Genomic DNA, 57,671 nt, shown 5'->3' with positions numbered 1-57,671 from the left:
AGCCAACCTATAACTCTCCCTCATGATTGGAGACAACTCCTTACCTATCTTATCTCCAAACTCACGACAAAGGAAATCCGTAAGATGTCCTTTTACTCCTTGTTTTCTTACATGATCCAGATTCCAAGCCATATCCAAAAACATTTCTATTTGGTATTCAGCAGGCTTAAGGTCTCCAACATTCAATATCCACATTTTCTGTATGCCATTTTCGTAAGCAGAAGACATCTGCTGAAACATAAGAGCTGGTGAAAAAGTACCAAGCCATAGATAGTCATGAGGACGCCCCCAATAACTAACATGATAATAAATACCATTTCCTCCCTTGCGTGAACGTTCTTCCACTGTAGGCATGTGGCGTATATAGCCATAGTTGTCATCACACCACATGAGACAGACATCATCAGGAACATGAAGCCCTGATCGATAAACATCCAACACCTCTTTATAAGGAATAAACACTTGCGGAATTTTTGTCACATCACTATTCACATATTGGGCAAGCAGTTGACGCTGGTCCTTAAATACTCTTTCCAGAACTTGTCTCTGCTCATCAAGCGTCTTTGCACCGTTCATAGCTCCATCATGCACACCACGCATACCAATCGTATAAAGTATCGGTTGATGAGCCACATCCTTTACTCGATTTTCCCAAAAACGATAAACATTGCTATCATTATGTACATAGTCATACTCCCCGCTGCCTCTACTTCTCCATTCGCCGTTAGCATTACATGCCATGGGTTCACAGTGCGAACTTCCTATATAAATGCCATATTGCGCAGCCACTTCCCGATTACCATTGGTAAGAAAGAACGGAACAGTACATTCATGCATAGCAGGCCAAAATGTATTAGCACGCAGTCGGAGCAGCAACTCGAATATGCGAGAATTAGTCTTGGGTCCAATACGACCAGGTTTATACCAAGGCTCGTAGTTTAGACTTGACCATTGCATCATTCCCCAATCTTCATCATTGATAAATATGCCACGATATTCCACAGAAGGAGATTGCTCATCCGCATAGCCATCCGTCAAGGTAAAAGAACTCTTTTTCTTGGGCATAGCATCAGCCCACCATTTCCAAGGAGACACCCCTAATAAACGAGATATCTCCAACAAGCCATAAGCCAAACCATGATTATCACTTCCTGTCACAATGATTTTTCCATCTTTTACCGCAATCTTAAAAGCTTCTTTCTTACCTTTCAGAAGCTTGCTATCAATATGCAATAATATATCACCAGTTTTGGGAGTGACCACAACTGAAGATTCCAATACATCCTTGCAATCCTCAGCAAACATACGGATAGCTGATTTGACAACAGGTTCCACGGTAGAAGTGTCACACTGAATATTGATTTCCTCACCTGCTTGGATGCGAAAATCCCCAGCTTTCTTACCAAAGACATATACCATATTGGTATTTATGAAATAATCATCCGAACCATACAAGCTCTTTCGCTTATCCGACCAGTTAGGTCTTTCGCCCGTCACCTTTATCTCCAAGGTATATTGTCCATAAGAGAGCTTTGGAGTTATCACCCGAATACCCTCTTGTGGCACCTTACTATAGAAATCTATCAAAGAAGAATAGACGGTATCCTTCTTATGATTCAATACAGAAACCAAGGCATAGCCACCATGGGCATCCGTTCTGCCGACTACTGCCACATGCGTACCAACGAAATCCAGGCTTACAGACTTACCCGCCTGATTACTATTCAAAAGAAACGGTTTCTTATAGATGGCTTGGTTCAATATATCCTCCGATTTCATCTTCTGTATATTCCAAGACTGCCAATAAGCAGGAATGGAGAGTTTATCGCCTGCTACTTGCAACGGCATCCACACGTATGTGGCGGCAGAAGCCTGATGAGGATAAGACCATCTATCGCCCATATACATAGGGGTGCCGTCTGGAAGCATCAAGACAAAAGAACTTTGGGAATTCCATGTCAAAGTTTCTTCTGGGCAGAATACACCTTGCTTCTTCCAAGGTCCAGCAATGTTCGTTGCAGTGAAATAATAATTGTCATTACGCTCCCAACTGGTCAAGTTGGAAGTCAAGAGATAATACATTCCATTTTTCTTAAACATGGCAGGCGATTCTCCCATGCCCTTTACATTGGCTATCATCGTATCCACACTGAGATAATCATCACTCAAACGAAAAATCGGTCCGTGATGGGTAAGAAGATAGCCTTTGCCATCCTCATCCTGAAAAACGCCCATGTCCCATCGTTTGATGGGTTGTCCTTTATATTGAAGTGTTCCTCTCAGTTGATAGTCACCATTGATGGTCTTGCAAGTAGCGATGCCGATATGCGGATCCATATATTTCAAGTCATCAGCGTGCATCAGCATCACATACATTCCGGTTTTAGGACAACGCATCACCTTCACTCGCTCACCCACTCTGTTAGGCCCCAAGATACCATCTTTCTGCACAGGAAGTACCACTCTTTCAAAGTGCCAGTTTACTAAATCCTCGGAAGAATAACATCCAAATCCAGGGAAGGCATTGGAGGTATCGCTCTTATATTCGCCAAAAAGCCAATATTTTCCATTGTCTTGGATGATGCCAGCTCCATGGGCATTCACCGGTAGATGATTTTGGTCATACCAAGGCACACCATTCACAATGAGCGAAGTTTGTTCTTGTGCCAATATGCTCGAAGAAAAGGAACAAATCCATAAACATAAAAGCATGCAAGCTATTTTATCAAAAATTTTATTCATATTATCCATACGATAAGTTACTAAAAAATAAGGAGAGGGAACAAGAATGCTATCTTGCTCCCTTACAAACCCAAAAACAATTACAAACTAATACCCGGTATTCTGTTTAAAATTCCCTGTGGTCTGGTCGATTACAGACTGAGGAATCGGACGGACCACAATATGCTCATCCATTTTATTTATCTTGGCAGCAAGATTGTTATACTTCAATGTACGCTCTATCAACTTGCCAGTGCGTTTTAAGTCCATCCAACGGTTATACTCACCAGCCATCTCGCGAGCACGTTCATCCAAGATAAAGTCGATGTTCACATCAGAAGCCTCAATGTCCATATCCTTCACATGTCCTTCCAAGGCTGCACGCTCACGAACTTTATTGATGCGGTCGGCTGCCTTTTGGCTATCACCCAGTTTATAATAAGCCTCGGCAGCTAAGAGATAAGTATCTGCCAAACGGAAGAGGAAGATGTCCTTAGTGCTAGTATAAGAAGTGTTATTGGAAGGATAAGAAGAATTTGGATCATAGAACTTCCATATCATCGGACACATACCAGAACCACCTACATGCTCAATATCTTGCTTCCATCTATCCTTTGTAACAATGATGGCATTAGGATGCTGACTCATGAGTGCCAAGGAATCCTGCTGGGTAAAAGGCTGGTCATATTTTGGGAAATACAAACGTAAATCGCCTTCCTTCAAACCAATGCTAGCATCTGCTCGTGTGGCATAGAACTCACTCTTGAAGGTTGCATCATAACGGCTATCAACAGAAGTATCATAAAGTGAATACAAGAACTGAGTTGGCATGAACTGATTTTTCTTCCAGCCATACTTTAAGTTACCTTGTTCAAAGCCAGACACCACTTTTGTCCACAATTCAAATCCATAGAGATTCTGTTGTCCATTACCACCATATTGGCTACCAAAAGAAGAGCCATCATATTGCACAGAGAAGATGATTTCACTGTTTTTTTCATTACCTGTAGCAAATACATCAGTGAATGTTGGCTGCAAAGCATACTGTCCACCATTGATGACCTCATCTGCCAAAGATGCAGCACGAGAGAAATCATTTGACTCTGCATATGACTTGTAACCACGGGTAAGATAAACCAATGCCATCAAATGCTTGGCAGCCCCCTGCGTGGCACGTCCATACTCATCTTGCTTGGAAGGCAACACCCCAACAATGTCGTTCAATTCACTCAAGATAAAGGAATAAACTTCCTTCTCTGGAGTACGTGAAAATTCGGTTATAGGAGAATTAATCTCGTCTGTAACAATCGCCACATCTCCAAACTGCTCCACCAACAGATAGTAATAATAAGCACGCAAGAAACGAACTTCCGCCAAACGTTGCTTAACCGCATTCTCAGACATACCAGCCACAGAAGTCGACTTATTGATGGCGGTATTGCATACTTGAATGCCATAGTAAGCATTCGTATAAAAATCGCTTACATAACTATTTTGGGCATCCAGCGTAGCATATTCATTCAGTTCGCTGCTATATACGTCACGATTGCCATAGCTACCGCTAACCAGCTCACTCTCTCCACGGGTATAGATATCCACACCCAAGTTGAACAACCAAGGTTCATTCTTCCAGATAGAGCGCAAGGTAGCATAAGAAGCATTAACCAAACTTTCATAGCCTTCCTTTTCTTGAAAATATTGCTCAGAATTGACATTACTTAGGTTTTCCTCATCGAGGAATCCGTCGCAAGAAGTCATTCCCAGTACCAAACAAGCACCGACGATATATAAATTAATCTTTTTCATAATGAGTCTTCTATTTAAAATTCTACTTTTGCACCTATCAAATAGGTAGTATATCCAGTGGCTGTACCCCAAGTATTCTGGGTAGCCCACTCTGGGTCAAATCCTTTATAAGAGGTAAAGGTAAATGGGTTATTGGTGGTGACATACAAGCGAGCATGCTTGACATTGATCTTCTCCAACCAAGACTTTGGCAAATTATAGCCTAAAGTGATGCTACCCACTCTCACGAAAGAAACATCCACATAGCGCATGGCATCGTAATACTTGCCCTTATTGCCTGGTTGCGGATATTTATTGGATGGATTTTCTTTTGTCCAATAGTTTACATTCACCTGCTTGTAGTTGCCTTCGTATGTCATGTAAGCCGACATAAAGGCATCTTGCAACTGAGCACCCTGCTGCGTATAGAGATACACAGAGAAGTCAAAGTTCTTGTAAGTAAATGTATTGGTGATACTTCCTATCCACTTTGGAGAACGCTGGCCGATGACTTGCTTGTCATCAGAGTTGATGATACCATTGTCATCCAAATCTTTCACCTTCACCTGACCAGGAGTCTGACCATATTTCTTTGCCAACTCAGCTTCGTCCGTTTGCCAGATTCCATCAAATACATAATCGTAGTTCACATCCAGAGGCTTACCTATAAACCATTTGTTGGCCACGTCGTCTTGCTTTCCATTATAGAGTTCTACGATTTTGTTCGTATTCTTAGAGAAAGTGATGTTGGTTTCCCATCCAAAATCCTTGCCTTGGATATTCACAGTGTTCAAGCCGATTTCAACACCACGGTTTCTTACCCATCCGATATTATCCCAAACAGACGACCAACCTGTGGTCTTAGGGATATTTCTCTTCATAATCAAGTCTTTGGCATCACGCTGATAAACATCAATGGCACCGTTGATACGATTGTTGAAAAAACCGAAATCCAGACCCACATTGATTTCATGCGTCTTCTCCCATGACAAGTTTTTATTGGCAAGTCCATTCTTGTAATAAGCCGAGATCACATTGCCACCATAATCATAGTTCAATCGAGAGATACCCGACTGGGTGCCATAGATAGATACGGCATCATTACCCGTAACACCATAGCTAAGACGCAACTTCAGATTGCTGATAGCAGGAGCGCTCTTCATGAAATCTTCCTCTGTGATACGCCAAGCAAGAGCGGCAGAAGGGAAGAACGACCACTTATTGCCATCAGCCAAGCGAGAAGAACCATCATAACGACCAGAAACAGTCAAGAGATAGCGATCATTGAAAGAATACTGTACTCTTGCCAAGAAGGAGGCCAAAGTGCGCTTTTGATAATTGGTAGAAGAAGTCGTCTGATTGCTCAAACCTGCGGCACCCAAGTTATACCAATAGCTGTTGAAAGGGAAATCCTTGGCAGCTTGATTGGAATATTCCCATTGCTCCATCTGGATACTCTGTACAAAGCTTGCGTTCAGGTGATGCTTATCCAACTGCTTGTCGTAAGTAATCTGGTTATCCCATACATACGACCAATAATTGGTTTGATCGTATTTTGCCGTCACTCCAGCAGCCTTGCCTGTTGAATTCTTGGCATTCTTTCCCACAACCTCACCATATCTCTTATAAAGGTACTGAGGCGCAAACTGGCTCTTGAGCGTCAAGTCCTTGATTGGTTTATATTGCAAATAGACATTTCCAAAGATTCTATATCTCTTGGTTTCACGATGCTCGCCATCAGCAGTGCTTTCCAACAAAGGATTGGTGGTTCCATCATTACGGAACACATGATATGCCAGATTGCCCTCTTCATCGTATGGATATGCCACTTGAGGAAGACGATAGGCTGAGCGAAGCGTCTCGTAGCTTCCAGCATTTTGCTTACTATAAGTGAAATAGAGACTACCACCCATCTCCCAAGAGTTTAAAATCTTGCGATTCACGTTGAGATGGAGGTTATAGCGATTGAAGTCCTGGTCTCTCACCGTACCTTCCTCATGCAACTGTCCGACCCCCAAAGAGAATGTACCTTTGGCATCACCACCTGAGGCGGTAATCGTATTACTATACTGCTGACCTGTACGCAACGTCAAGTCAATCCAGTCGGTATAGTCCTTGTTATCGATTCTCTCCCACTCCTCTGGGGTAAAGAACTCTGCATTGGTACGATCGGTGCTGCGACCGAGATTCTTAAACAATTCGGTACGGAACTTGACATACTCGTCTCCATTCATCATATCAGGCAGATGACTAGCCACACGAGCACCATAGTAGCCATCATAATTGATACTGAAATGACCTTCCTTACCACGTTTGGTCGTAACGATAACAACACCATTGGCACCACGGGAACCATAAATCGCTGTAGCAGAAGCATCCTTGAGTACATCAATCTTTTCTATGTCAGCAGGGTTCAAGTCGCGGGCATCTGATGAAGTAGGAATACCATCTATCACCCAAAGAGGTTCGTTGCTATTGTTGATGGAACTCTTACCACGCACAACAATACTATAGCTACCACCAGGACGAGCCGCATTTCTTGTAATATTGACACCCGAGATTCTACCTTGCATTGCATCTACAGCATTGGTTTGAGAGGCAGATGTAATACTAGAGGCATCCAAAGAAGAAACTGATCCTGTAACGTCACTGCGCTTCACAGAACCATAACCAACTACTACCACCTCGTCAATGGTCTTGGAATCTTCTCTAAGCACAATGTCCAAAGGTTTATTAGAATTTACCGTTACCTTCTGAGGAAGATAACCCACATAAGATATTTCCAAAACACCCTTAGGCGCCATATCCAAGAAGAAATTGCCATCTAAGTCTGTAATGGTACCGTTACTCGTACCTGCAATCTTGATAGTGGCTCCTATAATAGGTTCCCCATTGGAGTCCACTACCTTTCCTGTGATTTTTTGACTTTGTTGCATGATATTCATTGCCACCTCACCTTTACCATATAGATAATTAGGTGAAACTAGGGAAACTCCCATACATAGCAAGAATGCCGTCAATGTAGAATCGTTTCGTTTCATAAGATTTTCATTTTTCGTTATTAATATTGTTGTTTCTGGTTGCAAAAGTAGTCGTTTCTTTTCTAAAGGATGGTTTTTTATCGGTCAAACCACACCGATAAACGTTCAATCAGAATCTTGGCAACGTTTTTCTGTCAATCTTCGCCGAAAATCAAGCATTTACGAAGTTTTTCTTGCAAATCTCATAAAAAATAAGTAACTTTGCATACAAACAAAAGACTGATTATAGAAAACGCTAAATACAGAAATAAGATGAAAAGACTGACATTCTTGCTCTGGCTCCTCATAGAAGTATTCACCTTATCGACAGCTAAAGAAGGTTATTCTTTCTTGAATATTGGTTTGAGAGAAGGCTTATCCAATGAGTTCGTCAATGACATGGTTATGGACGAACAGGGATTCCTTTGGGTTGCCACAGAGTCGGGATTGAACCGTATCGCAGGCAATAAATGCACGATTTTCAAGACCAGCAACTCAAATATCGGAGAAGATTCGTTCATCAATTTATGTTACGACAAAGGAAGCAACTCCGTGTGGATGCAGTTCAAAAACGGAAAGATAGACGTCTTTGATTGCAAAACGCAAACTTTTAAGCACTTCTCAGAACAAAAGGAAATGCTTCAGAAAAGTGTCTCCGCTATTCATGGTTCCTCGGATGGAGGCATTTGGATAGCGTTTTATAGCGGCGACATACAGCATTATAATGCCAATACACAAAAGTTTACGACATTTCCTAAGCGACTTTTCCCTAATATCAAGAACGGTATCAGATGTATCATGGATGATGGGAATGACCATTTGTATATCGGCTTACGAATGGACGGCATGTATGTCTATAACCTCAGGACAAAAAAGACGAAGTTCTACAGCCACAATCCTAAGGACGAGCAGAGCTTGCCTGGCAATAACGTTCGCTCCATCTGTATTGACCACATGAAAAACATCTGGGTGGGAACCAACTTAGGATTAGCCCTATTCGATGAGACATCTAGCAGATTTAGGACATTTAAACCACAGGAGCAAAATCCCAATTCGCCTGCTGGTGACAATATCCATCAAATCATGGAGATGGATAACCATACGCTATGGATTGCATCAGACTTAGGAGGCATCAGCATACTCGACCTCAATCGCTATCAGCATCCATATACGGAAAAACTCTCTTTTCAACGAATCACCAAGGAAAACAGTGGGCTGTCTTCCAACAATACCAGAAGAATCATCCAAGATTCTTTTGGAAACGTATGGATTGGCAACTTTAGCAGCGGCATCGACTTCATCCCACAATCCACATCAGATTTCCATACCTTAGGAGATTTGCAGCAGCCACTCACCAATACTTTTGGTATCTTTTGTGACCGCCAAGGATATCTCTGGATAGGACAAGACGATTTCATCTGCCAATATAAGAATGGACAAGTTACCCACCGTTGGGATTTCAGCCAATATCTCTTCAATACCTCTGCCATGGTTTATAACTTCACTGAAGATCACCAAGGCAACATTTGGTTTGGCACCAACGATAATGGAGCTTTGAAGTTTAATCCTCATACTCAGCAGTTTACCCATTATCTCCGCATACAAGGGCTGGATGTGCATGCCATTTATGAAGATAAGAAAGGAACTATATGGATAGGAAGCGAAGATGGACTTTATACTATTCAAAATGGGATAGAACACAAAGAAAATGAGATGAACAAAGTGATGGGAATGACCAATAGCGTCATCTACTCCATCCAAGAAGATTCATACGGTCAAATGTGGATAGGTAATTTGGTCAAAGGCGTATTTGTTTTCAACAAGCACAAGAAACTTATCGCTCACTTAGATGACCAAAATGGATTGAAAAGCAATTCGGTCAACCAGATTTTCATCGATTCCAACAATGGAGTTTGGATTGGCACCTACAAGGGACTGGCATACATTGAAAATTCTCTAAAGCCGAAATCCGTCAAGCTATATGATGAGCGACAAGGATTGAAAGACACCCATATCAGAGCCATTTGCGCAGATAAACTAGGCAATATCTGGGTAAGCATGTTCTCTGGAATCGCTTGTCTGGATTTACACAAACAGCGCTTTTACAACTATGATTTCCAAAGCGGTATCACCATGGGCAACTTTGAGGAAGCATCAGCAGCCATGACACCCGATGGTACCATCTACTTTGCTTCTCCTAGTGGTGTATGTTATTTCAATCCACAGTTGCTTTCAGAGCAGAAGACGGTATCACAAGTAGAAATCATTGGTTGCGAGAGAGTTGGAAGATTGTCCGACCAATTCTTGCATCGCCTCATTTCTCCGAATGAAGAGGGAGTGATACGCCTGAAATACGACGACAACACCTTTAAAATCAGCTTTACGGCAAAGGATTTCTCGCAAGAGGGAAAGGTGGAATATTCCTACATGATGAAGGGATTGGACGACCAATGGTATGAGACAGAAGGCGACAAGGATGTTACCTTCCGAAATCTCAAGCCCCGCAAATACACCTTTATTATCCGAGCGAAACTCAAGAACCAAGATTGGGATGAAGCCTCATCGGCTGAGCTGAAAGTGGTGGTAACTCCTCCATTTTGGCTTACTTGGTGGGCAAAACTAGGCTATATTCTCTTGGCTTTAGTTATCATCATCTATCTTTTGCGCTCCTACCAAAAGGAGCTATTGCTCCGCAATTCCTTAGCACAAACCCAATGGGAAAGTCAGCAAAAGCAGCAAGTAAATGAGGAAAGACTGCGCTTCTTTACCAATATCACCCATGAGCTTCGCACTCCGCTCACACTCATTCTCGGACCTCTGGAGGATTTGATGGAAGATAAGGAAATAGCAGAAAGAGTGCATCATAAGATAGGATGCATCCATGCCAGCGCGGAAAGACTCCTCAATCTCATCAACGATATTCTGGAATTCAGAAAGACGCAAACCCAGAACCGCAAATTGACGGTTGCCAAGGAAAATCTCGGAGCATTGGTAAGCGAAATAGGTGTACGATTCAAAGATCTCAACCAGAATAGCCGTCTCAATATCCGTCTGAATATTCAAACGGGTGTGCCTGAGCTTTATTTCGATTCAGAAGTAATCAATACGGTTATCAATAACCTGATGTCGAATGCCATCAAATATACTCCGGAAGGCAGCATCACCTTATCGCTGACGATGCCAGAAAACAATACTGTAGCCATTGCAGTAGAAGATACGGGATACGGCATAGACAAAGATGCCCTGCCTCACATCTGCGACCGTTACTATCAGGAAAACGGCAATCATCAGGCTTCCGGCACAGGTATCGGCTTGGCTCTGGTGAAATCACTGGCTACTCTCCATCAAGCAGAACTGACTGTTGAAAGTGAAAAGGGACGAGGAAGCAAGTTTACCTTCTCACTCAAGGCAGACCGCACCTACCCGGAGGCACTTCACAAGGATGATAATCAGGATTTGGCTACGGCTGAAAATGCCGAAGAGAACGAAACCACGTCAAAAGAGCCAACAGAAGATATCCGTCCGCTTTTACTCATCGTGGAAGACAACGCTGATATTCGACTTTATATCGAAGAGTCGCTGCACGAAGATTATCGTATCATCCAAGCCTGCAATGGCAGGGAAGGAATGGAACAGGCTTTCTCGAAAGTACCGGATATCATCGTAAGCGACATCATGATGCCGGAAATGGATGGCATCAAGATGACTCATATATTGAAGGAAGATATTCGCACCAGCCATATTCCTATCATCCTGCTGACTGCAAAGACCAGCATCAATGACCAGGAAGAGGGATATGACAGCGGTGCTGATTCTTATCTTACCAAGCCGTTCAGTGCAAAACTGCTGCATAGCCGCATCAGAAATATCCTGTCTGGAAGAAGGCGATTGGCAGACTACATCGTACAGAAGAATATCTCACAATTCGAGACTTCCGCCGATGAACAGCAGACATCCCAAAAAGCTACCGAGGAAAAGGAAGATGCGATGACCTGCCAGATCAGCAATCTGGATAAAAAGTTCCTGGAGAAACTGAACAAGCTCATCGAGAATCATATCTCTACCGATGACTTAGACATGGCATTTATGACCGACAAGATGGCTATGAGTCACTCTACCTTCTATCGTAAGGTGAAAGCCCTGACCGGAATGAGTGCCAACGAATATATCAAGAAAGCCAAACTGCGACATAGTATGACATTACTGAAAAAGGGTGAATACAGTATAGCAGAAGTAGCCATACTTGCAGGCTTCAACAACCTCGGCAACTTCAGAGAGAGCTTTAAACGGGAATTTGGCAAGTCTCCATCAGAAATACTGAAAGGCAAATGATATAATGAATGAAAATAAGTAATAGTTGAATGATTTTCATAACTCATCTCAGATTTTATCCTTATCTTTGCACCCGAAAGTCCATCAAGGCTTTCAGGTGCAAAAAATATAAAACTAACGATCCAAAAAAGCAATGAAAAAAAGAATTTCTACACTCTTATGTCTCCTGGCGCTTGCAATGACAAGCATGCAGGCAAAAGACTACAATGTGAAAGATTTCGGTGCCATCGGCAACGGAAAGGTTCTCGACCATCATGCTATCAATACCGCTATTGATTCCTGCGTGGCTCATGGTGGAGGACGAGTGGTTCTGCCTGCCGGCACTTATCTCTGCGGAAGCATCCGTATGAAAAGCCATGTGGAACTGCATCTGATGGCAGGTTCCAAGATTCTCGCAGCTCCGGCTTCGATGAAAGCCTATGATGAAGCTGAGGTTTTTGAAGGCACAGCTTATCAGGACGGCGGACATACTTATTTTAAAAACAGCCTCATCTATGCCATCGGCGCCAATGATGTATCCATCACAGGCAGAGGTATGATTGATGGCGAAGGTCTCACCAGAAGAGATACCGAAAAAGGCGGTAACCTACAGGGTGGCAACATAGGAACGGGCGATAAGGCCATCGCCCTGAAGCAATGCCGTAATATCCTGATTCGTGATGTCACCATCTATCGGGGCGGTCACTTCGGCATCATCCTAACGGGATGTGAACTCGGCACCGTGGATAATGTCATCATTGATACCAATCGTGACGGCTTCGATATAGACTGCTGCAAGTATCTCACTATCAGCAACTGCAAAATCAATACGCCTCACGATGATGCCCTGGTATTGAAAAGTTCCTATGCCCTGAAGAAACCGGTTTTAACAGAGCATATCGCCATTACCAACTGTGTGATTACGGGTTACAAGTTTGGCACATTCCTGGATGGCACTTATATTCCGGAAAAGGTAAACTGGGTATGCGGCCGCTTCAAGCTCGGCACGGAATCGAATGGCGGATACAGGAATATTTCTTTGAGCAACTGCACCTTTATGTATAGCAGCGGTCTAGCTTTCGAGGAAGTCGATCAGGGATTGATGGAGAATATCGTGGTGAATAATATCACCATGAATCATGTTCACCACTACCCTATCTACATTACCACCGGTTGCCGAAACCGTGGTCCTAAGGAGCGCACCACCGTTTCTACCGGTCGCGACATCATGATCAGCAATGTCATTGCCAACGATGTAGATTCCCTTGCCGGCATCATCGTTACCGGTATGCCTGGTCAGCCACTCCGCAACATCTCGCTGAGCAATATCCGCATGCAATATCGTGGCGGTGGCAAGGCTGAACTGGCGAAAAAGGAATATAGAGAACAAGGCACCAACTACCCTGAGCCCAGATTTGCAAAAGAAACTCCAGCCTTCGGTCTCTACGCCCGCCACGTGGATGGCATAGAAGTAGATAATGTGAGCTTCACTACGATGAAGCCCGATTATCGCCCAGCCATCATGCTGGATGATGTGAAGAACGAGCGCATCACCAATATCAAGGCGGATGTTCAGAAAGGAAGCAAACTGGTCATCAAGAAGTAAGATAGAGGTAATAAAAGGTAAAAAGGTAAAAGATAACTGAAAGAAAACTGCAAAAGCCCCTAGACTTTTTCATCGAAGTCTAGGGGCTTTTTTATATCTTCAAACTGCATAATGATCTTATGAAGAGTGGTACCTTGACGCAAAGCTTCTACCCTAGGAGCAGCTGCATATTGCCTGATATTCTTCCTCCAGATAACCGTAATATTGCTTGCGGACATTATTGTTAGGAATCCCCAATACCAGTTTGGAGCCACGCGTGCCCTTGATGGTCAACATGCCATAATAGTGATTGGAACTTAGCGCTTTGGTTACAATCATAGTAAGAGTGGAGCATACTCAAAAAAATCAGCCACTCCGTATGGTACTTCCTTAACTTTTTCCATATTTTGTTACCTTTCCAAGTGCAAAGATACAACTATTTTTCAAGATACCAAGCTTTTTAAGAAGAAAAAGGCAAATGCCAGTTTACTATCCAGCATTTGCCTCATTACTCGAGCTATATCTCGCCTTATATTTACATTACTTTATCTTCCTTACTTCAGCTTCGGCTTCAGTTCATCCGGAGAATCCTTGGTAAACATATTCACGGGTGGCGCCGATTTCGTGAAGAGATTTTCAATCACCTGCTTATCCACCTCCATTGCCGGCTGGAAATCATCGCTCATCATATACTTCAGGATGGCATAACGCATCAGGTTTGCCACCAGGCGATGTTCCAAGTCGCTGGTTACATCCATCGTAGCCATCAGAAGCTTGCCTCTACCCACCTTGGCTTCAATCATCATACCGAGCTTTCGACTCACGTGCCAGGTATCTATCGGCTGGATTGCCGGCTGATAATCCTTCGGGAACTCACGGAGATTCATCACCTGCGCCTTGTTCAGCAACTCCCACCAGTTCAGGTTTGCCCAGTCATCCGTAGGGAAATTTCTGAAGAGTGGATGAGCCTTGTCGATGGTAGCACCCGTGGTATGAGGCGGACGCATCTTAAACCAACTGGTGTTCCAGAACACCGGCAGATAGGTTTGCTTCACATCTTCGCCCATCTTCACCTTTCCGGCAGCCAGAAGCAGCACCTTGCCACCCTTCTGCAACACCTTCTGTGCCTTGGCATCCAGACTATCAGCAATATAGATATCCTTAAGCGCCTTGGTATTCGGCATCTCTATCTGAGATGGATACACCCAGAAATCCCAATGGTTACGGGCTACAGGAGCATTGGAAGACTTCACCTGAATCTCCAAGACCAATTGCGATGGAGACGGAATATGGAGATGAGGGAAATCCAGGGATACATTGCCTAAACCGATGTTCTTACCCACAGGAAGCGAATTCTGATTATTAGCAAGCGAATTACCTGGAAGCGAAGACTTTCCTATTTTTCCGGAAGCCAAAACCTGCTGATTTTCGTCCTTCACCTCGTATGTAACCTCCGCATTCTGCAACGGCTCGTGATACGCATTATAGAGTTCCACAGGAACCTGCACCTTGTTTTCTGAAGAGAAAACGAATCTCGGGAACTTAGCCAGAGGAACGATTGGCGAACAGAACTCCGTCCAATCCTTGGCATCACAATATCCCTTTTCTTTCCAATGCACATTCAATACGCCCACAAGAGCAGTACCCTGTCCGCTATAATCATTCAAGCCCAGCAACTGGAAGCCAGCATAATCCTTGGTTCGCAGATTGCGTTCTAAATCATACTTATATGCCAAGGTCTGCAACTTACCGCTGGCATGAAGGAACTTCTCAGCCTGACTCGCCATACCGTTATCTCTCAGCAAATCAGAAAAGATCTCGAAGTTGCGGGCCTTATAGGCTCCCGTGTATTGCGAAATCTCCTTGAAATCAGGGAAGGCGCACCACTGGCCCATCTCGTGGGTCACTCTAGGATCGTTCACATCGAAGGTTATCGGCGTTCTGCCCTTCTGAACCACACGGACCATATCCCCATCGAAGTTGTCTTCCGATTGCGGAGCCTTTTTGTCCCAATCCAATCCACGTGCACCACCCTTTACATGATACTCGCTTTTAGGATCCCAGGCCCAACCGCCACCAACGGATGTGCCACAATATACACGGCGCTTATCTCCTGTTTTCTTCCATTCTTCCACAAAATTGCCTACCCATTTCACCCAGTTTCCCGCAGGTTCATTGCCCGCAGCAAGCATGCAGAAGCTAGGATGATTGCCATATTTCTCAACCATTCGCTGGGTTTCCTGCATCAGATAATGGTCGATGGTCATGCCATTGCCCAACTTTACACCATGATTTGGCCAAGATGGACCTTCGGGCTGAAGATAGATTCCCACCTGATCGGCTGCCGAGAAAGCTGCCTCGGGAGGACAATAAGAATGGAATCGCATCATATTGAGTCCATACTCCTTGCATTTTCTGAAAATACGGAGCCACGAAACCTCATCGGTTGGCGGATAACCGGTTTCCGGGAAACAGCAGTTGCCCACGGTTCCACGCATCCAAATCTTCTTGCCGTTCATATAAAACTGTCGGCCTTCGATGGAGATCTCGCTCATACCAAAGGTGGTACTGATAGATTCCTTGCCCATCGTAGCAGTCAGGGTATAAAGATTCGGATGGAATTCATCCCAAAGGCGGATATCCTCGCCCATCGGAATAATGACGGAGAATTTTCCATCACTTTCTCTCTTTATTTTAGCAAACGAATGCTTGATGCCACTTACATCAAACTGGAAATCAGCCTTCCGGGCATCCCCCGTCACATCCATCACCACCTTAATCTGCTTTCCCTTTACATCAGGATAAACCTGCAGGTTGCGGATATACTGCTGCTGATGCGCCTGCAATTCCATTTTGCCGATGATGCCGTTCCAGTTGCCCTGGGTCTGGTCGGTTACGCTATGCGAATCCTGACCCACGCATACATTTTCTATGCCATTATACACCTTGATGCTGATTTCATTATCCTTGCCATATATAATATAAGGTGTAACATCAAACTCATGAGGCACACTCAGCGAAGAATCCCTGCCCGCCAACTTGCCGTTGATATAAACCGAAGTCTCTATATGAGGACGTTCCAGATAGAGGATAACGCGCTGCTTCTTCCACTCCTTAGGCACAAACACCGATTTGCGATACCACGCATTGCCGATGTAATGCTTCTCTGGGGTGAGGAAGAAAGGAAACTTCATGGTTCCCTTGATGCGATGCTTCCCATTCGCCAGCACTTCCTCCTGGCGATATTTCTCCATATAAGGATTGAAATAGAAGGAAGAATCATAAAGACTTCCTGTCCATTGCGTATGGGTACAGACATCATTACCCTTGCCGTTGGTGAGCATCGATCCCGGCAACTTAACTACATCCTCATAGGTAGGCGCATCTCCCTGCGAGAATCGCCACTGCCCCGAGAGGTCAATCTTATTCTTAGAGTCGACGCCCTGTGCCTGCAAGGAAGTACAAGCCATCAAGCCCATTATCAATACAATATTTCTCATTGATGGTTGAATCATTTATTGTTGAGTTATTTCTAATTTCACGATTTCTTCTCCCTCCTTCGCCACATCTGCTTCGCGAGGGAAATAAACCGGCATATCTTTCTGCAAAGGAAGAATGCGGAGTTCCAACTTCTGGCAATCGGCAGGCAGGCGCCACAATCCCATCAGGAACGGACGGCCGTTATAGAAATTATCAGCCACCAGTTTGCCATCGGCATAGAGTCGGGCACAATCACCACGATATTGAATTTGCAGGAGATTTCTGCCCTGCAGCATTTCAGGCGAAAGATTTAGCTGATAAACCGCAGCCTTCTTGAAGTCAGCATCAGATGGTTCCTCTGCCACTTTCTGCACACCCATAGTTATCTTGCGAACGCTCTCTGCTTCCTTGATTTTCTTGAAAGAAGGAGCCAGTGACATCATTGATTTTCCTTCCTCCTGCAGGAACAGATGTTCCGCCGTCTTGGAATCTACGAGATAGATGTTCTTATAAACAGGTTTGGCGATACCCTTCGCCTTCACATTCTTCAGCACCTTTCCATCCACTGCAATCTCGGTAGGAATACCCTTGATCTGTTCCAGAAAGATTTTTCCATCCCGCTTGGCAATCAACTGTGCCGTAGCATATCGGATGCCATCGATATTCACCGGGAAGATGCACATCGCTCCGGCAGGAACCGTCATCGGACGCTGAGGGAACTTCACGCCACATACCTCAAACTGCACATTCTTCCTGGCAGACAACTGCTGCAATCGCTCATAGTTATTAATGAAAACAAAACCGCTCTTATCTTTAGAACGAAGCGACCAGCGAAGATGAGAATCATCACCCTTCTCTATATCCTGACAGCATGGGAAACTAGCCTCCATCGGAGCCAGTACTTCTGCATAATCATGCATAAAGAGATGCAGTTTGCGGAGCATGAAATAATGAGGATTCTTCTGTCCGAATTCACCCAATGGCGCCTGGAAATCATACGTCTTTACCGGCATATCATTATAATTGGTAGCCTGAGTGCGCTGATTTTCATTCAGATAAACCGCACTACCATCGTCCAGATCACCCGGCATCATCGCAGTAGGATTGGTTCCGCCATGATACATATAATATCCCAGCAGATTGCTTCCGCTACCCAACTTGACGATAGCCAGCGAATATGCATCTTCCGGATAAATATACGGACGACGATGATAGGAAGTCATCATACCTCCACCCAGTTCGCAGGTGAAATAAGGATAGGCTTCATCCCCCTTGTTAATCTTCGCCTCTTGTTTGCCAAGCTGTTCGGTAGCGATTGCCGTACTGCTTCGGAAAGCCTTGAAGTTGAAAGCCTTGTAGTAATTACCAGCAGTCTCCTTCAGGCTGCGCTCCCAGAAACCATCGGCATAGTCGCCATAAAGCGGAACCATCTCGCCGAAAGGCACCGGCGTTTTCAGTTCAGGCCATCCAGTACGGGTATAGAAAGGCAAATCGAAACCTATCTGCTGGGCTATCTTCTTCAGCGCCATCAGATAACTACCCCTGCCACGATATTCATTATCAAACTGTGCCGCAACTACCGGACCACCATCTTTCCATTGTAACCCCTGCACCTGCGAATAAATCTGACGATAAAGTTCGGTCGTATATTTCAGGAAAGTGGTATTCTCCTCTCTCATCTTGCATCCCTTGGTAAACATCCAGTCAGGTATGCCACCATTGCGAACCTCGCCATGGCAGAAAGGGCCCAGTCGGAGAACCACCGGCATCTCTTCCTGTTTACATACCTCAAGGAAACCACGAAGATTGCGCTGTCCACTCCAGTTGAACACACCTTCTACTTCCTCCACATGGTTCCAGAACACATAGGCGGCAATCATGGTAACGCCACCCTGCTTCATCTTCCTTACTTCCTCTCTCCACTCATTCTGAGGGATTCGAGAATAATGTACCTCGCCCATCACCGGCACCACTCGCTTACCATCGAAGATGAGGCTATGCTTATCCCATCGGATAGATTGCTGCGGAATCTGTGCCTGGGCTTCCACCGGATGAAATGAGCTTGAAATTACAGCCGATACCAATAACGAATACACTATAATCTTTGTCTGGTTATTCATTTTTATCTGTTTTAAAGTTTAATATGCTTTTTTCGTTTGCAAATATAACTATATAAATACAAAATAGAAATATAATATCGTCCGAAAATATGAGATATCTATCATTTCATACCAAATCGCTTTTGTAATCAGATATATTCATATAACATCAATTGTTTTAATGATGCTGCAAAAGTACAAACAAAAAGGGGAAAAACAGATAGACTTATTAGCAGAAATACATAGACTATCTTATGATTTGAAGAAAGAAACACCGGAAAATAGGACAAGTCTCAAAAATATTTTGTATTTTTGCAGAAAAAATACAAGAAAGCGATGGAAAATATCAAAATAAAAAACGGATTTCAAGGGGAACGCTCATTGGTAATGCCGGAGATGATTCTGGATCTGGCAGATTCAGACCCGGTATTGCGGACCTTGCATATCACAGATATAGGCTACTATCCACACGCTACCTATCATTATAGAGAACGGACGGAGCCCATCGACCAATGCGTGCTTATCTATTGTGTAAAGGGAAGCGGACATTACAGCATCGATGGCAAACAATATAAAGTAAAAGCCAACCAATACTTCATCATTCCAGCCAATACATCCCATGCCTATGCCTCCAACAACGGCGATCCCTGGACCATCTATTGGATTCACTTCAGTGGCACATTGGCACACATCTATGCCGAAGGTGCAGAGATGCCAACCACGATATCCCCCAATCTGAATTCAAGGATAGCTGACAGAAACAACATCTTCGAAGATATGTTTCTGACCCTATCCGATGGATATAGCTTGGAAAATCTGCGATACACCTCATCGCTCCTGCATTTCTATCTCGGTTCGTTGCGCTATATGCCACAATACAGGAAATTCCACAAGAGAGAGGAACAAAATGATAACGAGATACATAGCATCATCAATGCTGCCTTGAAATATATGGAGGAGAACATAGAAAAATCTATAAGTCTGAAGGAACTTGCTGACTATACAGGTTATTCTGTCTCCCACTTTTCTGCTATTTTCAAAAACAGCACAGGACATAGTCCATTGAGTTATTTCAATCTTCTAAAAATAAATAAAGCCTGTGAACTTCTTGAAACAACAGATATGAAAATCATTCAAATCAGTTACAAACTGGGAATAGATGACTCTTACTATTTCTCACGTCTTTTCACAAAGACTATCGGAATATCACCCAAGAAATATAGAGAAAAAAGGATTGCAAAAAAAGATTGAAAAAACATAGACTTTCTTACGATTGCCTGCAATAGCCCTAAGAATAACCAAGAATAACTAAGAATAAGGGACCTTACTGTGATAACAAGTAAGATCCCTTTCCTGAAAAAACAACTCAATCCTATGAAGAAAACATATATAAACAGAGCACTACAACTTAGAATCCTAATTCAACCAATGTCTTGAACGACAAGATGCCCAAGTGATTGACATCCAAGGCAGAAGCCTCAGCAAGATAACGCTCGGCATGTTTCTTGTCGCCCAATCCCTCGAATCCAAGCGCAAGCATGTACTTGCAATGAATCTGGTTAGAGAGGTTCAAGTTGCCCTCCCATATCTGAAGATCTGGCAACGATACTGCAAAATAATCCATCACTACATCCTCGAAGAGATGGTTCTTACCATAGTTCACGAGCTTGTAGAATCTGCCGTTAGCCTCGTCTTGTCTGCCCAACTTAAAGAGAGCCAATCCCTGATAGAAGATCTTGTCTGGCTTGGCATCGTTGTAGTAAATGGCTGCTGCTGGCTCCTGAGGTCCCTCGGTAGCCTTCTCCCAGCACTCCTTGGCCTTTTCCTTCTCGCCCTTAGCTTCGTAAGCACAACCCAAGAAGTAATAGAAGTCATTCTCCTGGGCACCATAGAGTTTGCCTTCACCCAAATGATGAGGATACTCCAGACACTGCTCCAGCAAAGTTATGGCCTTGTCATTGTCATTTGCCACCAAGGCTTTCTTCGCCAATTCCAGACGAGAGAGCTGATACTGTCCGCTCACCTTGCCTTCGCCACCTTCCCATGGGTGGAACTGGTGGGCATCAAGCTTCTTCATTGCCTCCTCATACTTACCTGTCTGGTTCAAGAGGGTGATTTCCTCCAGTAAGAGGTCGTCACGCTTGGCTATCAACTCTGGATAATTCTGGAGATTTGCCAATCTATCGGCATGAGCCTTACCCATACGCTTGTAGAGCTGGTCTAGCTCCATCAAGATACGAGCATCGGTGGTATCAAGCGCAAACGCCTTCTCCATGTGAACAAGGGCTGTATCCTCTTCATGCAACTTATTGAACTCAGCCAAAGCGAGGTTGCGCCATACTGTTGGGAACTGAGCATCCTTTGCAGCAGAATTTTGCCAATAACCGATGGCCAACTCATACTGACGCTTGTCATAATAGAGACAACCGAGATAATAATTGGCCTTGCTACCCAAAGTAGCATCTGCCTCACCCTCGAAAGCGCTCAAAGCTGCCTTCAAGGCAAGTGAAGCCTCAGCGCGGTTAGGGAAACAGTAATCAGATGCATATTTCTCAGCCTCCTTGAATGCTTCCGTATCGCCAATCCATCCCATATAATAATAGGTCATCGGTGTAACCGCACCCTGCTCAATAGCAAGTTGCCATATCTGGAGAGCCTCAGCATAGAGACCAGCAGAAACATAGTCGAGTGCCAATTCATCGTAGTTGTTTGACATGCCGTGCATCATCTCTGCCACCTGCTCCATATATTTCTTGTCATCTGTCAAGAGATACAACTCATAGAGGCAGTGATAGTTGAAGCGGTCGATGGCAAGCGATGCCTCACACCACTCGATAGCCTCCTGCTTGCGGCCTGTCAATCGCAAGATAGAACCCTTCAAGCCACGTGCCTTGTGGTTATGGGTGTTGCGGATGAGGCAGCTCTCAATCTCCTCCTCGGCATCGTCCATGCGATGTTGCATCACGGAAATCTCTGCACAAGAGAAGAAGCCTGCATCCTGCCAAGCGGCATTCCATGTTGACTTATAGAACATATCATAAGCCTCATCCATCTTATACTGATACTTCAAGGCAAGACCCAAGTTGAAGATAGGCTCGCCATCGTATGGGTTAGGATTGCGCTTCATCAATACCTTCACGGCACGACGGAGATATTCCTCCGCCTTGTCGAAACGACACTTACGGATATACCACAAGCCGAGGGCGTTATTACAACGATAGTCCATAGGGTCGCGACGGAGAGCCTCCTCGTAGTAATCCACTGGGCTGTAAGTGGCATGACGATACTGCTCCAAGTGAAGACCTGTGAGATAGAGCTGGTCATTGGTCTTGATCTGCTCTGGCAAGAGGGCTGCCTCCGCAGGGTCAGGGATAGGACGAATCTCATCTGGCTCTGCATGCCATGACAAGAGATGCTTGCCTTCAGGAGAAGTCAACTCGAAAGTGAGCTGGCCGATGCAGCTATCGCCTACGGCAACCGTCTCGTCCAAGAGGTTCTCAGGATCAACGGCAGCTTCCTTTTCATAATATACAGTGCCATCGTCATTGCGCAAAACCACCTTCACCTGCTGCTTGGAAGTAGCAAACAACTTGAAGTTCACCTTGCCTGTGGCATCAGCAGTCGTCATCTTGCCATCCTCATCCACCATATTGATGTTCATGATCAAGTCCTTGGTGGCACACTTTACGACTCCCAACTCACGATATGGCATGAAGTACTGGGTGAATCGCTTCTCCTCGTATGGCATGAGCCATGTGAAGTCAGGCTGGTTCTCGGTGAACACACCTGCCATCAACTCGATGTATGGACCATCAGTATCGGTGAGGTTGCGGTCCCAAGCCTGTCCGAAGTCGCCATTACCCCATGTCCACTGCTTCTTTCCTGGAGAAACATGGTGATTGGCCACATGGAGCATACCAGCCTGTGTATCATTCTCATAGCCACCCTCAAAGTCGAACTTAGAGTTCACGCCCATGTAGGATGTAGGCACCTTGATGTTCTTATAGTTGGAAATATCCACACCAGCGGAATAGTCCATCTTATAATAGGTACCCGTGGCGATAGGGAAACTGCTCACGGCACGCTTGCCATGGTCAAACACGGCATTGATGTCCTGAGGGAACACACTCTGGTAATAGTCGTTCACAGCCACGGCAGGATTCGCCCACCAGAGGAAAGTCTGAGGCATGTTGGTACGATTATAGAGGCGACCCTTGATTTCGAGATAAGCCTTGCCAGGACGAAGTGTGAATCCAGCCATACCCTTCTGATGGAACATCTTTTCCATCTCGTTCACCCATACGGTAACAGAGCCATCCTCGTTCTCCTCGATGGTGCTATCCACTGGTAGATAGGTACTTGGACGATGGTGCTGAGGCCAGTTGAACTCGATACCACCACTGATCCACGGACCAGTCAAGCCCACCAATGCCGGTTTGATGACATGATTATAATATACAAAGTGACGCTTTTTGATCTTATCGTATGCCATCTGCACACGACCGCCCAACTCGGGCAGAATCATCACCTTGATGTATTCATTCTCAATCCAGATGGCATGCCACTCCTTATCTACCTTTTCATCGCTGATACGCTCAATGACTGGATAAGGATAAACCACTCCACTCGAACCCTGATAAACTCGTTTCTCCAGGAAAATAGGATTCTTCTCAGGGGTTCCAACCTCATAAGTTGGAATCACCACTGTTTCTCTCCAAGCTTTAACCATAATTATTTAATGTTTTATTAATTCTTTTTCCAATTCTTCGAGCGATTTGCCTTTGGTCTCCGGTAACATCAGGGAGACGAAGAGGAAACCACCCAGACATACTGCACTATAAATCCAGAAGGTGCCATAACTGCCCAGTGCCACATTGAGCAATGGGAATGTATAAGTAAGCGTAGAACTTCCCACCCAGAGGGCAAAGGTACTGGTAGCTACCGCTACGGCACGCACCCTGTTGGGGAAGATTTCAGCTAAAAGCACCCAGGTAACAGGTCCCAGGGTCATCGCATAGCAGGCGATGGCTGCCACTACCAGAACTATCATAAACCATCCTGTAATCTGGAAGAAATAACAGATATGCCCAGGATGAGATAGATGCCGCAAAGTCCGCTGGCACCCAGCTTCATCAAGGCCTTTCTTCCCCATTTATCTACCGTGAAAATGGCAACAAATGTAAAGATAACATTGGCTATTCCCGTTACCACGATATTGAAAAGCACATCGCCGATGGCATAACCTGCCGATTGGAATATCTCCTGCGCATAATTGAAGATGACATTCGTTCCGCACCATTGCTGGAAGAAGGCAACCACCACACCCAGCAGGAGCACCTTGCGATAAGGCTTGCTGAACAAAGTCTTCAGTCCTGCCTGCGAGGAGTCCTTTTCGTTTGCCTCTCTCACGGCCTGCAACTCAGCCTGCGCATAGCTGTTTCCACCGATCTTATTCAATGTAACGAAAGCTTTCTTTTCTCTATTTTTCATAGCCAGCCAACGGGGACTCTCAGGAATGAAACAAGCCATCACACAGAATACTGCCGCAGGAAAGGCTGCCGCCCAGAACATCCATCGCCAAGCCATCTGTCCATTCCAGGATGCAGCAATATCCGCTGAGAGGAAAGAAGCTGGGATAGGTTCTGCTATCAGCCAATTGGTTATCTGTGCCGCCAGAATACCAAGCACGATGGTCAATTGGTTCAGCGAAACCAATTTTCCCCTGATGGAAGTAGGTGCCACCTCTGCAATATACATAGGTGAAAGTCCTGAAGCCACTCCGATACCGATGCCTCCGAAGAAACGGGCCACCAGAAAGTAGCTGAAGGTGTCAGCCATTCCCGTTGCTATCGCTGAGAAGAAAAAATCAGGGCGGCAACAATCAGAAGCTTCTTTCTTCCGATACGGTCGGCAAGTGAACCGCAGAGCATCGCTCCTATCAGACAGCCTATCAAGGCGATGGTCATCGCCAAACCTTGGTCTGAAGGGTTATCGGCTATCTGATAATACAGTTCGTAGAAGGGTTTAGCACCGCCAATCACTACCCAATCGTAACCGAACAGCAATCCACCCATCGCCGATACCAGACAGATGAAATACACAAATTGTTTGTTTATTGTTTCCATGCTAGTTGTTTTTATTTGTTTTTTCCGGGTGCAAAGATATCGCTTTTATCGGAAAGATGGAATAGAATAAAAGCGGAAAATAATGGAGAATCTTATGATAGCCATTCTGATATTCATAAAAAATAGTGGTTTGCGAAGAAGTGTAAAAAACATCATTTATAACAAAAAAAACGTGGATGCTACCTTACATCCACGTTTTTTTTGTTTTTTTATTCAGATATTCATCTCATTTTCAAGATAATCTCTTTCCAACCTTTGCGGCAACAAACGCTATCATCAAGCCCAGGCAGGCGGCAATGCTGATGGCAATGCGGAGACCGGTAGCCTCAGCCAGCCATCCGATAACCGGTGGTCCTACCAGGAAACCGAAGAAACTGATGCTCGAAACGATGGTGATGGCAATGCTCGCCTTGATGGTTCCGAGTTTTCCTGCGATGCTGTAACAAATAGGCACCGATGAAGAGATGCCGAAACCTACCAGCAGGAAGCCCAAAGTGGCAGGAATCAGATAAGGCAAGGCGGCAGCCAGCCACAAACCGCCCAATATCAAAGCACCACAAACCTTCAACACCCTGGCTGGTCCGTATTTCGTAACAAAGCCATCGGCTAGGAATCTACCCAAGGTCATCGCTCCCATGCCAGCCACATAGCCTGCACGGATAAAAGCCTCATCGGGTTTTACAACAGAAGAGAAATATACCCCACTCCAATCGTAAACAGTACCTTCACAGAACATGCCGGCAAATCCCATCAATCCCAGGAGAAACAGAATCGGGTCAATGGTCTTGAAAGAGAACTTCGGCACATCCTCCTCTTCAGCCTTTGCCGTAGCATCATCTACCAGATATCTGAATCCGATGGCGATGATAAGAAGGCTCATCACCAAGACAGCTCCAAAGTGAACCTCTATCGGAAGCAGGGTATTGGCAAAGACGGCTCCAATGATACCGCCCGAGAATCCGCCCAAACTCCACAGACCATGAAAAGAAGACATGATGTTGCGCCCATACATCTTCTCCACCAGACAAGCCTGCGTATTGGTAGCGATGTTCATCAGATTTGCCATCATTCCGAAAGCCATCAGAGAAAGAATCAGCTGGAATACCGTACTGCTGCTTCCCATACAGAACAATACGAAAGCATAGAGCACCTCAGCAAGCAGAATCATCTTCCTGCTGCCAAACTTACTCACCAAAACGCCCGAAAATGCCATCATCAGAAGCTGGCCGATGGGAATGGCGAAAAGCACCGTTCCCAGCTGTCCGTTGCTCAAGTGCAACATCTGTTTTACATCCGGAATACGGCTTGCCCAACTGGCAAACACCACTCCCGGCACAAAATAATAAGCCGCAACAGCCACTCGCTTGCGGGCTAAATCTCCCAAGTGATTCAAACTTACAGTCATCCCTATTAATACCTTTATTTATATATACCTATTTTATTTGCGGCTGCAAAATTACAAAAAAAAGCAGAAAAAGAGTGATATTTGAACAAAAAATATAGCTCGGTATGAGATTTTTGACGTACCTTTGCACTCAGAAAAAGAATTAAAAACAAACTAGCAATGAAGAAACAGACAATGATTACCCTAGCACTCGCCTTGACTTTGGCGATGCCAGCCATGCCCGCCTTCGCCCAGAAGGCGATGAGCAAGAAAGAAATCGCAGAAAAAGAAAAGACATTCAAGAACCTTCAGCATCCTTGGAAGGGAAAGAAGGTGGCTTATTTCGGTGACTCCATCACCGATCCAAGAATCAAGGCATCGAAGGTGAAATACTGGGGATTCCTACAGGATTGGCTCGGCATCACCCCATACGTTTATGGCGTGAGCGGCAGACAGTGGAACGATATTCCCCGACAGGCTGATCTACTCCAGAAAGAGCATGGCGATGATTTCGACGCCATTCTCATCTTTATGGGAACCAACGATTACAACAATGGTGTGCCTATCGGTGAATGGTATGCGGAGACTTTCGACAGCGTAAAAGTAGCCCTTCACAAGCCAAGCGAAATGGTTCAGCGTCGCCACCGCCACTTTGCCATGGACAAGAATACCCTGAAAGGTCGCATCAACATTGCCATGTCGAAGTTGAAGCAGATGTATCCTACCAAGCAAATCGTCATCATGACACCAATCCACCGTGCCTACTTCGGAAGCAGCGACAAGAACATTCAGCCAGATGAGATGTACGAGAACGTACGTGGCATCTTCTTCGATGAATACGTGAAGGCGATTAAGGAGGTGGGCAATGTTTGGGCGGTGCCGGTCATCGATCTCAACTCCCTTTCCGGTCTCTTCCCTCTTTACGATGCAGGTGCCCAGATGTTCAACAAGCCGGATACCGACCGTCTTCATCCTAATGATGCCGGTCATTCCCGTATGGCAAAGACCATCATGCAGCAACTCTCTGCTTTGCCTTGCATGTTCTAGAAAAATCGCAAGTACTTGCATCATACATCGCAAGTACTTGCATTATACATCGTAAGTGCTTGCCCGATGCTTCTGGTCAAACTCAGACACATTATATCAGGAAACATGGAAATGAACTCGAAAAAATTATTTTCCTCCCCTGCTACTATAGAGCCGGGCCATCAATGCTCCACTGATATTATGCCATACACTGAAGATAGCACCAGGAATAGTAGCCATCGGATAGGCTGCAAAATGAAGAGTGGCCAAGGAACTGGCAAGACCCGAATTTTGCATACCAACCTCAATACTGATTGCTACACACTTCTTGTACTCTAACTTCAAGAGCTTTCCGATGCTAAAACCAAGGAGCAAGCCACAAATGTTATGAAGCATCACTACCAAGATGATGAGTAAGCCACTAGTCAAGAGTTTCTCTGCATTATGCGATACGATGATGCCAACAATAAAGGTGATTGCCACTGATGAGAAGGCAGGAAGATAACCTACCGCACGACTTGTAAAACGAGGACAATACTTCTGAATGACAAAACCTACCACTATCGGAAGTATCACAACCTGAACGATGGAGAAAAACATACTCAGAGCATCGACATGTACAAAAGTTCCTGCCATCATCCAAGTAATCAATGGTGTAAGAACAGGAGCCAGCACCGTGGAAGTCATCGTCATTCCGACAGACAAAGCCAAGTCACCCTTTGCCAAATAAGTAATGACATTGGAAGCAGTACCGCCAGGGCAGCATCCTACCAAGATGACCCCCAAAGCCAGTTCTGGCGACAGATGGAATACTTTCGCCAATACCCAAGCCATCACCGGCATAATGATAAACTGTGCCAAACATCCTATGATGACATCCTTAGGACGACTGAACACAATCTTGAAGTCATTGGGATTGAGTGTCAGGCCCATACCAAACATCACCAATCCCAGCAAAGGATTGATATAAACCGTATCTACCCATACAAAACTTGCAGGCAACAATAGCGAAACTACGGCTGTCAGCAAAACAATCACTCCCATATATCGGGAAATAAAATCACATATTCTCTTCATCTTACCTTTCTCTCTTATGGGTTGCAAAATTACAAAGAAATATCGAGAATGCTACATAATTAGCATATAAAAATGGGAGATTGCAAAAAAATCGCATTTTTCGCAATCCCCTGATACATTTACCAGCAATATACAATGCCTCGCTTCTTGCACTCACCTTGCAGGGCGGCGAGGAAGTAACTGCGCTCGCTGCCCCAACCACGAACCTTGCGCTCGTGATCCACGGTCTGCTTCAAACGCTCATCGCTGTAAGCAGCAAAGCGGGCTGCATACTCTGAAATTCTTGACTCGGCATAACCTGCATCAACAGTTGAAGACTCGGCATTAGCTGCCATTACACTCTCATTATTCTTTAAATCTGAATTTGGATTCATAAAGATAATTATTTTAAGTTGTTAAACACTTACGCATTCTTTTACCACCGTGGTTATCTCTATGCGAAACTCGGTTGGTGTGCCGCAACTGGGCAACTCTTAATGCTTGATTTCGGGTGCAAAAGTACATCATTATTCTGAAACCACCAAATTATTTCGGGATTATTTTTCTTGTTTTTTTCCTTCTTCTAAAGAAGAAGATTTTTCGGGGTAGCAGATAGCAAGGAAATACCCGACTTGATTAGAAGAGATATACTCGACTTGATTGAAAGAGATATCCTTTAATGGTTAAACTTTCCTATATTTGCATTATAATAGTATTATAATAATAAAATTATAATTACCTTTGTAAATTGACAATCAGAAAGATACAAACAATTGAAATATAAAAACAAAGAATGATATGATACAGCAAGTAGAATTTTCATTGCGCCCGCTTCCTCGCGGCTTTCACCTCGTAACCAACGAGGTGATGAGGAACTTGCCAGCGCTGCCTAAGACGGGGATCCTGAATCTCTTCGTAAGACATACCAGTTGCGGATTGTCGCTGAACGAGAACTTCGACCCGGATGTGAGACATGATTTGAAGGGTATCTTCGAAAGACTGGTTCCAGATGGCGACCCAAGATATCTGCATCAGGATGAAGGACCTACGGATATGTCGGCGCATGCCAAATCGAGCATGGTGGGTGTATCGCTCACCATTCCTATTACCAATGGCAGATTGAACCTTGGTACATGGCAGGGGATTTACCTCTGTGAATTCAGAGAGGGAGGCGGAAGCCGACACCTCATCGCAACGATTATCGGTTTGTAATTCCCCACACCTTGCTTCAAAACTGATTGCTGCGGATTGCAAATCCGCAGAGCACCAACAGGTTAGGACATTTTTTGACGGCGGATTGCAAATCCGCCGGGACGCCTGACGGAAGACTTTATGGGACGCCTGGCGATTCTATTTTCTGGATGAATCGGAGGCGTCTTTATCTATTTCACGGAAAAGGCCGAAGTATCTCTTGCATACCCAGACGATGCCTACTACCATTGCTATGACGAGGATTCCTCTTAAAAATCCACTTAATATCTTTGGCATACAATCCCAAATCGGCAGGAGATGCATCGCAAAACCTAAAACCGCCGTCAATACCAACACACCGATAGTCAAGAGTTTCTCGTTTTTGATAGCTGGCTCAGGATCCTCTACTTCTACCAGATTTCTCAACTGGTATATCTTATAAAAAAAGAATACACCGTTCAGACATAAAAGAACACAGCAAACGATCACTCCACCCACAAATACAGGCTCACTTCCGATAAAATCCATACAACTAATCCATAACCAGAAGAGGGCTGACCATAAAGCTGCATAGCGACCCAACAGGGACAGGTAATATACCTGTCGGGCATTGACAATCTTGACAAAAGGAAAGTCATTGGCCTTTGGATGATAGCTGTGAAGCAAACAAGCAATAGGGAAAAAAGTACCCATTCCAGCCAACAGAAGAAGATAAGGCAAATCATCAGATGTGGCATGAATGATGTTTCTGATGGTGAGCAGCCACATGGCAAGAACCAGGATTCCTACAATAAATTCAAAGACCCTGGCACTTGTAGAACGATAGATCTTGACTTGCGCAAAGATGCCAGCCCGCTCTTCCTTATCGCCATTTTTGAATAAATCAAGCACAAAACTAAATATTTTATTCTTCATCTTTCTTTTCCCCTCCTATTTGATTTGAATCGACTTCTTCCTTCATTTTCTTTGATGCAGCCTTCTTTTTCTTAGGCAGTCTGCCAGCCTTGCGCAGCGCTTCAGCGATGATCCATTGCAGCTGGCCGTTGGTTGAGCGGAACTCATCCTCCGCCCACGCTTCAATGGCACTCATCGTTTCCGAATCAATGCGCAATATAAAACTCTTCGTATTTGTTTCCTTTTTAGCCATACTTTTTTAATGATTCAATGTTCCCGTATTTACTACAGGCTGAGCAGTATCATCGCCACAGAGCACTACGAGCAGATTGCTGACCATGGCAGCCTTCTTGTCATCATCAAGCTCTACCACATCCTCATCACTCAACTTCTGCAATGCCATTTTCACCATCGACACGGCACCTTCTACTATCTTTTCTCTGGCAGAAATAATGGCTGAAGCCTGCTGACGACGAAGCATTACGGCTGCAATCTCCGGTGCATAAGCCAAATAGTTGATGCGAGCCTCTACTACCTCAATACCTGCCATCGCCAAGCGCTCGTCGATGCGAGCCTCCAACTCCTTATTAATCTCATCACTTCCATCTCGAAGCGTAATCTGATTCGCCTTTCCACCCTCGTCATCATCGTAGGCATACTGTCCAGCTACCTGTCGGAGAGCAGCATCTGCCTGAATCTGGACAAAGCGGCCCAGCATGTTCATGATCTGTGCAGCAGAAGCACCGATGCCTGCCTGACCTGTAGAACCCTCAGCCATCGTCTGGGTATCAATCTCGAAGATAGCCTTGTAGGTATCCTTCAGTTTCCATACCAGCACCATACCAATCATAATCGGATTACCCGTCTTGTCATTCACCTTGATAGGTTCGGCATCGAGGTTGCGCACACGAAGCGAAAGTTTTTTCTGACTGATGAACGGATTCAGCCAATAGTAACCAGGCTCTGTAAAAGTACCACGATACTTACCGAAGAAAAGCAATACGCGAGCCTGACCCGGCTCCACCAGGATGAAACCGCAGACGCAGATGATGCTCAGGATGAGAAGCAGTACGCCGCAAACACCACAGACATTTGCCAGCCAGCCTTCTTGCGAAACGCAGGCAAATATAAACAAGCCAACTCCAGCCAGGAAGCCGATGATGTTTAACACTAACATCAGGATGCCATTCAAGGTCTTTCCCTGATACGTAAATTCCTTATTCTCCATAATTTTACTTTATTTATTACGTTATTGATGTTGATATCATTTTGATATCGCAAATATACGATATTAAAATGATATCACAAGGGCAGAAGATAAAGATTTCAAATACTTTAACGTAAAAAGGTCGTTGGGATGATACCCAACGACCTTTTCTCAGATTTTCACCTATTTATATATAGAAAACAGTTTCTATCTTCATATAGAGATAGATCCTGTCTTCTATAGAAATATTAATCTATCACTTCCATTTCTTCCTCTTCTATTTCCTCCTTGATTTCCTTCTCTTTCTTTCCGAACTCAGGATCTATCTTCAGGAAAGCGGTAACCAGGAAGGTGATGGCGCAGCATGCCATCACGATGATGAAGAACAAGCGATAGCCTACCATATCTTTCAGATATCCCGAAACCATACCAGGCAACATCAATCCGAGATAAGAGATACCCGTGCAGATAGAATAATGGGAAGTCTTGAACTTGCCCTGACTATAGAACAACATGTAAAGGGTAAGAACCGTGAAGCCCAGACCGTAACCCAACTGCTCGACGAAAAGACAGCTGGAAACCACGATGAGGTTGCTGTTGAGCGAGTAACTCAGATAGATGTAAACCACATCAGGCAAGGTGATGGCGCAAACCAGAGGCCAGAGCCATTTCTTCATTCCATCCCTGCTCACCAGAATACCACCAAGAATTCCACCCAGCAGCAAACCAATCAATCCCACAGTACCATTGGCAAAGCCATATTCCTGAGGTGACAGTCCCAGTCCTCCCTGCGAATTAGGACGGAGGATGAAGGTCTTGGTCATGGTGTTCAGAAGCGCTTCTGGGAATCGGTAGAGCAAGAGGAAGAGCATCACACAGATGGTTTCTCCCAATCCGAACTTCACGAAGAAGGTGCGGAACATATTCTTCAGTTCGTGAGCCACTTCACCCACCGTTCTGTCCGTCTGCACATCCTCCTTAGGACGTGGCATGAATCGGCTATGATAGAGCCATAATCCGATGAAGATACCTGCCAGACCGTAGAAGATGAGCGCCCATGAGAAGCGAATTTGGTTGCGGAACATCACCTGGAGAACACCAGCCAGCATCACCAGGAATCCATTCACAAAGATGATGGCAAGACGATAGAAGGTGTTTCGAAGTCCCACAAACTTGGTCTGCGTATGTTCATCCAACTCAATCATGTAGAAACCATCCGCAGAAATATCGTGGGTGGCACTGCAGAAGGCGATGAGGAAGAAGAAGCACATCGTTGCCTGGAACCAGAAGGCAGTAGGCAGCGAGAAAGCAATGCCGGCAAGGGCGGCTCCGATGAGTGCCTGCATGGTCAATACCCACCAGCGCTTGGTCTTCAGCAAGTCGATGAAAGGACTCCACAAGGGTTTGATAACCCATGGCAGGGCGAGCCATCCGGTATAGAGACCCACCTGAGCATCGGTCAAACCCAACTGCATATACATCACGACAGAGAGGGCTGTCACGATAACGTTAGGCAGTCCTTCCGCAAAGTAGAGGGTCGGAATCCAAGCCCATGGATTCCGACTATTTTTCTTTGTTACCATTTTACATCACTATTTATAGAGTTTCTTGATTTCAGCACCCTGATAGTAGTGCAGGAGGATGGCATCATACAGATAGCCTTCCTCGCCCATCACGGCTGCACCAATCTGACAGAGACCTACTCCGTGTCCCCATCCAGCTCCGATCAGTTCGAAACGCTGAGGAACTCCCTGCTCATCTATATCATATTTATCCACGATAAAGGCAGAACTGAGGAGATGACTGTCACTCAGCGTGCGGCGGATTTCGAGTTCCTTACCGATGGTGAAGGTTTTCTCCGTACCGATAATCTGGAGTTTACTGATTCTTCCACTCGTTCCCCGTTCTACGGATTTCATATCAAGGATAGAACCCAAGTCCATCTTCAGTCTGTCAGCAATGAGCTGCTGCAGTTTCTCCTGAGTAAGGGTTACCTTCCAGCGATAGAAGTCTACCGTTTCCTGGTCGTAATCGTTCAACACCTGTGAGAGGATTCTCTTGTCCTGCGTGTTGCAGAAAGCAGGAGGGTTGAAGCGGATCCACTTCTCAGCCTCTTCCTCATTTGTCAGATTAGGCAAAGTAGATTCTATTCCTAATGCAATATCCCTCACCGCAGTGAGATAATTCTTCGGTGTATCTTCCCAACAGTACTGGAACTCCTCTGTGACTCCACCGCAACATTTAGAGAATCGGGCATCGCATATCTCATCACCATCCAGGAGCACCTGTCCCTTGGTCTGACGAATAGCCTCAGCGACATGTGGAGAAGTTTCCTTCGTGATTCCCTGGTAACGCTGGCAATGATCATCGGCACAAACATCAAAGATGGTATGGTCTTCGCGATCGTACCAGCGGATGAGCATATCTTCCTTCTTGGTGAAAGAGAAGAAATTGTTACCACTCTCTGCAACATCCCTACGCTTCTTCATCTGCGCCAAAAGCCAGGAACGGGAGATAACGGCATGTGCCTTCAAGAGTTCGAGACTGGAAGTGGCACTCATCTCACTACTGATTACACTCTCCAGATACTTCTCTACAGGCAGTTCGTTGATGGCACAGATCTTATCCGACTCGACCACGAAACGCAATGTTCCGAGGAAAGTCTGGGTTTCCTTGCGCTCCCAATGGAAGTTGACACCAATCGTAACATCGCTCAGCGAGAAGGAAGCGTCCGCACTCTGTGGATGGAAAGTCAAGGAACTATACTGATTACCGTTCCAGAGTACACCACCTTCTGAGAATTCCACCTCCTGTTCGCCGATTACAGTCTCGCCCTTAGCCAGATAAGGTTTATTGAGAGAGAAATGAATCTTCTGTCCGCTCACAATACCCACCTTCACCTCAGGTTCCTTGTCATAACTGTATAAGGCAGAAGTACCGACCTGCAGTTCAGCTTCCTTTGAAGCCTTGAGTTTGGTAACGATGCTGTTCATCTTATCCGTAGAGACACCACATTCCTGCAGAATGGCAGTAGCACTCTCTTCGGTCAACTTACGGAAGTCTTCCTCACGGGGAGTAATGATGAGTCCCGACATATCCAAGGCTCCAGGAGAAACCATCATCTGTGCATCGCCTTCTGCAAAATAAGCCTCAGGGCGGTGTTTCTCTCTAGGAATAACCACAGAGATATACTCATCCCCCTTGCGCCATGCGATGATATTCATCATTGGTTCAGTCTCATCACCACGAACAGGCATCGACTTATAGAGACGTTGGAAAAGAGCCTCATCGCTGTCCTCACTCTTGGAGATGATGACAAAGGCTGGAACAACAAAGTCATGAATCAAGGCAATCTTTTCGTCATCATTCAGAGAAATGATATCAGTAAGGTTGCGAGAAAGTCGCTGCCAATTAGCCTGCAAAGGCAAGATGCCACTGGTACCTGCCTGGAAATGAAGATGATCAGGAGCTGAGGCTCCACACTTCGGACCGTTATAGAACACCATCAACTCGCTATGCAAGCTCAGGAACCGGTGCATCTCACCATAATTCTTATAGATAGACTGTGGCTGATGCTTTCTTGCAGGAATCGTAAAGTGAACAGGCAGAATCGGGAACGGATTCACCAAGAGAAGGAAGCGTTCATCTATCTGTTTTGAAATCTGCTCCTTAGGACGGTTCTTGTCGCAAAGGAAACATGGACGATCACCCAATGTCTTCTTATCAATCTTGGCTCCGGTGCTCACGATGCGTGCCGGATTCCACTGCACTTTCAACTGGTCGGAGAGCTGATGGGTCTCCACATGCTTGAGATCGCGGAAGCGGTGACGGGCATCAGCCCATTTCTCCATCTGGCGATTGAAGAAACGGGAGATACTGCTATCTTCCATTATATCAGCCTTGCCCTGCAACATCTGCTGGCGCGCCTTCAACTCCATGGTGCGAAGACGGTCCTTATAAAGATTATTGGCATTTACCTTATCGATACTCAAGGCAGCATCACTATTTCCTCCCCAACGACGGCAGAGGTAAAGTTCATCGTAGATTCTGCCAATACGGTAGCGACGAGAGAACACCAATCCCAAGGCATAGTCCTCACCATAACTGGTATTAGGAAATTGAATCTGACGGACCAATGGGGTAAAGAAGGCACGAGGAGCGCCCAATCCATTGATACGCAGAGCATTATTACAGCCATTATCTTCGGTCCACTCCTTATGGTCTATCAATCCAGGAGGCAGAGTATTGAGATCGAAATCGCACATGCGATAAGAGCCGATCATCATGGCCGCCTTCTGCTTATGGAAGGCATCTACTATCTTTTGCAGCGTCTTAGGTGACGAATAGAGGTCATCACTATCCAGCTGAACGGCAAACTTACCGCAATGGTCGCTGTTGATAGCCATATTCCAGCAGCCACCAATGCCAAGGTCGTTGCGATCAGGCACAATCTGGACAAGGCGTCCTGCCTGCTTATCATTCCGTTCCTCCATCTCATGGGCAATCTCTGAAAGGATTTCGCCCGTACGGTCGGTAGAATGATTATTTACCACGATAACATTAAACTTGAAGCTGGTCTTCTGACTGAGTGCGCTCTTCACTGCGTCAGCTATCGTCTTTTCACGGTTGAATACCGGAATAATGACAGAAGCCTCGTATTCAAACTCCTGCTCATCAAAATCAGGCTGTCGATAGTAATTGGTATCAACCAAGGCTCCCACCTTTTCGAGATGATGGGTGCAAGCCTTCTCCATCTCTATTTGTACCTCCCGGTTGCGAGGGTTCACATAGTCGAACTGCTTTTCTCCACTCTTTCTGGTATCGAGCTCATCTTCCGTATAGAGGAATTCATTGATATGGAATATCTCTCCCACTCTACTCAGATAAAGACGAAGGTCATAGAGTCCAGCAAACTGATATTCCTGTCTGTCCTGCTGCGCTGCATAGTCGAGAAGATTCTGTGCCTTCACAAGCCAGAGACTTCCGAAATCGAAGTCATCCCGAAGTGAACCAGCTTGATAGTCGATGACCGGATGCTTCTCCAGTTTACCCTCCTGAACAGAGTAATGATCGGAGTATACCATGACCGCTCCCGTATCATCAGCGGTACGGAGGAAACGTTCCAAGGCATACAATCCCCAACGGATAGGAGTAGCTTTGGTACAAATGATTACATAGTCGGCATCGGTGTTCTCAGCAATACTACTAACAGTATTGGAACTCTCCAATCGGTCGACAACGATAAATGTACAACCATCAGGCACTTGATGAGACGCAGCGAAATCAGCACTCACCAAGAGATTGATATGTTGAACTGTCTTGTTGTCATGAAGTTCCAAGAGTGCTTCCTGGGCAACATCCTGGTCTTCACAAGGCAAGAAAAGGTCTATTTTTTGTCTCATTTCTTTGTTTCTATTTTTTCGTTTTTCGTCCCATTTGGGGGCATCAAACTATGTTTTTTATCTTTATTTCAACTTATTATCTTAAAATATGTGGCAAAGATAACAATTTTTCGGCAAAAAACACTATCTTTGCAGTATGAATAATGAAAAAAAATATCTTTTAGGCCTTACACTTGCCGAATTGAAGCAGGTGGCAAAGGATCTCGGCATGCCTGCCTTCACCGGCGGACAAATGGCGAAGTGGCTCTATGAGCAGCATGTAAAGAGCATTGACGAGATGACCAATATCTCGAAAGCCAACCGTGCAAAACTTGCTGCCGAATACGAAATAGGTTGCTTCGGATATTCCGATGCACAACATTCTGTGGATGGTACCATCAAGTATCTTTTCCCTACCCGAAGCGGCAAGTTTGTGGAAACGGTTTATATTCCAGATAAAGACCGTGCCACGCTCTGTGTTTCTTCGCAGGTAGGTTGCAAGATGAACTGTCTCTTCTGCCAAACAGGTAAGCAGGGATTCGAGGGAAGTCTGCCTGCCGGCGACATCCTGAACCAGATTTACTCATTGCCAGAGGTAGACAAGCTCACCAACATCGTATTCATGGGACAGGGCGAGCCAATGGACAACCTCGACAACGTGCTTCGTGCTACGGAAATTCTGACAGCCGACTATGGCTGGGCATGGAGTCCAAAGCGTATCACTGTAAGTTCTGTAGGCATCAAGAACAAGCTGAAGCGATTCCTGGAAGAGAGCGAATGCCATGTGGCTATTTCCATGCACGATCCTATTCCTTCAGAGCGCGCAGAACTGATGCCTGCAGAAAGAGGTATGGGTATTGAGCAGGTGGTTGAGCTTTTGAAGAACTACGACTTCTCCCACCAGCGTCGCCTCTCGTTCGAATACATCGTATTCAAGGGAGTGAATGACAGCATGCAGCATGCCAAGGCAATCATCAAGTTGGTAAAGGGACTGGACTGCCGTTTCAACCTCATCCGCTTTCATCAGATTCCAGATATTCCACTGCAGGGCGTGAATGACGAAAAGATGGAGCAGTTCCGCGATTACCTTACCTCGCACGGCGTGTTTACAACCATCCGTGCCAGCCGTGGACAAGACATCTATGCAGCCTGCGGCTTGCTGAGTACCTCGAAGAAGATTGGCGAAATACGCCAGCATGAGGACGAAGAGAAAAAAGAGTAGACGAAAAGAACATAGCATAATGGTGAGAAATACGATAACGTTTCTTTTCCCGTTCTGCCTGATATTTCTCCTCTTGACAAGTTGCGGTTTAACGGGGATGAACAGGAAAAAGCCAGCCAGTACAGGGCAACCTTACGAGATTGTACTGGAAGGAGATACCGACAGCATCGTTACCAGGATACTGACGGAAGACGTCCCAGCCCTTCCTCAACCCGAACCTCTCTGCAAACTGATTCAGGTGAAGAAGGGAAAGACAAAAGGCAGCTATCTACTCGTCAGGACCCGCATCATCGTAAATATCACAGATAAAGACTTCGCAGTCAAGTTGAACCACGATGAGAACGCAGCACCGCAAAACATCATCCGCATCAATGCCAGTTCTGTACAACAGCTGCGAGAAAGACTCAATGGCGAAAAGCTCCGTCAAATTGTAGATGAAGCTGAACTGAAACATCTAGCAGAGATAATCTCCAACAATCCCAGCAAGCAGAACAAGGAGATGCAGGAAGAGGTAAAGAAGACATTCGGACTTGACATGAAAATCCCGGTATCGATGAATGCCAGCAAGAAGGCTAAAGACTTCATCTGGATTTCGAACAACGCAAGTACAGGAATGCAAAACCTGCTCGTAATGAAAGTGAAGAGTGAAGAACGAAGAATGAAGAATTCAAATGCTTTTCATGTAAATGACAAGGCTTTGATTGATAGCATTCTCCGAACCAATATGCCGGGTGAAACCGACAGCATGTATATGGTGATTCCCGTTCTTTCTGAAAGAGGACTCTGGGAGATGAAAGGGGATGCCATGGGAGGGCCTTATGTGATGCATCGCATTCATAGGCAAACAAGCAAGGCAGCAAAGCCAGGCTACAGCCTCTACATCATCGGCTTCGTCTATGCACCCGAAATGAAAAAGAAAATATTAATCAAGCAGCTCGAAGCTGCGATTTCCACAATAAAATAAAATACATCAATGGACAATAAGAAAATCAGAGTGGCTATCACTCACGGAGATACCAACGGTATCGGATATGAACTCATCTTTAAGACATTTGCAGAATCAGAGATGTTGGATTTCTGTACTCCAATCATCTATGGTTCACCTAAGGTGGCTGCCTATTACCGCAAGGCGATGAACCTTCCGGCACAGTTTTCTATCATACAGAAAGCGGAAGATGCAGAAGAAGGACGCATCAACCTGCTTGCTGCTGTAGATGAAGAGGTAAAAGTAGACATGGGTATACCTACCGACGAATCGGGTGCTGCAGCTATCAAAGCACTCGACAGAGCTATGACCGATTTCAGAGATAATCTCTATGATGTACTCATTACAGCACCTGTCAACAACCAGAATGCCCAGATAGAAGGCTTCCCTTTCAAGGGACACAAGCACTATATAGAAACTTGTCTTGGCGAAGGACAGGAAGCCCTTTCCATCCTCGTTGGCGGCGACCTCCGCATAGCATCTGTTACAGAGAAGACTCCATTTAAAAATGTAATAGCCGGAATCACCGAGGAACGCATTATCGAAAGAGTAAAACTCATGCAACAAACTATCAAAAGAGATTTTCTCATCACCAACCCACGCATAGCTGTACTTGCCCTCAATCCTCGCAGCAACGAAGAAGAAAGCTGTGGCAAGGAGGAGAGCGAAATTATCATTCCGGCTATAGACAAATTAGCAGAACAAGGTGTACAAGCTTTTGGTCCATACGCAGCAGATGAGTTCTTCGGCAAGGGATATTTCAGTGACTTTGACGGAATCATGGCCATGTATCATGACCAGGCCACTACCCCATTCCATTCTCTCTATACAGAGGACGGAGTCATCTACACAGCAGGCTTGCCTATCATCCATACAGCAGCCAACATGACTCCAAGCTACAGCATTGCAGGCTGCAATGAAGCTGACGAGTCATCGTTCCGCCAGGCAGTATTCCTGGCTATTGATGCTTTCCAGAACAGAAACAGCTATGATGAGGCAATAGAAAATCCACTTCCAAAACTCTATCACGAGAAGCGTGACGAGAGCGAAAAGGTAAGATTCTCTATCCCAAAGAAGGGCGGCAAGCCATTCCCTCCAAAGAATGAAAAGAACTTTACACCTCGTCCAAAGAATGAAGGTCAGGAAGCTCTGCAAGCTACAACTGAACCAGCTCAGCAAGTAGCTCCAGAAGCTTAATTTAAAGCAAAATATGATGCCCAAGAATTAGGTAAACGTTAAAAAAGACCTATTTTTGGGCAATATATGCTGATATTTCAAAAAAAATGTGTAATTTTGGCAGCTAAATGGATACATCTGAACTACAGAAAATAAAACAACGCTACAATATCGTCGGAAATAGCGACGGATTGAATCATGCTCTCGATGTTGCCTTACAGGTGGCACCGACAGATCTTTCTGTGCTTATTATCGGAGAAAGTGGAGTTGGTAAGGAAATCATTCCGAGGGTGATCCATGACAACTCACCGCGCAAGAGAGAAAAGTATTTTGCCATCAACTGCGGAAGTATTCCTGAAGGCACCATAGACAGTGAGCTCTTCGGACATGAAAAGGGTTCCTTTACAGGAGCTATTGGCGAAAGCGAAGGTTACTTCGGTATAGCCAACAAGGGTACTATATTTCTTGACGAGGTGGGCGAACTACCCATACAGACTCAGGCAAGACTGCTGAGAGTACTGGAAACGGGCGAATATATCCGCGTAGGAGGAACAGAGATTCGCAAGACCAATGTACGAATCGTTGCTGCTACCAACGTCAACATGAGAAAGGCAATCAGCGAAGGAAGATTCCGCGAAGACTTGTATTACCGACTGAATACAATTCCAATCCAGATGCCTCCACTTCGCGAACGAGGAAATGACATATTACTGTTGTTCCGCCTTTTCGCCATGCAAATGGCCGAGAAATACAATTTGCCAAAGATCAGCTTGACAGAAGATGCCAAGAAACTCATGCTGAAATACAAGTGGCCAGGAAACGTGAGACAGCTCAAAAACATTACTGAGCAAATGTCTGTATTAAGTCGTGAACGGGAAATTAACATGGAGACACTCATGCATTTTATCCCACGCGATGAAGAGACTACTCAACTTGCCACCATTCCACAGAGCAACAACACCTCGCACAGTTATGAAAACGAACGAGAATTTCTCTATAAGATTCTTTACGAACTAAGAGGAAACGTGAGTGACCTGCGAAGAGAGGTGGGATCATTGCGCAAGCAACTGGATGAAGCCCGTCAGCTAAGAGGAACAGAAGGATTCGGTAATCCATCCTCTGTATCGAGCATGAGTCCGACAAGCTATCCAGCAGAGTTTGACAATACACAGCCTATCACACCAACAGAGGGAATCATCCGGCATGACACAGAAATCATCCGACACGAACCGGGAATCATCCGAGCTGACCAAATGGGACAATCGGAAGCTGAAGAAATCGAGGCAGAAGAAATCAAAGAGAACGACTCACTGAATCTCGATGACTTGAGCAAACAAATGATAGAAAAAGCTCTGGAACGAAATAATGGCAACCGAAAGAAAGCCGCCGAGGAATTGGGTATATCAGACAGAACCCTTTACCGAAAAATAAACAAATATAAATTATGAAGCATATACGCGCGTACATATATATATTAGGGATTTCATTGGTCATAGGCATCATGACTGCATGTTCCGTTAGCTACGGCTTCAACGGTGCCAGCATTGACTATACCCAGACAAAGACCATCCAAATAGCAGACTTCCCTATCAGAAGTTCATATGTTTGGGGACCAATGGGACCAATGTTCAACAACGAGCTGAAAGACAAATTTGCCAACAATACCCAGTTGCGACAGGTTTCCCGTAATGGCGACCTGAAGATTGAGGGTGAAATCACCCAATATTCACAGCGCAACAAGTCGGTATCTGCTGAAGGTTATTCTGCACAGACAGAGTTAAGTATCACGATCAATGTCCGCTTCACAAATAACAAGAAACATACGGAGGACTTCGAAAAGTCATTCACATCAGCAAAGACCTATGATACCACTAAGAGTTTAGCTTCTGTTCAGGAGGAATTGGTTAGCCAGATGGTGAAAGACTTGGTAGACCAGATATTCAACGCTACAGTAGCTAACTGGTAATAAAGTGAAGAGCGAAGAACAAAAAATTCAAGGGCTTTACTAATCATAGACTTCAATGCTCAAAGTTAAAAGTTAAAGTAATAAACCATAAAATAGAACAACGTGGAATTAAGCAGATTGATACAACACCCAGAGGAAATGAACCGGGAGACGCTCTATGATTTGCGCGCCCTCTTGGCTCTATACCCCTATTATCAAACGGCTCGCCTCTTGATGTTGAAAAACCTGTACCTACTCCACGACCCTAGTTTCGATGAAGAACTACGCCGTGCTGCTATCTACATAACCGACCGAAAAGTCATCTTCGAAATGGTTGAGGCAGCGCACTATCAGTTCAAAAAAGAGAACTACGGGGAAAAGAGCAAGGCTTATCCTACCCAAGGAGAAGCAGCAAAAAGCAACTTGCACAATGCATCTAAGGCAGACCGCACAAGCGATCTTATCGACAGTTTCCTGGGTTCTATACCGACAGATGCTGAAGAAAAGGAAGCCAAGAAAGAAAAGCGCAAGCCAACACCAGCAGATGCAGCTGTTGATTATGTAGCTTATCTGATGGAGACTGAAGATCATGAAGAAGAAGAGAAACCTTCAAGAACCATCAGTCTGATTGATGACTTCATGGAAGATGGAGGATTCAAATTGCCAAAGATACAGCAAGGAGAGGAATACAAGCCTGAATACACGCCTCAGCTGGAAGATGACAATGACAACGAGGAACAAACTGAAAATAGTGGTGTATTTACAGAAACCCTCGCCCGCATCTACATCAAACAGGGCAAGTATGAACGAGCTTATCAAATTATCGAGCGACTCTACAAGCAGCATCCACACAAGAGTGCCTACTATGTGGACCAGCTAAGATTTCTCGAGAAACTGATGTTAAACGGAAATAATAAAAATAACAAATAAAAATAATAAATAAAACTAGTTTTAAAAAATGGCTTACACATTATTTGTAGTATTAATCGTCCTGGTAGCAATCATGATGATTTTCATCGTGCTCATCCAGGAATCAAAGGGAGGTGGACTTGCAAGTAACTTCTCTTCAACAAACTCTATCATGGGCGTTCGTAAGACAACCGACATTATAGAGAAATTAACATGGGGTCTCGCTGGTGCCATGGTAGTTATCAGCATAGTTTGTGCTTATGTAGCACCTCAGGCAGCTGGCGAAAGCAGCGTTATGGAAGGTGCAACTCAGGAGCAGACTGCTCTTCCTGCTATGCCAGGTGCTAGCAAGGATGCTGCAGCAGGTGCTCAGAAAGCAGCCCCAGCAGCTAATGGTGCAGCAGATGCTCAGAAAGCAGCAACTCCAACAGTACCAGCTAGCCCTGCTAAGTAATAGCTTGTAAACTTATAAATAGCATTTTCCCATCAAAAAAACTGCAGTTTTAAGGGGAAATGCTATTTTTTTACAGAAAAATGAAGTTTTTCAGAAAAAAGTTTAGAAAAAATTTGGTGGATTCAAAAAAATGTAGTACCTTTGCACTCGCTTAAAAGAAATAACAATTAAGCAAGCTAACATGGTGGACGTAGTTCAGTTGGTTAGAGCGTCAGATTGTGGTTCTGAATGTCGTGGGTTCGAGTCCCACCTTCCACCCATAAAGCATTAAGATTGCCAATCTCTAGTATTAGAGGTTGGCTTTTTTATTTTCATACATTTCCCATTTATCTTCATCTTCCCCCTATTGGTTTTCATCCAGCATCCATAGTGAAGAAAAAAAATAAACCATACAAGATGACCGAAGGCATCCTATATGGTTTATATATCCTTATATTCGATTACTCACTCTGCCATTTATGGGAACTGAGGATAATCCTCAAAACGAGGCTTGCGCTTCTCCAGGAAAGCCTTGCCACCCTCCTGAGCCTCATCCATGGTATAATAGAGCATCGTTGCATCACCAGCCAACTCCTGAATACCAGCCTGACCATCCAACTCAGCATTCAAGCCAGCCTTGATCATACGGAGAGCCAAAGGAGAACGCTCCATCATGATTTCAGCCCATTCTACGCAGGTATCTTCCAACTGGTCGAGAGGAACCACCTTGTTGACCATTCCCATCTCTTCTGCCTCCTTCGCAGAATACTGCTTGCAGAGGAACCAGATTTCACGGGCCTTCTTCTGACCAACCATTCTTGCCAGATAAGAAGAACCGAAACCTGCATCGAAGCTTCCTACCTTAGGACCAGTCTGTCCGAAGATGGCATTCTCTGAAGCGATGGTCAGGTCGCACATCACATGAAGCACATGACCACCACCGATGGCATAACCGTTCACCATGGCGATAACAGGCTTTGGCAAACGACGAATCTGCATCTGTACATCAAGCACGTTGAGACGAGGCACACCATCGTTGCCAACATATCCACCTCTACCCTTCACATGCATATCTCCACCGGCACAGAAAGCCTTGTCGCCAGCACCCGTCAGGATAACCACACGGATATCCAGACAGTCACGACAGTAGTTGAAAGCCTGCGCCATCTCCCAGGTAGTCAATGGAGTGAAGGCGTTGCGATAACGCTCACGATTGATGGTAATCTTAGCAATGTGATTATACTCCTCGAAGATGATTTCCTTGAAATCAAAACCTTCTATCTTTTTCCATTCTCTCATTTACTTTGAACTTTGATTATTGAACTTTGAACTTTATGATTACTTTCAGGTTACTTTCAGAAAGGATGGATCATCCTTCTTTCTCTGATGATAACTCTAAACTATTATAATATTCATCCAGAACCTGATTATCTGTTTCTATATCCGTAAGAACCTCCAGAAGCATCGGTCTGCTTGACTCGGTATGGATGAGCCAATCGATGCCCTCACAGAGCGACTTCATATCATCAGCATTCTGATAGGCTACATCTTGTGCCAGACAGATGTGATAAGCAGAAGTGCAATGCTCAGCCATCACCAGTTTCTCGCGTGCAGAACTTTCTTTCAATCCCTTGAACTTGGCAAAGATGGCTCCGCCGCCATTATTCAAGAGCAAGATGCGAAGACTGCCATTGAGATTCTGATTCCAGAGGGCATTCTGATCGTAGAAAAAACTCAGGTCGCCCAACACGCAGAAAACCTTCTGCTGGCTCCTGGCATCAGGATGATGATATTCCGAAAGATAGATAGACAAGCCCGCAGCTGCAGATAGCGAACCCTCGATACCATTCACGCCACGATTGCAATGCACGTACTGACGGGCGTAGATACAAGCCAGTCGAATTGCCATACTGTTGCCGTAGAAGAGACGGCATTCACGGGTATCATCCAGCGAATGAGCCAGATATTCCGTCTGGAAAACCTTTACGGCAGCCATACTGCTGAAAGACGGTTCATAATCGAAAGCATGACGCTTAGCCGCCAACAGGGCTTTCTCCCAACGTTCCTTATACACATCCACTTCATCCCGATAAACCCGATCGTAAGAGGTCATGGCATCCGCCAGCAGTGTGGTATCGCATTGGAAGATACGGTCAATACGCATAAAAGTATCAATGTAATCACCAACAGTACTTGCCCGCCACACCTTAGCACCTTTCTTCACGGCAAGGCGAAGGAACAGCTTGAGGCGCTTGCTCACCAGGGTGCCTCCTACATAGAGAATAAAATCGGGCATATAATCCCCGTTATCCCCCACCTTATTCAGCACTTCATCGAAATTGGTAACCAGGAGATTGCTGGAAAATTCCCGACATGCAGGATCCTCGCTTGACGTACCTAAAGCCGTCGGTTCGATGAGCGTAACTGCCCACGAATCAATCTGCTTGATACCGTAAAGCTGACTGCATGGATAATCCTGTCCCACCACGATCATCGGCTTTCTGGCATTCAGAAAATCAAGCATATCACCGTAATGGAAACTGCCGCCAAAGAGATTGGTCTTCACGTAATCCACCCAATGAGTTTTCGGCAGCTTGTCTACCGTAAACTGATAGAGAGGTTCAGAAAGCTGGATATTGATATGTACCGGACCTATCTTGCGGTGCACGCAGTCGATGACCGCTTCATGCACCAACCGTTCACAATACCAAGCCTGCTCCTCGTTGGATACGATTGGAAGATTCACGCTTCTGTTCACCATCGTACCGAAGACATGAGCCTGCGGCAGGGTCTGTCCATCCTGCTGACCTATCCAAGCCTCCGGTCTATCTGCCGAAATGATGATGATTGGCAACTTCTGATAATAAGCCTCACAGACTGCCGGATAGAGATTGAGCAATGCAGAGCCGGAAGTAACACAGACCGCTACCGGATCCGGACACGGTGACGGATTACCCAAGGCAATACCCATAGCCACAAATCCCGCACTGCGTTCATCGGTGACTGGATAGCAGGTAATGCCATCCATCTCATTAAGATTATGTACGATGGGCGCATTACGACTTCCAGGACAAACCACTACTCTTCTCACACCATGAGATGCGAGAACACCCGTCAGGATATTGACATTATCGATATTACTAAACACGAAAACTAATTTATAATATAATATAATTTACAATTAATAATTAACAATTGCCAATTCTGCTAAAGCAAAACCCGTCTGATTGTCTGCATTTTAGCTTCAGTTTCCTTCCACTCCTTTTCCATCTCGCTCTCCTTGAGCAATCCACCACCGGCATATAGTTCACAGATGCTATCCTGCAAGATGTTCATGCAGCGGAGAGAAACGAAGAGATGGGTCTTTCCCTGCGAAGAAATCGGACCGACAAAACCGCTATAGTATTTACGGGAATGAAGCTCATGCTGCAATATGAACCGGCGAGCCGCATCCTTTGGGATACCACAGACTGCAGGCGTAGGATACAAAGCATTGAGCACATCCCCCAATCTGCCTTTATCCAGCAATCTGAAAGAGATATCGGTACGGAGATGATAAAGATTGGCAGCCATCGTGGTATACGGACCTTTCAGTCTGTAATCCCCAGCAAAGCCCTTGATGCAGTCTTCGATATAATCCGTAACATACTGCTGCTCATCCCTGTTCTTCTCCGACCATTCCACGCCCTCTACCGGATAATCAGCAATGGTTCGGGAAGGCTCCGCCTTTTGCGTACCTGCCAAAGACATCGTCTGATACTCATCTCCCTCCCCCTTGAGCAAGATTTCCGGAGTTGCCATCAGCCACATACCCGATTGGGAAGTATAAACCAAGGCAACGAAAAGACGAGGATACATACGGCAGGTTTTCAGGAAAAGCGCCTTTAAAGACGCAACATCCTGAGCATCAACGCTATCTATCTTTTTAATTCTGATTTTATCACTCACCAGAGAAACTTTTCTTGCCAAAACAATCTTGCTGAATGTCTCTTCGGATAACTGCTGATGAAAGCATTCAAACTCTCTGGCGTAGGCCTCAAAATTACGTCCCGACGTAGCGTTTACTGCGTCCCGATGCAGTTCTGGCTGCGTCCCGACGTATGAAGAGCTACGTCGGGATGCATTTTCAGCCCCATCGGGAGAGGATTGCGGAGCCTTCTCTTCAGGGCCATTTTCGTTCCCCACAGCAATCAGTTTGCTTTCATCAGGATGAATCAAAAGCACAGGACAATCGCTGGATGGCGAGAAGGGAGCTATTACAAACCCCTCCTTACCATTCAGTTCTGCCACAGAGGAGAGAACTTCCGGCTCACCCTCATGCTGCACCACATAATGAGCGTGATGAAGATAAGGCAAACGATAGTATGCAAATGCCGTCATACTTTATTCTTCTGTCTTATTAGATTCCTGCATCTTAGTATCTTTCTTCTTAGGAGTAAACACATAGTTGGTTACCTGTACGGTGCAGATCAACTCATCAGCAGTGTTTTTGATTGCAACTTCCCAAGTATGCAGGGTCCTGCCTTTGTGAACCAGCTTGGCATATGCAGTAACGGTATCTCCCTCGCTCACTGCTAGTACATGAGTGCCACTCACATTGATGCCCACAGCTATCTGACCAGGGCATAGAGCCAAGGAGCCGATACCTGCCACATTTTCCGCCAGTGCCAGAGAAGCACCCCCACTCAGGAATCCGAATGGCTGGCGATTACGCTCATCCACTTTCATCGTAGCCTGAAGCGTATCAGGCTCAGGAGTTGAGATAAAATGCATGCCGAGGGTTTTAGAAAGTCCATCGGTCTTACTTATTCTTTTTACTACTTCGTCTATGTTCATCCTTATCAAAATTTAAAGTTGGTTGTTTAGGGGGATAAGAGCAAACGGATGTCCAGCTCACTCCTCACCTCATTTTCTTGCAAAATTAATGCAAATAAAAGACAAAACAAAATAAATAAGCCTTTTTTATACTTTTAAGCACTTTTACTTGGTATGAACCGCATTTTTTTACTATCTTTGCAGCATATTGAAACAACAACAAACGATTTTATGAAAAAATTACTCCTAGGACTATTATGTACTATTACTTTTGGTGCATACGCAAATCCGGCAGACGATCTTCTGAATCGCATAGACAAGGGAGCTGCTGCCAAGTTCAAGACAATACTTGTCAAGTCTGACAAAGATTTCTTCGAGATAGACCAAGCTAGAAGCGGAAAGAATGCAACAGCATCCCAATCTGCCGGTAGAAACAATCCCATCATCATCCGGGGCAACTCCTGGGTGAATATTGCCGTGGGCATCAACTGGTATCTGAAGCATTATGCCGGCATCCATATCACATGGAACAGCATGAACACCAAACTGCCAGCAGTACTGCCAGCCGTCAAGCAGAAGGAGCGTCACGAGACCGACCTCAAACTGCGCTACGATTTCAACTACTGTACCTTCTCCTACACGATGGCTTTCTGGGACTGGAACCGATGGCAGAAAGAAATAGACTGGATGGCGCTTCACGGCATCAACATGCCACTTGCAGCCGTGGGCACAGAATGCGTGTGGCGCAACATGCTCCTTAAACTGGGATATTCAGAAGAAGAAGTGGGCAAGTTCATCGCCGGACCCGCTTTCCTTGCCTGGTGGGAGATGAACAACCTGGAAGGTTGGGGAGGTCCGCTTCCATTGAGCTGGTATAAGCAGCAGGAAACTCTCCAGAAGAAGATTCTTGCCAGAATGAAGGAGATGGGAATGAAACCTGTCTTGCCTGGCTATTGCGGTATGGTACCTCACGATGCCAAAGAGAGATTGGGGTTGAACGTGACGGATGCCGGCAAGTGGAACGGTTACCAGCGCCCTGCCAACCTCTCTCCTACCGATAGCAGATTTACAGAAATCGCCGACCTATATTATAAGGAACTGACCAAGCTCTACGGAAAATCAGATTTCTATTCGATGGATCCTTTCCACGAGAGCGGTGATGATGCAGCCGTGGATTATGCCAAAGCTGGAAAGGCACTGATGAGTGCAATGAAGCGTGCCAACCCAAAAGCCATCTGGGTGGTACAGGGATGGAACGAAAATCCTCGTCCTCAGATGATTGAAGACTTAAAGGTAGGCGACATCCTGGTGCTCGACCTCTTCTCCGAATGCCGTCCGATGTTTGGCGGTCCCAGCATTCTGAAGCGCGATGGTGGTTACGGCAAGCACCAGTGGCTCTTCTGTATGCTAGAGAATTTCGGTGGCAATGTGGGGCTGCATGGAAGAATGGACCAGCTGCTGAACAACTTCTATCTGGCAACGGGGAAAAAGGACACCCAAAAACAAGAAAATTCTTCACTCCTCACACTTCACTCTTCACTTAAGGGATGGGGCTTCACGATGGAAGGTTCAGAAAACAACCCTGTGATGTTTGAACTGATGAGCGAACTGCCTTGGCGTGCCGAGAAGACTACCAAGGAAAACTGGCTCAAGGAATACTGTTATGCCCGATATGGGGTACACGATGCAACCATCGAGAAAGCATGGACAATTCTGGCTCAGAGCATCTACAACTGTCCGATGGGCAACAACCAGCAGGGTCCTCACGAGAGCATCTTCTGCGGACGCCCTTCGTTAAACAACTTCCAGGTTTCCAGCTGGTCGAAGATGCGCAACTATTACGACCCGGAGGATACCCGGCAGGCAGCCATCCTCTTTGCCAGCGTAGCAGACAAATACCGTGGCAACAACAACTATGAGTATGATCTGGTAGATATCTGCCGCCAGGCACTTGCCGACCAGGGGCGCAAACAGTACTGGAAAGCCATTGCAGACTATCAATCCTTCTCCCGTAAGGAGTTTGACAAGGATGCTGACCGTTTCCTGAAGATGATTCTTCTACAGGACCAACTGCTCGGTACCCGTCCAGAATTCCGTCTGGGACATTGGATAGAGGAAGCACGCAACCTGGGCAAGACCGCTGAAGAGAAAGACCTCTACGAATGGAATGCCCGAGTACAGATTACCACCTGGGGCAACCGTGTCTGCGCAGACGATGGCGGACTACGGGATTATGGACACAAGGAATGGCAAGGTTTGCTGAAGGATTTCTACTACAAGCGATGGAGTACCTATATGAAAGCACTCGCCGACCAGATGGCAGCTTGCACCAACATTGACTACGACGCCTTGGGTAGTGGCAAAAATGCAGGAAAGACATCCGCAGAACTCTTCCAGCTAGCATTGCCTAGCGCACCGAAAATCGACTGGTATGCGCTGGAGGAGCCATGGACCCTGCAGAAGAATCCATACTCTTCAAAGCCAGAAGGGAACACTGTGGATGTAGCAAAAGAAGTCATTCATTTCATCAAGTAATTCGTGAAAGTCATCAAGTAATATATGAACAGATTAAAATCACTCGACGTGATGCGAGGACTCACCGTAGCCCTCATGATATTGGTTAACAATGGCGGGGAGCACAACTACAGCTTTCTGGAGCATAGCAAGTGGAATGGTCTCACACCGTGCGACCTTGTCTTCCCGTTCTTCCTCTTCATGGTGGGAATGTCAACCTTCATATCCCTGAAGAAGACAGAGTTCAAGCCCTCAGCCCACGTCTATAGAAAGATAGCCAAACGAACCATCCTACTCTTCCTCATCGGTTTGGGTATCAACTGGTTTGACATGATATGCAATGGAGATGCACTAGACTTTGCCCACCTGCGAATATGGGCAGTATTGCAGCGCATAGCCATCTGCTACGGAGTCGTGGCCCTGCTCGCCATCACCCTGAACCATCGCTATTTCATCCATACCATCATCTGTTTACTCGTAGTTTATATGGGCATTCTGGTGTTCGGCAATGGCTATGCATACGATGCATCCACCAATATCCTGGCACAGGTAGACCGCAGCATTTTCGGCATCAACCATCTCTATCAAAGAAGTCCGGTAGACCCGGAAGGATTACTGAGCACGATTCCATCCATCGCCCATACGATGATAGGATTCCTCTGCTGCAAGTACATTTCCGTAGCAGGTCAGACCGTAGATTCGAAGATCAAGGTATTGAAGGTGGCAGGTCTCGTGATGGTAGCTCTAGGCTTCGGACTCTCCCTGATTGGTTTCGGCATCAACAAGCGCATCTGGAGTCCCAGCTACGTATTCGTAACCTGCGGATTCGCCTCCTGGATATTGGGCATCCTGTTGCAGTTTATCGACAACAAGCCGAGCAGCAAGGACAACATCCTGACCAAGGGTCTGCTTGCCTTTGGCATGAATCCGCTTTTTCTCTATGTGATGAGCGAGGCACTTGCTATCCTCTTTGGAAGCTTTGACATCAAGGCAGAGATTTTCATTGGCATCCAGAGCGTCATCAGCGATGAGTATGTAGCATCGCTCACCTACGCCCTCTTCTTTGTAGCTATCCACGCAGCAATGGGTATCTGGATGTATCACCGAAAAATCTTCATCAAACTATAGGCTTGCGCAACATTTGCATAGATAAATTACCTTATTGTATTAAAAAGCATAAAAATAGGGCAAGAGTTCGAAAAATTATTTGTATTTTTGCACCAACAAAAAGAAAACAAATAGATATATCTAAATAAAGTATGAACATTTTAGAGTTAAGCGAACAGGAAATCGTTCGCAGACAAAGTCTTCAGACATTGCGCGAGATGGGCATCGACCCATACCCAGCAGCAGAGTTTCCAACCAATGCATTCAGCACTGACATCAAAGCTGAGTTTAAGGACGAGGACGAGCCACGCCAGGTAGTTATCGCTGGCCGTATGATGGGTCGCCGCGTAATGGGTAAAGCAAGCTTCGCTGAGTTGCAGGACTCAAAGGGAAGAATCCAGGTTTACATCGCCCGCGACGAGATTTGTCCAGACGAGAACAAGGACCTTTACAATACAGTATTCAAGAAGCTTCTCGACATCGGTGACTTCATCGGTGTAAAGGGTTTCGTATTCCGCACACAGACTGGCGAAATTTCAGTTCACGCCAAGGAGTTGTGCCTGCTCTCCAAGAGCTTGAAGCCACTCCCAATCGTGAAGTACAAGGATGGTGTGGCTTACGACAAGTTCGACGACCCAGAGTTGCGTTACCGTCAGCGCTATGTTGACCTCATCGTAAACGATGGTGTAAAGGATACTTTCATGCAGCGTGCTACCGTGCTCCGCACTCTCCGCAGCGTACTTGACAACGCTGGTTATACAGAGGTAGAGACTCCTACCCTGCAGAGCATTGCCGGTGGTGCTTCAGCCCGTCCATTCATCACCCACTTCAACGCACTCGATCAGGATATGTACATGCGTATCGCTACCGAGCTTTATCTGAAGCGCCTCATCGTAGGTGGTTTCGAGGGTGTTTATGAAATCGGCAAGAACTTCCGCAACGAGGGTATGGACCGCAACCACAACCCTGAGTTTACCTGTATGGAGCTTTATGTTCAGTACAAGGACTACAACTGGATGATGGCTTTCACAGAGAAGTTGCTCGAAACCATCTGTATCGCCGTCAACGGCAAGCCAGAGCGCGAGATTGATGGCAACATCATCAGCTTCAAGGCTCCATATCGCCGTCTGCCTATCCTCGATGCCATCAAGGAGAAGACCGGTTTCGACTGCAACGGCAAGACCGAGGAAGAGATCCGCGCATTCTGCAAGGAGAAGGGCATGGACGTAGATGAGACCATGGGTAAGGGTAAGTTGATTGACGAACTCTTCGGTGAGTTCTGCGAGGGTACATTCCTCCAGCCAACCTTCATCACCGACTATCCTGTAGAGATGTCTCCATTGACCAAGATGCACCGTTCTAAGCCAGGCTTGACCGAGCGTTTCGAGTTGATGGTAAACGGTAAGGAGCTTGCCAATGCATACTCAGAGCTCAACGACCCAATTGACCAGGAAGAGCGTTTCATCGACCAGATGAAGCTTGCCGACAAGGGTGATGATGAGGCAATGATCATCGATCAGGACTTTCTCCGTGCTCTCCAGTACGGTATGCCTCCAACATCAGGTATCGGTATCGGTATCGACCGCTTGGTCATGTTGATGACCGGCAAGACCTTCATCCAGGAAGTACTGTTCTTCCCACAGATGAAACCAGAGAAGAAGATGCCACAGAGCACCATCAAGGAATGGGCAGAGATTGGCGTGCCAGAGGATTGGGCATACGTGCTCCGCAAGGCAGGTTTCAACCTCATCTCTGATATCCGTGAAGAGAAAGCACAAGGCTTGCAGCAGAAGATTGGAGAAATCAACAAGAAGTACAAGCTCGGCTACGAGAAGCCTTCTGTTGATGACATCCAGGGCTGGATTGATGCAGCAAATGCTTAATTGATAATGCATAATTAATAATGTATAATTAATAAAGAGTTCCGGCTTTTTATTAGTTATACATTATATCTACAAATAAAGGCGAAAGCCTCATTATACATTATACATTATTAATTATTAATTTATAAATTCATTCGAAGTGTATAACTGCGGTAAAATAGCGATTATTGGCGGCGGTAGCTGGGCTACGGCAATAGCCAAGATTGTGGTGGGGCATACTCATCACATAGGCTGGTATATGCGTCGCAATGACCGCATCGAAGACTTCAAGCGCATGGGGCATAACCCCGCCTATCTGATGTCGGCACGATTCAACGTAGATGAGATTTTCTTCTCTTCCGATATCAACAAGATAGTGCAGAACTACGATACGCTCGTATTCGTAACCCCATCGCCATACCTCAAGAATCATCTCAAGAAACTCAAGACTCGCATCAGCGACAAGTTTATTATCACAGCCATCAAGGGTATTGTGCCAGACGAAAACCTCGTTTGCTCGGAATATTTCCACCAGGTATACGATGTGCCTTACGAGAATCTGGCTTGTATCGGTGGACCTTCTCATGCCGAAGAGGTAGCGCTGGAACGATTGAGCTATCTCACTGTGGGCTGCAGTGATACTGACAAGGCGCGAGCCTTTGCCAACGACTGTCTGGCAAGCGAGTTTATCAAGACCAAGACTTCGAGCGACGTGATTGGTATCGAATACTCTTCGGTGCTGAAAAACGTATATGCCATTGCTGCAGGTATCTGTGGCGGTTTGAAGTATGGAGACAATTTCCAGGCGGTACTCATGTCAAACGCTGTTCAGGAGATGCATCGCTTCCTCACAGCCGTCCACCCTATCGAACGTAGTATGTACGACTCGGTATATCTGGGCGACCTGCTCGTGACGGGGTACAGTAACTTCTCCCGCAACCGTACCTTCGGAACCATGATAGGTAAAGGCTACAGCGTGAAGAGTGCGCAGATAGAGATGGAGATGATTGCCGAGGGATACTTTGGTACGAAGTGTATGAAGGAAATCAATCGCCACATGCACGTCAACATGCCAATCCTCGATGCCGTATATAATATATTGTATGAACGCATCAGTCCACAAATAGAGATAAAACTTTTAACAGATTCATTTAGATAAAAGGTAAAATGAAAAGTATCAGCTTAAACATTACAAAGGCTGCATCATTCCTCGCTGAGGGTGCAGTAAAGGCTTACGAGCCTAAGGTAAAGGCCGCTCAGGAAGCTCTTGAGAACGGCACTTGTGAAGGTAACGATTTCCTGGGATGGTTGCATTTGCCATCTTCTATCACTCCTGAGTTCCTCGATGAGATCCAGGCTGTTGCCAACACATTGCGTGAGAAGTGTGAGGTTGTTGTTGTTGCAGGTATCGGTGGTAGCTACCTCGGTGCTCGCGCCGTTATCGAAGGCCTCGGTAACTCTTTTGCTTGGCTCGTAAACGACAAGAAGAACCCTACTATCCTCTTCGCAGGTAACAATATCGGTGAGGACTACCTCTTCGAGTTGACTTCTTACTTGAAGGACAAGAAGTTTGGTGTCATCAACATCTCTAAGTCTGGTACCACAACTGAGACAGCTCTTGCTTTCCGTCTTTTGAAGAAGCAGTGCGAGGATCAGCGTGGCAAAGACGAGGCTAAGGATGTTATCGTAGCCGTTACCGACGCTAAGAAGGGTGCTGCCCGCACTTGCGCTGACAAGGAGGGTTACAAGAGCTTCATCATCCCAGACAACGTGGGTGGTCGCTTCTCTGTCTTGACTCCAGTAGGTCTGTTGCCTATCGCAGTAGCTGGTTTCGATGTAAAGCAGCTCGTTGCCGGTGCAGCTGAAATGGAGAAGGCTTGCGGCAAGGACGTAGCTTTCGAGGAGAACCCAGCTGCTATCTATGCAGCTACACGTCAGGCTCTCTACACTCAGGCTGGCAAGAAGATTGAGATTGTATGCAACTTCCAGCCAAAACTTCACTACTTTGCAGAGTGGTGGAAGCAGCTCTATGGTGAGAGCGAGGGTAAGGACCAGAAGGGTATCTTCCCAGCAGCTTGCGACTTCACTACCGACCTTCACTCTATGGGCCAGTGGATTCAGCAGGGCGAGCGCTCTATCTTCGAGACTGTTATCAGCGTTGAGACTCCTAACGAGAAGTTGCTCTTCCCTCACGATGATGAAAACCTCGATGGTTTGAACTTCCTCGAGGGCAAGCGTGTTGATGAGGTTAACAAGATGGCTGAGCTCGGTACACGTCTGGCTCACGTTGACGGTGGTGTTCCTAACATCCTGGTTAACGTGCCTGAGTTGAACGCTTACTACCTTGGTCAGCTGATCTACTTCTTCGAGAAGGCTTGCGGTATCAGCGGTCTCTTGGAAGAGGTGAACCCATTCAACCAGCCAGGTGTTGAGGCTTACAAGAAGAACATGTTCGCATTGCTCAACAAGCCAGGTTATGAGGCAGAGAGCAAGGCTATCCAGGAGCGTCTGGCTAACGAGAAGTAATTGATGAAAGAAATTATTTCAAAATACTTAAAAGACCACGGCTTTGGGGAATTCAACCCTAAAGCCGTTCTTTTTGATATGGATGGCGTATTATATAATAGTATGCCCAATCATGCCGTGGCATGGCAGGAGTCAATGAAGCAGTTCGATATCCACATGACTGCCGCCGATGCCTATGCCACCGAGGGAGCCCGAGGCATCGATACCATCCAGATGATGGTGAAGAAGCAGAAAGGTATCGACATCTCCCTGGATGAAGCGCAGAAGATGTATGATGTGAAGACCGACATCTTCCATTCCATGCCAACCGCCGAGATATTCCCTGGCGTGAAGGAAATCATGCAGAAGATCAAGGATGCAGGAATGCAGGTGGGAGTAGTTACCGGTAGCGGTCAGCGCCCACTCATCCTGAGACTCCTCAACGACTTCGGCGAATACCTAGACGAAGCGCATATCGTAACCGCATACGATGTGAAGCGCGGCAAGCCAAATCCTGATCCATACCTGATGGGATTGCAGAAGGCTGGCGACTTGAAGCCATGGGAAGGTATCGTGGTAGAGAATGCTCCATTGGGCGTGCGTGCCGGTGTAGCTGCCAACATCTTCACAGTGGCTATCAATAGCGGTCCATTGCCAGATAAGGAACTCGCTGATAAAGGTAGCAATCTGCTCTATCATCAGATGACCGAGTTCTGCGCAGAATTTGAGCAACTCATATCTACAGCCAAACAGATTGCTGCAGACAATACTCCAAACGTGTAAGTAACCCAATTACTTACACGTTTTTCTTTTATGAAAATAAAGACAAATAAACACAAAAAAAATTAACGACCATAACAATGATGTTTTTTTATCACTATCTTTCCTCTATAAAACGAAAATGATTTCCCTCGCATAGGGTAACTACAATTG

General features: G+C 45.6%; 37 protein-coding genes, 1 tRNA gene, 2 pseudogenes and 1 riboswitch (1 of these 41 running past the window's edge). Of the genes and pseudogenes, 19 read left to right on the top strand and 21 right to left on the bottom strand.

Annotated features, from left to right (window positions below; genetic code table 11):
• The 4 genes and pseudogenes from F7D73_RS16265 to F7D73_RS14430 all read right to left on the bottom strand — a co-directional run.
• Positions 1-1,419, bottom strand: the 5' portion of a protein-coding gene (locus tag F7D73_RS16265) for a glycosyl hydrolase 115 family protein (protein ID WP_228117763.1). The gene continues 861 nt to the left of window position 1, outside the view; 1,419 of the gene's 2,280 nt are visible here — the first part of the coding sequence; its start codon is at positions 1,417-1,419; its stop codon lies off the left edge, out of view.
• Positions 1,405-2,712 (bottom strand): annotated as a pseudogene (locus F7D73_RS16260) (family 43 glycosylhydrolase); the annotation flags it as partial. The gene F7D73_RS16265 and the pseudogene F7D73_RS16260, both read right to left, overlap by 15 nt.
• Before the next feature lie 117 nt (positions 2,713-2,829).
• Positions 2,830-4,527 (bottom strand): RagB/SusD family nutrient uptake outer membrane protein, encoded by a 1,698-nt coding sequence (locus F7D73_RS14435; RefSeq protein WP_228117759.1) that lies wholly within the window; start codon positions 4,525-4,527, stop codon positions 2,830-2,832.
• Between the two features lie 14 nt (positions 4,528-4,541).
• A complete protein-coding gene (locus tag F7D73_RS14430; RefSeq protein ID WP_153125813.1) occupies positions 4,542-7,547 on the bottom strand; it encodes a SusC/RagA family TonB-linked outer membrane protein in 3,006 nt (1,001 codons plus the stop codon).
• A gap of 252 nt (positions 7,548-7,799) precedes the next feature.
• Here F7D73_RS14430 and F7D73_RS14425 point away from each other — a divergent pair, with 252 nt between their 5' ends.
• Entirely contained in the window at positions 7,800-11,858 is a 4,059-nt protein-coding gene (locus tag F7D73_RS14425; RefSeq protein ID WP_153125811.1) for a hybrid sensor histidine kinase/response regulator transcription factor, read from the top strand.
• A 133-nt stretch (positions 11,859-11,991) separates the two neighbouring features.
• Positions 11,992-13,443, top strand: coding sequence for a rhamnogalacturonidase (locus tag F7D73_RS14420; protein ID WP_153125809.1), 1,452 nt, complete (start codon positions 11,992-11,994; stop codon positions 13,441-13,443).
• A gap of 153 nt (positions 13,444-13,596) precedes the next feature.
• On the opposite strand, the gene F7D73_RS14415 is transcribed toward F7D73_RS14420, so the two are convergent.
• The 3 genes from F7D73_RS14415 to F7D73_RS14405 all read right to left on the bottom strand — a co-directional run bounded on the left by F7D73_RS14415 (position 13,597) and on the right by F7D73_RS14405 (position 19,022).
• A complete protein-coding gene (locus F7D73_RS14415; RefSeq protein ID WP_153125807.1) occupies positions 13,597-13,761 on the bottom strand; it encodes a hypothetical protein in 165 nt (54 codons plus the stop codon).
• 215 nt (positions 13,762-13,976) lie between these two features.
• Positions 13,977-16,922: a sugar-binding domain-containing protein gene (locus F7D73_RS14410; protein WP_153125805.1), complete on the bottom strand. Its 2,946-nt coding sequence runs from the start codon at positions 16,920-16,922 to the stop codon at positions 13,977-13,979.
• A gap of 15 nt (positions 16,923-16,937) precedes the next feature.
• Entirely contained in the window at positions 16,938-19,022 is a 2,085-nt protein-coding gene (locus F7D73_RS14405; protein WP_153125803.1) for a beta-galactosidase, read from the bottom strand.
• Positions 19,023-19,337: 315 nt separating this feature from the next.
• On the opposite strand from F7D73_RS14405, the gene F7D73_RS14400 reads away from it, so the two are divergent.
• Positions 19,338-20,252 carry an AraC family transcriptional regulator gene (locus tag F7D73_RS14400; protein WP_153125801.1) on the top strand — a complete coding sequence of 305 codons (915 nt, stop codon included), beginning with the start codon at positions 19,338-19,340 and terminating at the stop codon, positions 20,250-20,252.
• A gap of 157 nt (positions 20,253-20,409) precedes the next feature.
• On the opposite strand, the gene F7D73_RS14395 is transcribed toward F7D73_RS14400, so the two are convergent.
• The 3 genes and pseudogenes from F7D73_RS14395 to F7D73_RS14385 all read right to left on the bottom strand — a co-directional run bounded on the left by F7D73_RS14395 (position 20,410) and on the right by F7D73_RS14385 (position 26,531).
• Positions 20,410-23,730, bottom strand: a complete 3,321-nt coding sequence (locus F7D73_RS14395) for a DUF5107 domain-containing protein (protein ID WP_153125799.1) — start codon at positions 23,728-23,730, stop codon at positions 20,410-20,412.
• Between the two features lie 6 nt (positions 23,731-23,736).
• Positions 23,737-25,126, bottom strand: a pseudogene (locus F7D73_RS14390) (sugar porter family MFS transporter).
• Positions 25,127-25,358: 232 nt separating this feature from the next.
• Entirely contained in the window at positions 25,359-26,531 is a 1,173-nt protein-coding gene (locus F7D73_RS14385; RefSeq protein ID WP_153125797.1) for an MFS transporter, read from the bottom strand.
• Between the two features lie 159 nt (positions 26,532-26,690).
• Here F7D73_RS14385 and F7D73_RS14380 point away from each other — a divergent pair, with 159 nt between their 5' ends.
• Positions 26,691-27,557 carry an SGNH/GDSL hydrolase family protein gene (locus F7D73_RS14380; protein WP_228117758.1) on the top strand — a complete coding sequence of 289 codons (867 nt, stop codon included), beginning with the start codon at positions 26,691-26,693 and terminating at the stop codon, positions 27,555-27,557.
• Between the two features lie 126 nt (positions 27,558-27,683).
• Here the strand turns inward: F7D73_RS14380 and F7D73_RS14375 are convergent, their stop codons facing one another.
• Together F7D73_RS14375 and F7D73_RS14370 are read right to left on the bottom strand one after the other, a co-directional pair.
• Positions 27,684-28,613 (bottom strand): bile acid:sodium symporter family protein, encoded by a 930-nt coding sequence (locus F7D73_RS14375; protein ID WP_153092194.1) that lies wholly within the window; start codon positions 28,611-28,613, stop codon positions 27,684-27,686.
• 119 nt (positions 28,614-28,732) lie between these two features.
• Positions 28,733-28,987: a hypothetical protein gene (locus tag F7D73_RS14370; RefSeq protein WP_153125795.1), complete on the bottom strand. Its 255-nt coding sequence runs from the start codon at positions 28,985-28,987 to the stop codon at positions 28,733-28,735.
• Positions 28,987-29,098: riboswitch (SAM-I-IV-variant riboswitch) on the bottom strand. (Overlaps the previous gene by 1 nt.)
• Positions 29,099-29,390: 292 nt before the next feature.
• Here F7D73_RS14370 and F7D73_RS14365 point away from each other — a divergent pair.
• On the top strand, positions 29,391-29,804 hold the full coding sequence (locus tag F7D73_RS14365) for a secondary thiamine-phosphate synthase enzyme YjbQ (protein ID WP_153125793.1): 414 nt from the start codon (positions 29,391-29,393) through the stop codon (positions 29,802-29,804).
• A gap of 138 nt (positions 29,805-29,942) precedes the next feature.
• Here F7D73_RS14365 and F7D73_RS14360 read toward each other — a convergent pair whose 3' ends face one another.
• From F7D73_RS14360 to F7D73_RS14340, 5 genes are all read right to left on the bottom strand, one after another.
• The gene (locus F7D73_RS14360; protein ID WP_153125791.1) at positions 29,943-30,698 is read right to left on the bottom strand and encodes a hypothetical protein; all 756 of its coding nucleotides are present in this window, start codon (positions 30,696-30,698) and stop codon (positions 29,943-29,945) included.
• Positions 30,688-30,930: a DNA-binding protein gene (locus tag F7D73_RS14355; RefSeq protein ID WP_153125789.1), complete on the bottom strand. Its 243-nt coding sequence runs from the start codon at positions 30,928-30,930 to the stop codon at positions 30,688-30,690. Before F7D73_RS14355 ends, F7D73_RS14360 begins: the two co-directional genes overlap by 11 nt.
• A gap of 6 nt (positions 30,931-30,936) precedes the next feature.
• Positions 30,937-31,905 carry an SPFH domain-containing protein gene (locus tag F7D73_RS14350; protein ID WP_153125787.1) on the bottom strand — a complete coding sequence of 323 codons (969 nt, stop codon included), beginning with the start codon at positions 31,903-31,905 and terminating at the stop codon, positions 30,937-30,939.
• A gap of 227 nt (positions 31,906-32,132) precedes the next feature.
• Complete coding sequence (locus tag F7D73_RS14345) at positions 32,133-33,467, bottom strand: MFS transporter (RefSeq protein ID WP_153125784.1); 1,335 nt, start codon at positions 33,465-33,467, stop codon at positions 32,133-32,135.
• Positions 33,468-33,476: 9 nt separating this feature from the next.
• On the bottom strand, positions 33,477-37,286 hold the full coding sequence (locus F7D73_RS14340; protein ID WP_153125782.1) for a DUF4922 domain-containing protein: 3,810 nt from the start codon (positions 37,284-37,286) through the stop codon (positions 33,477-33,479).
• Positions 37,287-37,422: 136 nt separating this feature from the next.
• Here F7D73_RS14340 and rlmN point away from each other — a divergent pair, with 136 nt between their 5' ends.
• From rlmN to F7D73_RS14300, 8 genes are all read left to right on the top strand, one after another.
• Positions 37,423-38,487, top strand: a complete 1,065-nt coding sequence (rlmN, locus tag F7D73_RS14335; RefSeq protein WP_153125780.1) for a 23S rRNA (adenine(2503)-C(2))-methyltransferase RlmN — start codon at positions 37,423-37,425, stop codon at positions 38,485-38,487.
• Positions 38,488-38,584: 97 nt separating this feature from the next.
• Positions 38,585-39,451 (top strand): DUF4837 family protein, encoded by an 867-nt coding sequence (locus F7D73_RS14330; RefSeq protein WP_194256931.1) that lies wholly within the window; start codon positions 38,585-38,587, stop codon positions 39,449-39,451.
• Between the two features lie 9 nt (positions 39,452-39,460).
• The gene (locus F7D73_RS14325) at positions 39,461-40,669 is read left to right on the top strand and encodes a PdxA family dehydrogenase (protein ID WP_153125776.1); all 1,209 of its coding nucleotides are present in this window, start codon (positions 39,461-39,463) and stop codon (positions 40,667-40,669) included.
• A gap of 107 nt (positions 40,670-40,776) precedes the next feature.
• Positions 40,777-42,096, top strand: a complete 1,320-nt coding sequence (locus F7D73_RS14320; protein ID WP_153125774.1) for a sigma-54 interaction domain-containing protein — start codon at positions 40,777-40,779, stop codon at positions 42,094-42,096.
• Positions 42,093-42,614: an LPS assembly lipoprotein LptE gene (lptE, locus tag F7D73_RS14315; RefSeq protein ID WP_153125772.1), complete on the top strand. Its 522-nt coding sequence runs from the start codon at positions 42,093-42,095 to the stop codon at positions 42,612-42,614. Before F7D73_RS14320 ends, lptE begins: the two co-directional genes overlap by 4 nt.
• 102 nt (positions 42,615-42,716) lie before the next feature.
• Positions 42,717-43,523 (top strand): tetratricopeptide repeat protein, encoded by an 807-nt coding sequence (locus F7D73_RS14310; RefSeq protein WP_294700077.1) that lies wholly within the window; start codon positions 42,717-42,719, stop codon positions 43,521-43,523.
• A gap of 28 nt (positions 43,524-43,551) precedes the next feature.
• The gene (gene secG / locus F7D73_RS14305; protein WP_153125770.1) at positions 43,552-43,956 is read left to right on the top strand and encodes a preprotein translocase subunit SecG; all 405 of its coding nucleotides are present in this window, start codon (positions 43,552-43,554) and stop codon (positions 43,954-43,956) included.
• 183 nt (positions 43,957-44,139) lie between these two features.
• A tRNA-His gene (locus F7D73_RS14300) sits at positions 44,140-44,215 on the top strand.
• Positions 44,216-44,412: 197 nt separating this feature from the next.
• Here F7D73_RS14300 and menB read toward each other — a convergent pair.
• The 4 genes from menB to F7D73_RS14280 all read right to left on the bottom strand — a co-directional run bounded on the left by menB (position 44,413) and on the right by F7D73_RS14280 (position 48,771).
• Complete coding sequence (gene menB, locus F7D73_RS14295) at positions 44,413-45,234, bottom strand: 1,4-dihydroxy-2-naphthoyl-CoA synthase (protein ID WP_089545278.1); 822 nt, start codon at positions 45,232-45,234, stop codon at positions 44,413-44,415.
• 70 nt (positions 45,235-45,304) lie between these two features.
• Complete coding sequence (menD, locus tag F7D73_RS14290) at positions 45,305-47,083, bottom strand: 2-succinyl-5-enolpyruvyl-6-hydroxy-3-cyclohexene-1-carboxylic-acid synthase (RefSeq protein ID WP_367383728.1); 1,779 nt, start codon at positions 47,081-47,083, stop codon at positions 45,305-45,307.
• A gap of 59 nt (positions 47,084-47,142) precedes the next feature.
• Positions 47,143-48,315, bottom strand: a complete 1,173-nt coding sequence (locus F7D73_RS14285; protein ID WP_153125768.1) for an isochorismate synthase — start codon at positions 48,313-48,315, stop codon at positions 47,143-47,145.
• A gap of 3 nt (positions 48,316-48,318) precedes the next feature.
• Positions 48,319-48,771: a PaaI family thioesterase gene (locus F7D73_RS14280; RefSeq protein WP_153125766.1), complete on the bottom strand. Its 453-nt coding sequence runs from the start codon at positions 48,769-48,771 to the stop codon at positions 48,319-48,321.
• 210 nt (positions 48,772-48,981) lie between these two features.
• Between F7D73_RS14280 and F7D73_RS14275 the strand changes: the two genes are divergently transcribed.
• The 6 genes from F7D73_RS14275 (at position 48,982) to F7D73_RS14250 (ending at position 57,521) form a co-directional block, all read left to right on the top strand.
• Complete coding sequence (locus tag F7D73_RS14275; protein WP_153125763.1) at positions 48,982-51,285, top strand: alpha-N-acetylglucosaminidase; 2,304 nt, start codon at positions 48,982-48,984, stop codon at positions 51,283-51,285.
• 24 nt (positions 51,286-51,309) lie between these two features.
• Positions 51,310-52,392, top strand: a complete 1,083-nt coding sequence (locus tag F7D73_RS14270) for an acyltransferase family protein (RefSeq protein WP_153125761.1) — start codon at positions 51,310-51,312, stop codon at positions 52,390-52,392.
• 131 nt (positions 52,393-52,523) lie between these two features.
• A complete protein-coding gene (gene lysS / locus F7D73_RS14265; RefSeq protein ID WP_153125759.1) occupies positions 52,524-54,254 on the top strand; it encodes a lysine--tRNA ligase in 1,731 nt (576 codons plus the stop codon).
• Positions 54,255-54,393: 139 nt separating this feature from the next.
• Positions 54,394-55,392 (top strand): NAD(P)H-dependent glycerol-3-phosphate dehydrogenase, encoded by a 999-nt coding sequence (locus F7D73_RS14260; protein WP_264950500.1) that lies wholly within the window; start codon positions 54,394-54,396, stop codon positions 55,390-55,392.
• 8 nt (positions 55,393-55,400) lie between these two features.
• Positions 55,401-56,759, top strand: coding sequence for a glucose-6-phosphate isomerase (locus tag F7D73_RS14255; protein WP_153125757.1), 1,359 nt, complete (start codon positions 55,401-55,403; stop codon positions 56,757-56,759).
• Between the two features lie 3 nt (positions 56,760-56,762).
• A complete protein-coding gene (locus tag F7D73_RS14250) occupies positions 56,763-57,521 on the top strand; it encodes an HAD family hydrolase (RefSeq protein WP_153125755.1) in 759 nt (252 codons plus the stop codon).
• The last annotated feature ends 150 nt before the right edge of the window (positions 57,522-57,671 follow it).

This window comes from Segatella copri (genome assembly GCF_009494395.1).
In the GTDB taxonomy this organism is placed as follows: Bacteria; Bacteroidota; Bacteroidia; order Bacteroidales; family Bacteroidaceae; genus Prevotella.
Note: the sequence above shows the minus strand (reverse complement) of the source record. Positions and strands in the feature narration are given on the sequence as shown.

What these genes read in the sequence shown, in the direction of transcription:
- F7D73_RS14270 (WP_153125761.1), top strand. Translation starts at nt 51,310, where the DNA reads ATGAACAGATTAAAATCACTCGACGTGATGCGAGGACTCACCGTAGCC.
- F7D73_RS14360 (WP_153125791.1), bottom strand. Translation starts at nt 30,698, where the DNA reads ATGAAGAATAAAATATTTAGTTTTGTGCTTGATTTATTCAAAAATGGC.
- F7D73_RS14425 (WP_153125811.1), top strand. Translation starts at nt 7,800, where the DNA reads ATGAAAAGACTGACATTCTTGCTCTGGCTCCTCATAGAAGTATTCACC.
- F7D73_RS14415 (WP_153125807.1), bottom strand. Translation starts at nt 13,761, where the DNA reads ATGATTGTAACCAAAGCGCTAAGTTCCAATCACTATTATGGCATGTTG.
- F7D73_RS14355 (WP_153125789.1), bottom strand. Translation starts at nt 30,930, where the DNA reads ATGGCTAAAAAGGAAACAAATACGAAGAGTTTTATATTGCGCATTGAT.
- F7D73_RS14280 (WP_153125766.1), bottom strand. Translation starts at nt 48,771, where the DNA reads ATGAACATAGACGAAGTAGTAAAAAGAATAAGTAAGACCGATGGACTT.
- F7D73_RS14250 (WP_153125755.1), top strand. Translation starts at nt 56,763, where the DNA reads ATGAAAGAAATTATTTCAAAATACTTAAAAGACCACGGCTTTGGGGAA.
- F7D73_RS14340 (WP_153125782.1), bottom strand. Translation starts at nt 37,286, where the DNA reads ATGAGACAAAAAATAGACCTTTTCTTGCCTTGTGAAGACCAGGATGTT.
- F7D73_RS14320 (WP_153125774.1), top strand. Translation starts at nt 40,777, where the DNA reads ATGGATACATCTGAACTACAGAAAATAAAACAACGCTACAATATCGTC.
- F7D73_RS14375 (WP_153092194.1), bottom strand. Translation starts at nt 28,613, where the DNA reads ATGAAGAGAATATGTGATTTTATTTCCCGATATATGGGAGTGATTGTT.
- F7D73_RS14350 (WP_153125787.1), bottom strand. Translation starts at nt 31,905, where the DNA reads ATGGAGAATAAGGAATTTACGTATCAGGGAAAGACCTTGAATGGCATC.
- F7D73_RS14420 (WP_153125809.1), top strand. Translation starts at nt 11,992, where the DNA reads ATGAAAAAAAGAATTTCTACACTCTTATGTCTCCTGGCGCTTGCAATG.
- menB (WP_089545278.1), bottom strand. Translation starts at nt 45,234, where the DNA reads ATGAGAGAATGGAAAAAGATAGAAGGTTTTGATTTCAAGGAAATCATC.
- F7D73_RS14385 (WP_153125797.1), bottom strand. Translation starts at nt 26,531, where the DNA reads ATGACTGTAAGTTTGAATCACTTGGGAGATTTAGCCCGCAAGCGAGTG.
- F7D73_RS14400 (WP_153125801.1), top strand. Translation starts at nt 19,338, where the DNA reads ATGGAAAATATCAAAATAAAAAACGGATTTCAAGGGGAACGCTCATTG.
- F7D73_RS14325 (WP_153125776.1), top strand. Translation starts at nt 39,461, where the DNA reads ATGGACAATAAGAAAATCAGAGTGGCTATCACTCACGGAGATACCAAC.
- F7D73_RS14365 (WP_153125793.1), top strand. Translation starts at nt 29,391, where the DNA reads ATGATACAGCAAGTAGAATTTTCATTGCGCCCGCTTCCTCGCGGCTTT.
- secG (WP_153125770.1), top strand. Translation starts at nt 43,552, where the DNA reads ATGGCTTACACATTATTTGTAGTATTAATCGTCCTGGTAGCAATCATG.
- F7D73_RS14395 (WP_153125799.1), bottom strand. Translation starts at nt 23,730, where the DNA reads ATGGTTAAAGCTTGGAGAGAAACAGTGGTGATTCCAACTTATGAGGTT.
- lysS (WP_153125759.1), top strand. Translation starts at nt 52,524, where the DNA reads ATGAACATTTTAGAGTTAAGCGAACAGGAAATCGTTCGCAGACAAAGT.
- F7D73_RS14435 (WP_228117759.1), bottom strand. Translation starts at nt 4,527, where the DNA reads ATGAAAAAGATTAATTTATATATCGTCGGTGCTTGTTTGGTACTGGGA.
- F7D73_RS14285 (WP_153125768.1), bottom strand. Translation starts at nt 48,315, where the DNA reads ATGACGGCATTTGCATACTATCGTTTGCCTTATCTTCATCACGCTCAT.
- F7D73_RS14410 (WP_153125805.1), bottom strand. Translation starts at nt 16,922, where the DNA reads ATGAGAAATATTGTATTGATAATGGGCTTGATGGCTTGTACTTCCTTG.
- lptE (WP_153125772.1), top strand. Translation starts at nt 42,093, where the DNA reads ATGAAGCATATACGCGCGTACATATATATATTAGGGATTTCATTGGTC.
- F7D73_RS14405 (WP_153125803.1), bottom strand. Translation starts at nt 19,022, where the DNA reads ATGAATAACCAGACAAAGATTATAGTGTATTCGTTATTGGTATCGGCT.
- F7D73_RS14370 (WP_153125795.1), bottom strand. Translation starts at nt 28,987, where the DNA reads ATGAATCCAAATTCAGATTTAAAGAATAATGAGAGTGTAATGGCAGCT.
- F7D73_RS14275 (WP_153125763.1), top strand. Translation starts at nt 48,982, where the DNA reads ATGAAAAAATTACTCCTAGGACTATTATGTACTATTACTTTTGGTGCA.
- F7D73_RS14345 (WP_153125784.1), bottom strand. Translation starts at nt 33,467, where the DNA reads ATGGTAACAAAGAAAAATAGTCGGAATCCATGGGCTTGGATTCCGACC.
- F7D73_RS14330 (WP_194256931.1), top strand. Translation starts at nt 38,585, where the DNA reads ATGAACAGGAAAAAGCCAGCCAGTACAGGGCAACCTTACGAGATTGTA.
- F7D73_RS14255 (WP_153125757.1), top strand. Translation starts at nt 55,401, where the DNA reads ATGAAAAGTATCAGCTTAAACATTACAAAGGCTGCATCATTCCTCGCT.
- F7D73_RS14430 (WP_153125813.1), bottom strand. Translation starts at nt 7,547, where the DNA reads ATGAAACGAAACGATTCTACATTGACGGCATTCTTGCTATGTATGGGA.
- F7D73_RS14380 (WP_228117758.1), top strand. Translation starts at nt 26,691, where the DNA reads ATGAAGAAACAGACAATGATTACCCTAGCACTCGCCTTGACTTTGGCG.
- rlmN (WP_153125780.1), top strand. Translation starts at nt 37,423, where the DNA reads ATGAATAATGAAAAAAAATATCTTTTAGGCCTTACACTTGCCGAATTG.